This is a genomic window from Streptomyces sp. NPDC021212 (assembly GCF_044332925.1).
Lineage (GTDB): Bacteria > Actinomycetota > Actinomycetes > Streptomycetales > Streptomycetaceae > Streptomyces.
Genome location: NZ_JBIRPZ010000001.1, coordinates 974139 through 1026477, shown reverse-complemented (window position 1 = coordinate 1026477; position 52339 = coordinate 974139). Strand labels below are relative to the sequence as shown.

Here is a 52339-nt window from a genome sequence, read left to right as displayed (position 1 = left end):
GTGGCCTCCCGCACCACGTGCTCGAAGTCCAGATCACGTGACGAGGCCCGGTGTCCCCGGTCGACGCCCATGTCCTCCAGCACCGCATGCTTGCCAGGAGAAGCCGTGGCGTAGACCTCCGCACCCAAATGGCGGGCGATCTGCACCGCAGCCATCCCCACACCACCCGTCGCGGCATGGATCAGCACCGACTCCCCCACCCGCAACCCGCCCAGCTCGACCAGTCCGTACCAGGCGGTGAGGAACACCACGGGCGCCGCGGCCGCCTGCTGGAAGCTCCAGCCGGAGGGGATGGGGACGACCGTACGCGCGTCCGCCACCGCGAGCGGGCCGAACGCGCCCTCGAACAGGCCCATCACCCGGTCGCCCACGGCCAGCCCTGTCACCTCTGGCCCGATCTCCAGGACCACACCGGCACCTTCGCTGCCCGCGAAGACGGCGTCGCCCGGATACATTCCCAGCACGATCAGCGCGTCGCGGAAGTTGACGCCCGCCGCATGAACCACGATGCGTACCTGACCGGCGCGCAAGGGCTCCAGCACCTCCGGGCATGGCACAGGCCGGACACTGTCCACGGTCGCGGTGCCGACGGCCCCGAGCCGCCACGCGGACTGCCCCACCGGAAGCACCAGGCCGCCATCACCGCCGATGCCGACGGCCCGGACCAGCCGGGGCACCAGCACCTGACCGGCGCGCAGCGCCACCTGCGACTCGTCCATCTCCACGGCTCGCAGTACGGCGTTCAGCACACCGCCGTGATCGGCATCCGGTGCGTTCCGTTCCACGTCGAGCAGCAGAAACCGGCCCGGGTTCTCCGCCTGTGCGCTGCGCACGAGACCCCAGAGCGCCGCACCGGACACGTCCACGGTTCCGGTGTCATCGCTCCCGGTGTCATCCGCGGGTACGGCTCCGCGTGTCACCAACGCCAACCGGGCATCGGCCAGCCGTGGTTCGGCCAGCCAATCCTGCAGCAGCTTCAGGACTCGCTCCGCCGAGGCCAGCCCATGGGCCGCCATCTCACCAACATCGGTGGGCGCGTCGACAGCGGGCTGGTACGCCAGGACGACCGAAGGAGCCGGTGTGCCGCGGTCGAGCGCGGCGATCAACGCGTCGAGATCCGGTGTGGCCTCGCTGCCCAGAACCACCCACCTCGTGGCACCGGCGCTGCCGCCCGGCACGAGGGGCAAGGGAGTCCAGTCCATGGCGAAAAGGCCGTCCACGCCCGGAGCTTGTGCGCTCCGTAGTTGGTCTCCGCTCGCCGGACGCAGCACCACCGCGTCGGTGCTCAGCACCGGGGCACCCACCGCGTCGGCCACCGTCACCCGCACGGTCCGCTCGCTCTCGCCGCCGCCCTCCCGAGGCGACAGCCGGACCCGTACGCTGGTCGCCCCGTGGGCGCGAAGCGACACCCCGTTCCAGGTGAACGGCAGCCACACCCGGCCGTGAGCCGACTCGGTGTCGGTCGTGTCCTGGCCGGTCAGCAGGACGGGTTGCAGCGCAGCATCGAGCAGGGCCGGATGGATACCGAACCCGGTGTGCTCGCCCGCGGCGTCCGGCAACACCACCTCGGCCAGCAGATCCGCCCCGTAGCGCCACACCGCGCGCAGCCCCTGGAAGGACGGGCCGTACGCATACCCCGAGGCCGCGACCTGTGCGTAGAAGTCCTCCAGTGTCACGGGCTCCGCCCCGGCCGGGGGCCATACGCCGCCCAGTCCCCCCGCCCCGCAATCGTCCTCCAGGGCAGAGCCCTCCGGGGCCGGACCCAGTACACCCTCCGCGTGGCACACCCATCCGGCCACGGAGTCGGCGTCCCCCTCGGGACGGGAGTACAGGTGTACGTCGTGCCGCCCGTCGGCGTCGGGTGGCCCGACCACGATCTGCAGGCGAAGCCCGCCCGATTCCGGCAGCGCCAGCGGGACGTGGAGCGCCAGTTCCTCCACGCCTCCGGCGCCGACCTCGTCGGCGGCCCGCAGCGCCCACTCCACCAGTGCCGCACCGGGCACCAGCACCGCGCCCGCCACCACATGCTCGCCGAGCCACCCCTGGGTACGCGCCGAAAGCCGCCCCGTCAGCAGCCGGCCGCCGCCGTTCGCCAGCTCCACGGCGGCACTCAGCAGCGGATGCCCGGCGGGGACGAGCCCGAGGTCGGTGGGGTCGGCTCCCCGGCCGGTGAGACCGTCCAGCCAGTACCGCTCGTGCTGGAAGGCGTAGGTCGGCAGATCCACCGTCCGAGGGGTCGGGTCGGCCGGGAACATCGTCGTCCAGTCCACGGGGATGCCCGCGTTGAACGCCTGGGCGAGCGACCGCACCAGCTGGTCCTGACCGCCGTGGTCGCGGCGCAGCGTCGGCACGGTGGTCGCGTCGATGCTCGCCCGTTCGAAGGTCTCCTGCATGCCGACGGTGAGCACGGGATGGGTGCTGGCCTCGATGAACACCCGGTGCCCATCGAGCAGCAGCGCTTCGATCGCGTCGGCGAAGCGTACGCGCTCGCGCAGATTGGTCACCCAGTACGCGGTGTCCAGCCCGGTGGAGTCGATGCGGCGGCCATGCACCGTGGAGTAGAAGACGGTTTCCGTACCGGAGATGTCGATCGGGCGGATGCCCTTCAGCAGACGCGTCAGCTCATCGTGGATTTGGTCGACTTGGGGGCCGTGGGACGCGTAGTCCACGTCGATCAGCCGCGCCCGGTCGCCGTTCTCCTGACACGCGGCAACCACCGAGGCCACCTGCTCCGGCGGCCCCGAAACCACCGTAGAAGAGGGCCCGTTGACCGCAGCCACACCCACGCCCGCAGCCTGATCGTCCAGCCGGGCCAGCAGCTGTCCGGCCTCCACCTGGCCCAAGCCCAGCGACGCCATCGCGCCACCACCAGCCAACCGACGCAGAGCCCGGCTACGCAGCGCCACCACCTTCGCGCCGTCCTCCAACGACAACGCCCCCGCCACAACCGCCGCCGCGATCTCACCCTGACTGTGACCCACCACCGCCGCAGGCCGCACCCCGTGCCCCACCCACACCGCCGCAAGCGACACCATCACCGCCCACAACACCGGCTGCACCACATCCACCCGACCCAGATCAGCCGCACCCTCCGCCCCACGAAGCACATCCCTCAGCGACCAATCCACATACGGCCCCAACGCCCGCTCACACTCCGCCACCCGCCCCGCGAACACCGGCGACGCATCCAACAACCCCGCACCCATCCCCACCCACTGCGAACCCTGCCCCGGAAACACCAACACCGGACCCACACCACTCGCCAACGCCGGAGCACCCGAACACACCACACCCGGATGCGACTCCCCCGCCGCCAACGCCTCAACCGCCGCAACCAACCCCGCACGGCCCTCACCCACCACCACCGCACGATGCTCGAACACCGACCGCGACGTCACCAACGACCAGCCCACGTCGGCAGGCGCCACCTCGGCATCGGCCACCCGCGCCGCCAACGCCGCCGCCTGACCTCGTAACGCCTCCGCACTCCGCGCCGACACCACCCACGGCACCACACCCTCAACGGGCCGCGCCTCAGCACGCTCAGGCGCCTCCGGAGCCTGTTCCAGGATCACATGCGCATTGGTGCCGGAGACCCCGAAAGAGGACACCGCCGCCCGGCGGGGCCGGTCCAGTTCGGGCCAGGCGGTCGGCTCGGTCAGCAGCCGTACTCCGCTGTCCTCCCACTCCACATGCGGGGTCGGCTCGTCCAGGTGGAGATTGGCGGGCAGGACCGTATGCCGCAGGGCCGTCACCATCTTGATGACGCCCGCCACACCGGCGGCCGCGTGAGTGTGCCCGATGTGGGACTTCAGGGAGCCCAGCAGCAGCGGCCGTTCGGCAGGGCGGTCCTGGCCGTACGTGGCGATCAACGCTTCGGCCTCGATCGGGTCGCCCAGCTTCGTACCGGTGCCGTGGGCCTCCACCGCGTCCACATCGCCCGGCGACAGCTGGGCCCCGGCCAGTGCCTGGCCGATGACGCGTTCCTGGGCGACGTCGTTGGGCGCGGTCAGTCCGTTCGAGGCGCCGTCCTGGTTGATCGCCGAGCCCCGGATCACCGCCAGCACCCGGTGGCCGTTGCGCCGCGCGTCCGACAGCCGTTCCAGCACCACCAGGCCGACGCCCTCGGAGAAGCCGGTGCCGTCCGCGCCGGCCGCGAAGGACTTGCAGCGGCCGTCCGGGGCCAGCGCACGCTGCCGGGAGAACTCGGTGAACATGATGGGCGTGGCGAGCGAGGTGACGCCGCCGCCCAGCGCCAGGGTGCATTCACCCTGACGTAGCGCCTGGCAGGCGAGGTGAATGGCCACGAGCGAGGCGGAACACGCGGTGTCCACGGTCACCGCCGGTCCCTCCAGACCGAACGTGTAGGCCACCCGGCCCGAGATGACGCTGGTGAGTGTGCCCGTGGTGGCGTACCCCTCGAAGCCCTCGGGAATCCGCGGGGCCCGGGCCAGATAGTCCTGGCTGGACACGCCCGTGTAGACGCCGGTCCGGGTGCCTTTCAGAGTGGCGGGGTCGATTCCGGCCCGTTCCAGCGCCTCCCAGGCGATTTCCAGCACCAGCCGCTGCTGCGGGTCCATCGCCAGCGCTTCCCTCGGGCTGATCCCGAAGAACGCGGCGTCGAATTGGTCGGCCTCGACGAATCCGCCTTGGCGGACGCAACTGGTGCCGTAGTGCTCGGGATCGGGGTGGTAGAGGTTGTCCAGATCCCAGCCGCGATCCGTGGGGAAGTCCCCGATCGCGTCCACACCCGAGCCGAGCAGGTCCCACAGTTCCTCGGGAGAGGTGACCCCGCCCGGGAAGCGGCAGGCCATCCCCACCACGGCCACCGGCTCCTGGGCGCGCTCCTCCGCGGCGCGCAAACGCTGCCGCGTATCGTGCAGATCAGCGGAGACCCGCTTGAGATACTCGACCAGCTTCTCTTCGTTCGCCACTAGGGGTCACCCGGCCTTCAGCGATCGTCGCGCCCGGTACATTCAGGACACACCCAACTCTTTGTCGATAAAGTCAAGAACCTGATCCGCGGACGCGGACTCCAGCCTTTCCGCAACATTCATCGCATCCGTCGACTTCTGCGTCGGGACCTTGCCTTCGGGGGAAAGCCGCTGCACCAGATGGCGCGCGATGCCCTCCGGGGTCGGATATCTGAAGATGAGGGCCGCGGGCAGGCGCAGTCCCGTGGCGGCCGCGAGACGATCGCGCAGCTCGACGGCGGTCAGGGACTCGAAGCCCAGCTCCTTGAAGCTGGCCTCGGCGTGTATCGCGTCGGGGTCGGCGTGTCCCAGTACGGTGGCGGCGTGCTGGCGGACCAGGTGGAGCACCGCCCGCTGCCGTTCGGCCGCCGACAGTGCCCTCAGCCGCGCGGCCCAGTCGGCCGACCGCGCGCCTGCCGTGGCGGCCGCGGAGCGCCGCCGCCCGCCCCATACCCCGTCGTTCCGCACTCCGTTGTCCCGCACGTGGCTGTCCGAGGGTCGCAGCTGTTCGGGGGTGGCCGGGCGCATCACGAGCGCGTCGATGGTGAGCACCGGTGCGCCCGCGGCATCGGACACGGCCACCCGCATCGCGCACTCGCCGTCCGTGTCCTGCCGGTGCGGTGTCAGCCGGACGCGTACGGTGGTCGCGTCGGCCGCCCAGAGCGCTACGCCGCTCATCGTGAACGGCAGCCACAGCCGCTCGCCTTCCCGGTCCTCGTCAGTGGTTGCCAGGGCCGGTTGCAGGACCGCGTCCAGCAGGGCCGGGTGGATGCCGTACCCATCCGGCTCTCCGGCGGCCTCCGGCAGCTCCACCTCGGCCAGTACGTCCGTGCCGTCATGCCACATCGCGCGCACGCCCTGGAAGGCCGGGCCGTACGCGTAGCCCGAGGTGGCGATCCGTTCGTACAGCCCGTCCGTCGCCACCGGCCGCGCACCGGGCGGTGGCCATGCCCCGGGCTCGGCCCTCTGCTGCTCCGGTGCGGACGGGCGCAGTACGCCGGTGGCGTGGCACGTCCATGCCGTAGGCGTGCTGCCGCCGTCCGGGCGGGCGTACACGCGTACGTCACGCCGACCGTCGTCGGCGGGGGCGCCCACCGCCACCTGTACGCGGAGGCCCCCCGTGGCGGGCAGTGCCAACGGGGCCCGGAACGCCAGCTCTTCGACCTCACCGCAACCGGCCTCGTCGCCCGCCCGCAGCGCCCATTCCACCAGCGCGGCGCCAGGCACCAGCGCCATGCCACCCACCACATGCTCGCTCAGCCAGGAGTGGGTCTGCGGGGAGATGCGTCCGGTCAGCATCACGCCGCTGCCGTCCGCGAGTTCCACGGCGGCGCCCAGCAGGGGATGTTCGGCTGAGGTGAGGCCGAGGTCGGCGGGGTCGCCGCCGCGCGAGGCGGTGGTGTCCAGCCAGTACCGTTCGCGTTGAAAGGCATAGGTGGGCAGGTCGACCGTACGGGGCGGCGGGTCGGCGGGGAACAGCGCGATCCAGTCGACGTCGACCCCGGCAGTGAACGCCTGCCCCAGCGAGCGCATCAGCTGCGCCCGGCCGCCGTGGTCACGCCGGAGCGTCGGTACGGCGACGGCGGTGGCATCCGCCGCCTCGAAACACTCCCGCATCCCCATGGTCAGCACCGGGTGGGTGCTGACCTCGATGAACACGCAGTGGCCATCGGCCAGGAGAGCGTCGACCGCGTCGGCGAACCGCACTTGCTCCCGCAGGTTGCGCACCCAGTACGCCGTGTCCAGACCGCTGGTGGCGATCCGGCTGCCGGTCACCGTCGAGTAGAACGCCACACCGGCATCGGCTGACGTGGCCGGCCGGATGCCGTCCAGCAGGTGGGTCAGCTCCTGCGCGATCGCGTCGACCTGGGGGCTGTGGGAGGCGTAGTCCACCTCGATCAACCGTGCGCGCTCCTCCCTCTCCCGGCATGCGGCCACCACGGCGGCCACCTGCCCGGGCGGTCCGGACACCACGGTGGATCCGGGCCCGTTGACGACTGCCACCACGACCTCGGCGGCCCGGTCGCCCAGCTCGGTCAGCAGCTCGGCCACCTGCTCCCGGCCCAGTCCCAGCGAGGCCATCGCGCCGCCACCGGCCAGTCGGCACAACGCCCGGCTGCGCAGGGCCACCACCTTCGCGCCGTCCTCCAGCGACAGCGCGCCCGCCACCACGGCCGCCGCGATCTCGCCCTGGCTGTGGCCCACGACGGCCGCCGGGCGCACCCCGTACTCCGCCCACACAGCGGCCAGCGAGACCATCACGGCCCACAGCACGGGCTGCACCACATCCACCCGACCCAGATCACCCGCGCCCTCGGCGCCACGCAGCACAGCCGTCAGTGACCAGTCCACGTACGGCGTCAGCGCTCGCTCGCATGCGGCGACCCGCGCCGCGAACGCCGGGGAGCTGTCGAGGAGTTCGGCGCCCATCCCCTGCCATTGCGCCCCCTGCCCCGGGAACACCAGCACCGGTCCCGGGCCGCCCGCCACCGCTCCGGGGCCTACAGCACCGGGACCCACGAGGCCCGGGTGGCTGTCACCGGCCGCCAGTGCCCGGGCCGCCGCCGTCAGTGCGTCGCGGTCCTCGCCGACCACCACCGCCCGGTGGGCGAACACCGACCGCGTGGTGACCAGCGACCAGCCCACCTCCGCGGCGGACACGTCGGAATCGGTGTCCAGTGCGGTGACCAGCGCACGGGCCTGTCCGCACAGCGCCTCCGCGCTACGTGCCGACATCACCCAGGGCGTGGGCCCGTCCCCGGGCGGGGCGCCGGTCGCGGGGTCCGGGGCCGGGGGTTGTTCCAGGATCAGGTGGGCGTTGGTTCCGCTGATGCCGAAGGAGGAGACGCCCGCGCGACGGGGACGTTCGCCGCGTGGCCACACGACCGGTTCGGTGAGCAGGCGCACGTTGCCGCTGTCCCAGTCGACGTGCGGACTCGGCTTGTCGATGTGCAGGGTGGCGGGCAGCTGCCCGTGCCGCATGGCCATCACCATCTTGATGACGCCCGCCACCCCCGCGGCCGCCTGCGCGTGGCCGATGTTCGACTTCATGGATCCGAGCCACAGGGGCCGGTCCGTGGGCCGCTGCTGTCCGTACGTGGCGAGCAGGGCCTGCGCCTCGATCGGATCCCCCAGCGTGGTGCCCGTGCCGTGTGCTTCCACCGCGTCCACCTCCGACGGGGACAGCCGGGCGGCGGCCAGGGCCTGGCGGATCACCCGTTGCTGCGACGGCCCGTTCGGCGCCGTCAGCCCGTTGGACGCACCGTCCTGGTTCACCGCGGAGCCACGGATCAGCGCCAGCACCGGGTGGCCGTCGCGCCGCGCGTCCGACAGCCGCTCCAGCAGCACCAGTCCGGCGCCCTCGCCCCAGCCCGTGCCGTCCGCTGCCGCCGCGAACGGCTTGCACCGGCCGTCGGGGGCCAGGCCGCGCTGGCGGGAGAAGCCGGTGAACATGCCCGGGGCTGCCATGACGGCCACTCCGCCCGCCAGTGCCATCCGGCACTCCCCCCGCCACAGCGCCTGGCCGGCCAGATGCAGGGCCACCAGCGACGACGAGCATGCGGTGTCCACCGTCACCGCGGGCCCCTCCAGGCCGAAGGTGAAGGCGATCCGTCCGGACACCACGCTGGGCGTGCTGCCGGTCAGCAGATGGCCGTCGAGCCCCTTCGGCGCCTCGTGCAGCCGCGGACCGTAGTCCTGGGGCGTCACCCCGACGAAGACGCCGGTCGAGCTGCCCTGGAGCGCGGCGGGGCGGATGCCCGCGCGCTCGAACGCCTCCCAGGCGGTCTCCAGCAGCAGCCGCTGCTGCGGGTCGGTGGCCAGCGCCTCGCGCGGGCTGATGCCGAAGAATTCGGCGTCGAACCGCGCGGCGTCGTACAGGAATCCACCCTCACGGGCATAGCTGGTGCCGGGACGGTCCGGGTCCGGGTCGAAAAGCCCCGCCAGGTCCCAGCCCCGGTCCCCGGGAAACTCGCCGATCGCGTCCGCGCCCTCGGACACCAGCCGCCACAGTGCTTCCGGTGTGTCGGCCCCGCCGGGGTAGCGGCAACTCATGGCCACCACCGCGATGGGGTTGTCGTCGGTGGCCGGTGGCAGGACCGCCGGTGTGATCGCGGCGCTCGCCGGCGCGTCCGGGGGCCGATCGACGCAGGTGTGCAGATGGGCGGCGACGGCCAGTGGCGTGGGGTGGTCGAAGGTGAGCGTGGCGAGCAGGGGCAGGCCCGTGGTTTCGCTCAGCCGCTCGCTCAGCTCCGTGGCCGCGAGGGAGTCGAAGCCCAGGTCCTTGAAGCTGAGGGCCGGGTCGATGGCATCCGGGCCGGGGTGTCCCAGGACGACGGCCGCGGCGTCGCGCACCACCTCCAGCAGGGCGCGCTCGCGCTCCGCGCCGGTCAGCTCCGCCAGTCGCCCGGTCAGCGGCGAAGCGGTGGCCGCGCTGTCCGCGTCCGGGGCCGTGGGCTCCGCCCCGGGCCAGTAGCGCTCCCGCTGGAAGGCGTACGTCGGCAGGCCTACCGTTCGCGAGCGGTGTCCGCCGAAGGCCCGCTCCCAGTCAAGGGCGGCGCCCCGTACGTGTGCTTCGGCCATGGCGGTGGCGAAGGTGCGTACCTCCGGCCGGTCGCGTCGCAGGGTGGCCACGGCGAGGGGGCGCGGCCGCTCGGGGCCGTCCTCGGTGCCGTCGCGCTCGGCGAGGCATTCGCGGGCCATGGCGGTCAGGTGGGCGTCCGGTCCGAGTTCGAGGAAGGTGGTGACGCCCGCCGCGCGGAGGGTGTGCATGCCGGACGCGAAGCGCACCGCGTCGCGGGCGTGGCGGGCCCAGTGGTCCGGGGAGGCGAGCTGTTCGGCGGCGGCGACGCGGCCGGTCACGTTGGAGACCACGGGGATGGCCGGTGCGGCGACGGCCAAGCCGACTGCCACATCACGAAGTTCGTCGAGCATCCGGTCCATGTGCGGGGAGTGGAAGGCGTGGCTGACCTTCAGCAGACGCGCCTTGCGGCCGCGCTCCCGCCAGGTGGCGGTGGTGTCCTGGACGGTGTCCCGGTCCCCGGAGACCACGACGGAGGAGGGGCCGTTGACGGCGGCGATCCCGATCCGGTCCTCCTTCCCCGCGAGCAGTTCGGTGGCTTCGTCCACGGTGGCCTGCCAGGCGGCCATCGCCCCGTCCGCCGCGATCGACTGCATGAGCCGACCGCGGGAGGCCACCAGGGCGCAGGCGTCGGGGAGGGAGAGCGCTCCGGCCACGTGCGCCGCGGCGATCTCGCCGACCGAGTGCCCCATCAGGTAGTCGGGCCGCAGCCCCCAGGAAGCCACCAGCCGGTGGAGGGCGACTTCGATGGCGAACAGCGCGGGCTGGGTGTACGACGTCCGGTCCAGCAACGCCGCGTGCGGAGTGCCGGGATCGGCGAACATGACGTCGCGCAGGGGCAGTTCGAGGTGCGGTGCCAGGGTGTCGCAGACCTCGTCCAGGGCGTCGGCGAAGGCGGGGTGCGCGGCGTACAGTTCGCGGCCCATGCCGGGGCGCTGGCTGCCCTGGCCGCTGAAGAGCAGCGCGAGCCCTGGTTCGGCCGCCCGCCCCCGGACGAGTCCGGCGGTCTGTGTGCCCTGCGCGAGCGCGTCGAGCCCGCGCACCAGCTCGTCGGGGTGGTGGCCGTCGCCGAGGAGCACGGCGCGGTGGTGGAAGGCGGTCCGGGTGGTGGCCAGTGCGTGGCCGATGTCCGCGAGGTCGGCGCCGGGGTGGTCGGCGAGGTGGTCGCGCAGCCGCGCGGCCTGGGCGCGCAGCGCGGCGGGCGTCCTGCCGGAGAGGGGCCACAGGACGACGGGCGGGGCCGGGGGCGGGGTGGCCGCGACGGGGGCGGGGGGTTCGGCGAGCACGAGATGGCAGTTGGTGCCGCCCATGCCGAAGGAGCTGACTCCGGCCAGCAGCGGCCGGTCCGGGCGTGGCCACGCGGTGAGTTCGTCCTGTACGCGCAGCCCGAGGCCGGCCAGCGGGATGCGCGGGTGGGGAGTGGCGTAGTGGAGGCTGGGCGGGAGTTGCCGGTGGGTGATGCTGAGGGCGCATTTGAGCAGTCCGACGATGCCGGCGGCGCCCTCCAGGTGGCCGACGTTGGTCTTGGCGGAGCCGACCGGCAGGGGGTTGTCCGCCGTACGGGCGCTGCCCAGGGCGGCGCCGAGCGCGGCGGCCTCGATGGGGTCGCCGACGGGCGTGCCGGTGCCGTGCAGTTCGACGTACTGGACGTCGTCCGGCGAGGTTCCGGCGCGCTGGTGGGCGAGCCGCACCACGGCTTCCTGCGCCGCCGGGCCGGGGGTGGTCAGGCCGTCGGTGGCGCCGTCGTTGTTGAGGGCGCTGCCGCGGATCACGCAGTACACCGGGTCGCCGTCGCGGACCGCAGCGGCGAGGGGCTTGAGCAGAACGGCGCCGCCTCCCTCGCCGCGTACGAAGCCGTTGGCGCGGGCGTCGAAGGTGTGGCAGCGGCCGTCCGGGGAGAGTCCGCCGAACTGGGCCGCGGCGGCCTCCATGCTCTCTTCGGTGAGGATGAGGTTGACGCCGCCCGCAAGCGCCAGCGTGCACTCGTGGCGGCGCAGGCTCTCGCAGGCGGTGTGGACGGCCACCAGGGACGAGGACTGCGCGGTGTCGACGGTGAGGCTCGGGCCGCGCAGCCCGAAACCGTGGGAGATCCGGTTGGCGATGATGCTGCGGTGGACGCCGGTCATGGCGTGCCGGGTGCTCGCCAGGGGCCGGTGGCGGCGCAGCACGGCCGCGTACTCGTCCCAGATCGCGCCGATGAACACGCCGGTGGGGGTGTCGTTGAGCGTTTCGGGGCGGATTCCGGCGTCCTCGAACGCCTCCCAGCCGAGTTCGAGCATCAGCCGCTGCTGGGGGTCCATGGCCACCGCTTCGCGCGGCGGGATGCCGAAGAACTCGGCGTCGAACGTGTCGATGTGATCCAGGAAACCGCCGGACCAGCCGGTGGCCGAAGCGGCCGAGGTGGCCGAGACGACCGGAGCTGCCGGACCTGACGGATCGGCCGCCGGAGGGCCGGGGTGCCGGCGGTCGGCGGGCATCGCGGTGATGGCGTGGCGGCCCTGGCGCAGCAGCTGCCAGAAGGCTGACGGGCTGGGTGCGTGGGGCAGTCGGCAGGCCATCCCCACAACGGCGATGGGTTCCGCGGGCTGAGGTGGCCGGGCGGGCGGGGCGCTAGCCATCACACCACGTACCGCGCTCGGAGGAGGCAGGGACATCGTTGGTCATGGGCGGCACTCCCGCTCCGGATTGATGATCGGTGCGAGCACGTGGCCCATCGTGGGACGCGGTTCTAAAGGCAGACCAAAAGCCCGCGGCCGGTGACTTTAGAGACGCGTTACCGGAACCCCTGACCATCGCTTAACGGGTGAGCCCTCGTGGCCACTTGACGGGCCGATCGGAGCGCCGAGCACACAGGAGGAGTGCCATGACATCCCCATCACCCGCGCCGCCAGGCGGCCAGGTGTCGGACTACTACAGTTCGCTCGGGCCGCTGCTGCAGATGGCGTGGGACGACAACTTCCACTTCGGCTACTGGGACGGGCCGTCCGACACCAGCTCGGTCCAGGAGGCGACGGACCGCTTCACCGATCTGCTCATCGAACGGCTGCGGGTGGGGCCTCGAGACCGGGTACTGGATGTGGGCTGCGGGATCGGCAAGCCCGCGCTGCGGGTGGCGTCGACGACCGGAGCCGCTGTTCTGGGGATCACCATCAGCGAGCTTCAGGTCGAGCAGGCGACCGAATCCGCGCGCGCCGCGCACATGTCCGACCAGGTGTCGTTCCAATACGCCGATGCCATGGCCATGCCTTTCGGGGACGAATCGTTCGACGCCGTGCTCGCATTCGAGTCCATCAATCACATGCACCGGCCCACGGCGCTGCGCGAAATCGCCCGGGTACTGGCGCCCGGCGGCCGGCTGGTGCTGACGGACGTGACCGCGCCGAGCGATGGCAGCTACCGGCCGGAGAACGATCCCGACGTGGTCACCTCGCTGACCCGACTGCGGGACTGGCCCGGCCTGATCGGCGACGCCGGGCTGCTGCTGGACGAGCTGACGGACGTCACCGAGCACACCAAGGACACCGCCAACCGCATGATCGACGGCATTCTGAGGTGCCGCCGGGAGTTCGAGGAGCGGCACGGGATCAGCGTGCAGGAGGTACTCGACGCCGCCAAGTCGGCGCTGCCCACGGTGCCCAGTGCGGGTTGCGCGATCGTGGTGGCCCACAAGCTTTGACCAAGGATTTCGGGGCCGGTTTCCACGGGGCGGCCGGTCCCCGAAGTACCGCAATTTTCCACTTCTCCTCAACGGGCCCGAGAGGAAGTGGGTTTCGGCATGGCGTGCTTGAACCCGCCGACCCGCTCAGCGTATTCTCATTCGCTGACCATGCCACTCGGGGCCGAAGATATCCGGACCCTGATCTTCCACACGGTATCGAAATCCGCGCCTTTCCGTGAGGGGCGCCTCTAGGGTTTATATATCCGGATTCTAGGTGAGGCGGGTAGTCATAGGAGTCGCTTAGAACGAAGGGCACCTGCCATGGGCAGTGAACTGCGGATTCGCGGTTTCTGAATCACCGGCAGGTCTGTAAAAAAAGAGGGGTGAGTAATGGCAGTCGCGAACGACGTGAGTAAGCGGATCCGGCAGCGCCGTCCGTCCCCGTGCGGCGATGAACAGCCGGTCCGTTTCCCACAGGCGGGCGGCTCGGCGGCACGTACGCGACACAGGCCCGCACATTCGTTCGTCTCCAGCAGACAGGCACCCCCGGGCGGGCACGAAAACACGCAGACACTCGCGGGCTTTTCTGGCAACGGGGCCGACTGTCCCATGACCGCACGCATCGGCGAATCGGATGGGACAAGCAGTGCGATATGAGATCATGGGGCCTCTCCGCGTGGTCGAGGAGGGGCGGAAATTATCCATCAGGGCCCGGAAGATCGAAGTCCTGTTGACCGTCCTCCTGGTCCGCGCGGATCAGGTGGTCCCGATCGACCAGCTCATCACGGAGATCTGGGGAGAGGGCCCACCGCGCCGGGCGATCGCGGGCCTTCATGTGTACGTCTCCCAGATCCGCAAGTTCCTGCGCCGTCCCCAGCAGAGCGAAAGCCCGGTTCTCACCCGGCCCCCGGGGTACGTCCTGCGCCTGGGATCCGATGATCTCGACTTCCACTGTTTCGAACGGCTGGTGGGCGAGGGGCGGGATCATCTCAGGGAACGGCGCTACAAGCAGGCCACGGACAGCTTCGAAAGCGCACTCGACCTCTGGCGAGACCCGCTGCTCGACGATGTGTGCCACGGGCCGATTCTCGAAGGATTTCAGACCTGGCTGAAGGAAGCCCGTCTGGAATGTGTCGAAATGCTGACCGATTCACGTCTGATGCTTGGTCGCCATCGCGAGCTGGTAAGTGATCTGTACCAGTTGACGACCGAGCATCCGCTGCGGGAGGCACTGCACCGGCAGCTGATGCTGGCGCTCTACCGCTGCGGCCGCCGGGCGGACGCGCTGCATGTGTATCAGGCGGCACGGAAGACGCTCAACGAGGAACTCGGACTCGAACCGTGCCGGGCCCTTCAGGATATGCAGCGGGCCATCCTCACCTCGGATGACCGGCTCGAACTGCAGGTTCCCGCGTGACGGCACGGCCGAGTCCGGCGATTCGCCGATCAACGAGGGGTGAGGTGAACAGATGACGGGCGAACAGATGACGGAACAGGGCACATATTTTCCCGACAGCAGCCCGATCGAGGTCGTCCTCGAAGGGGGACCCGACGACCTTCCCCGAGCGCATCGGACCGGTCGGTCGTCCCTCGCCGCCCGGAAGCTCAAAATCCAGCACCGCAACGGATACGAGCATTTCGAACTCGTTGACGGCGATCTCGTTCCGGCGGTCTTTCGTTGGATCATGCGCACCAAAATCGCCGAGTAACCGCCGGGGCTCGGAAATCTCCGCCGAGGGGGCGCCGGACCGATAGCCGATCGGTCCGGCGCCCCCTCGGCGTGACAGGACTCATCCGATCAGCGGAATCGTCCGCCCAGGAGGACCACATGCCCATTCCACGAGGGCGAGGTGCCGCGGTCGTCGCGGTCGCGATATCGACCTCCCTCGCCGCCCTTGCCACCGGGCCCGCCACGGCCCGTCCCGCCGCGGGGCCCTCGGTCACCGTGGCCCATGGCCGTACGCAGCCGGTGTTCTCCTACCGGGACGCCATCCGGGAACACCTCATGGTCCAGACCCGTGTCGACAGCGACGGCGACGGCGCCAGGGACCGCGTGGCCGTGGACATCATCCGGCCCCGGGAGACCGAGCAGGGTCTCAAGGTTCCGGTCATCATGCTGGCCGGCCCGTACAACGACACGGTCGGCCGGGGCTTCGAGGCGGAGAAGAAGACCTACACCGCCGATGGCAGCCCGTCCAAGTTCCCCTTGTTCTACGACAATTACTTCGTTCCCCGCGGCTACGCCGTCGTCGACGTCGACATGACCGGCACCGGAAGATCCGACGGGTGTCCGACCATCGGCGGCAAGGCCGACGTCGCCGCCGCCACCTCGGCGATCGACTGGCTGGGCGGCCGGGCCACCGCGTACTGGACCGACGGCAGCGAGGCGAAGGCCACTTGGTCGAGCGGCAGGACGGGAATGATCGGCCACTCCTATGAGGGCACCCTGGCGAACGCCGTGGCGGGAACCGGGGTGGAGGGGCTGGAGACGATCGTCCCGATCTCCGGGATCAGCTCCTGGTACGAGTTCGCCCGGACGAACGGCGCCAAGCACTGGAACGGGTTCGGCCCCTGGCTCGCCGCCTCGCTGGACTCCGACCCGCCCGAGAAGTGCCAGGCGGTGCGCGACCGGCTGGGCGCGGGCGAGGACGACTCCACCGGCAACTACAACGCGTACTGGAAGGAGCGCGACTACCTCGCTCCGCCGGCTCCCCAGGTGAGCAAGGTGCGGGCGAGCGTCTTCGCCGTCCACGACCTCAGCGACTACAACGTGCGGATCGACCAGTTGGCCGACTGGTGGGCCCCGCTGGCCGAGCGCGGCGTACCGCGCAAGCTGTGGCTCGGACGCTACGGCCACACCGACCCATTCGACTGGCCCGGGCGGCGCGCCCGCTGGGTGGACACGGTGCACCGGTGGTTCGACCACTGGCTGTACGGCATCCGGAACGGCATCATGGACGAGCCCCGGGTCGATCTGCAGTCCGGTCCGGACACCTGGACCACTCAGGCCGACTGGCCCGCCCGCACCTCCCCGGCGTCCCTGCACCCGAAGCCCGACGGCTCGCTGGCGCTCCGTCCCGCCACTGGCACCGGGTCCTTCACCGATCTCAAGCTGAGCGAGGCGGATCTCACCGCCGACCCGGCCACGCCCCGGCCCGGCAGGCTCGCGTTCCGTACCCCGCCGCTGCGCACCGGCGTACGGATCTCGGGCACCCCCACGGTGGATCTCAGGGTCACGCTCGACAAGCCGACGTCGAACCTCACCGCGCTGCTGGTCGACTACGGGGAGGACGAACGCATCGACTGGGCGCGCAACGATCCACTCAACGGCATCCACGACGGGCTGCGCGGGCTCGCCGAGGAGTCGTGCCACGGTGAGAGCACCGCCGCGGACGACGCGTGCTACCGGAAGACGGCCAATGTGACGGTGTGCGGCCCCTCCGAGGTGATCGCCCGGGGCTGGATGGACGCGCAGAACCGGCATTCGCCGGCCACCCCCGAACCGCTGACCCCGGGGGTGTCCTACCGCATCACGTGGCCGACGCTGCCGAACGACTACCAGCTCGAGCCCGGCCACCGGCTCGGCCTCGTCCTCGCGGGCACCGACGCCGACTTCCTCTACTTCGAGGACCCCACCGGCGCGAAGGTGACCGTCGACCTGGCCGCGAGCCGCGTCACCGTGCCGGTCACCAGATCGTTGGCCGGGGAGGGGCGTAGCGGCCGTCGGCGCTGATGCGCGCTTATGTGGCAACGTTGTTGGCGGGAGTGCCATCGGCCGGGTTAGGCTCCCTCGCGGGCCGTTCGCGCCGCCCGGGCCAGGTCCAGGCCGGTGGTTTCCGGCGCCAGGAACTGTGACACGATGCCGCCGACCACCAGCACCGCGGCGCCCACCAGGAGGACGAACTCCGCTCCGAAGTGGTCGAGTCCCATCGGCAGCAGGAACGTGCCGATCGCGGCGCCGACCCGGCTCACGGCCGTCGCGAAGCCGACGCCCGTGGTGCGCAGCGACGTGGGGAACACCTCCAGCGGATATACCGCGGTCAGTGCGCTGGAGGCGGCGTTGAGGAAGATGAAGAGCAGGAAGCCGATGATGATGACGGGGGTCGAGGACGGCCACACCGCCACCAGGGCCAGACATCCTGCCGTGATCCAGAACGGCGGGATCAGCAGCTTGCGGCGGCCGATCCGTTCCACGACGAGGCACCCCGCGGCGACACCGGCCACGGCGGTGAAGGAGTAGACGAGGAGCGCCGCGACGGCGTTGTCTCCCATGTGCAGTGCTTCGAAGACATCGGTCCAGAAGGTGCCGATGGCGAAGTACGGCAGCACAAGCGCGGCCCAGAAGACGCCGGCGAACGCCGTGGAGCAGGTGCTGTCGGCTGAAGAGCGCACGGAACCCGTCCTGCCGCACTTCGTCGCGGTCGTCGAGTTCCGCGTCGACATCGACTTCGATGCCGTACTTCTCGATCAGCGCCTCCGCCTCGACCCGGCGTCCCTTGCTCAGCAGCCAACGCGCGGACTCCGGGATGCCACCGCGCAACGCCACACACACCACCGCGATCACCGCACTGCTCGCCAGCGACCAGCGCCAACCGCCGTCGACGGACGTGAACAGTGCCCCCACGACCGTGGCCAGCGCGTATCCCAGGTACCAGCTGATCTCCAGGCTCGCCAGCAGCCTTCCGCGGCCACGTCGGCGCGCGTACTCCGACAGCAGCGGAGCGCCGATCGCGTACTCGCCGCCGATCGCCAAACCCATCACCAGTCGGATGAGGACGAGCTGCGGGCCGTCCGCGACGAAGAACTGGAGCACCCAGCCGACCAGGAAGATCACCATGTCTATGAGGAACACCGGTCGGCGTCCGAACCGGACCGCCGTCACGGCATCGCCCGGACCTGCTGCGGACACCTCGCGGATCAGCTTCGCCATGGTGCTCGCCTGCAAGGACCTCGGCCTCGCCGTCGACCTCGGCCGCGACCTGGGCGTGCCCACCGAACTGTCGGCAGTGGTCGAGCAGATCTTCCGCCGCTCCAGGACCGAGCACGGTGACCTCGCGGGCGAGATGAGCCCCGTCCGCCTCTACGAGGCCCTTGCCGGGCAGGAGTTCCGGCTGTCCGGCCCGGCTACCGCGCCGGCCCGGGCGCCACTCCCGGTCTGAGAACGAGTGAACGCCACCCCCCGACGCCAGGAGCCGCACCCATGACCTCTTCCGGGCCCGTCGGTCCCACGCCGCTGAGCATTGATCCCACCTGCCGCATCGAATTGGGCCCCGGCCGCATCGGCCGGCTCCCTGCCCTGATCGCGGCAGCCGGCCACGATCGCGCCTTCGTCATCACCGACCACGGCTTGCGCGCCGCGGGGGTCCTCGAGCCGGTCCTCAAGGCCCTCGAGGCCCTCGAGGCCGCCGGGCTGGAGTACGCCGTCTACGACGAAGTGGCCCCCAATCCTTCCACGGCCAACGTCGACGCGGGTGCCGCACGAGCGCGCGGGTTCGGCGCCGCCGCGGTCGTCGCCCTCGGCGGCGGCTCGGTACTCGACGCGGCGAAGGGCATCGCCCTGCTGGTCGGGAACCCGAACGCCACGGCCGCCGACGCGGACGACCTCTGGGAGGCGGCCGACGGACTGCCGCTCGTCGCGATCCCCACCACCTCCGGCACCGGCGCCGAAACCAACGGCTTCGGGGTCATCGAGGACACCGTCGCCTGCCGCAAGGTGTACATCGGCCACCCGTCCGTGAAGCCACGCATCGCGCTGCTCGACCCGGAGATCACCCTGGGTCTGCCCGCAGCCGCCACCGCCGCCACCGGCATCGACGCCCTCGTGCACGGCATCGAATCCCTCGCCTCGCGCGGCGCGAACCCGGTCTCCACCGCCTACGCCACACAGGCCGTGGCCATGGTCAGCCACGCCCTGCCCGCTGCCCATCGGAACGGCTCGGACCTCGACGCCCGCGCCGAGCTGATGCTGGGAGCCCACCTCGCGGGCCAGGCACTCACCCTCTCCGGGCTCGGGCTGGTCCATGGCATCGGCCACGCGCTGACCGCACACACCGGCACCCCGCACGGCGTGGCCCTCGCCGCCGTCCTCGAAGAGGTGATGGAGTTCAACGCTCCCGCCGCGCAGGGCGCCTACGAGCAAGTGGCACGCGCCATGCGCCTCGCACCACCCGCCGATGGCGACTGGGCGCGGGCGGCCATCGACGGGGTACGCGAGCTCGTGGGCACCGTCGACGTGAAGCATTCCCTGCGGACGCTCGGCGCCGACCGCGGCGTGCTGCCCTCCATCGCCGCCGGGGCGGTGGAGGACCCGGTGACGAAGAACAATCCGCTGCCGCCTGATCACACCCACGTCCTGAACATCCTCACCAGCACGCACTGATCACCACATCCTGATCCCTGGCGGCCCGGCGGCGCTGGTCGAAGCTAGGCGACCGCGCCCGCCGCGGTCTGGACCTCCATCAGAGAGGCGCTGTGCCGCTCGGCCTCGAACGCCGCATGGCCGCCGCGCAGTCCGAACAGCCGCTTGGACAGCAGGATGTACAGCACCGCGAGGACGTTGAGCACCAGGGTCCCGATCTTGAGCCAACTGATCTTCTCGGTCAGTTCGTAGATCTCCAGGGGCAGGAACGCGGCCGTGGCCACCACCGCCAGGTATTCGCCCCAGCGCTTCAGCATCCACAGCGCCACACCCTCGACGATCTCGATGAGCGCGTACACGCACAGCGCCGCGGCGGCGACCACCAGCGTGGAGTGCCGGTACTCGAAGGTCTTGCGGATCGTGTCGACCACCGGCGAGTGGTCGAGGTCGTAGTGGAAGTGCCGGGCCACCGGGCGGAAGACGGTCAGGTACTCGTCGAAGAGATCGTGCACCGAGTTCCGGCTGTTGCTGAACTTCCACACCGCGACTGCGGCCATCAGCACGAACAGACCCCGGAGAATCCGCTCGACCGCGAGGAAGCGCATGATGATCACATCGCGCAGCGCCTTGCCGCGCGGCACCAATGGGGCGTCGGCCGCCGGTCCTGTGCCGTACGGCTCTCCGAGGGCGAAGTCGCCGCAGCGCAGGCAGCGCCAGGCGTCGCCGAGCGCGGTGGCCGCGTGCAGCCGTTCGCGCAGGGTGTCCTCCGTCGGCGCATAGGTGACATGGCCGCGCCGGGCGCACGTGCGCCTGTTCCAATCGATCTTCACGCTCGGCCTTCCGCTCCGTTCCGCGCCGGCTCTTCCGCAGGTCAATGACGGTACCGGTCCACTCGTCGCGATGTGAACAGGGGGTCGAGAGGGCTCTTCGGGTGTTTCCGGTCTGCCGTTCCGGTGAAGTTCGACACCGCTCCGCTGGGTGATCTTGCGTCGTACGTATAAATACGACAATCCACCCATTTGCCCCTCGTGAGTGCGGAGTGAATCGTGTTCTCTCACCGACGCCACCGAACGGCGATATTCGCGGCCGCTCTGCTCGCCACCGCCACCGCGTGCGGCAGTGGCGGCGGCCCCGCCACCACCGGCCACGCCGAGCAGAAGCCCTCCGAGACAGCGGGCGTGGCACGTGCCGAGCCCCAGAAGAAGTTCACCCTGGTGGCCACCGGCGACCTCCTCGCCCACGCCTCCGTCATCCGCCAGGCACGCGCGGACTCGGGCGGTGAGAGCTACGACTTCCATCGCATGCTGGTAGGCGCCGCGCCCGTGGTGGCCAAGGCCGATCTGGCGATCTGCCACATGGAGACGGTGTACGGCGCGGCCGGCGGGCCGTTCACCGGATACCCCACCTTCAAGACCCCGCCCCAGATCGCCGACTCGATCAAGAAGCTCGGCTACGACTCCTGTTCCACGGCCTCCAACCACACGCTGGACGCCGGGACGGAGGGCGTGACGCGCACCCTCGACGCCCTGGACAAGGCCGGTGTCCGGCACACCGGATCGGCCCGCTCCGGCCGGGAGAGCACCACCCCGGCCCTCATGGAGGCCGGTGGCGCCAAGGTGGCCCAGCTCGCCTATGCGTACGGCACCAACGGCATCCCGGTGCCCGAGGGGAAGCCCTGGATCGTCAACCTCATCGACGCCGACCGCATCATCAAGGACGCCCGTGCCGCCCGACGTGCCGGGGCCGATGTGGTCGTGGTGTCCACGCACTGGGGCACGGAGTGGCAGGAGGCGCCGGACAAGATGCAGCTGTCCCTCGCCAAGAAGCTCACGGCGTCCCGGAGCCACGGCCGCCGCGACATCGACCTCATCATCGGCACCCACGCCCATATCCCCCAGGCGTACGAGAAGGTCAACGGCACCTGGGTGGTCTACGGCATGGGTGACCAGGTCGCGGGCGTGATGCCGGACGAGCGCGGGCAGATGGGCTCGGCGGCCCGCTTCACGTTCACCCCGCCCACCGCCCAGGGCAAGCCGTGGGAGGTGGAGAAGGCGGAGTTCATCCCGCACGCCGTGGACAACGACCCGATCACCGTGGTCAACCTCCCCCGGGCGCTGGAGAAGAGCCCCGGCAACAGCCGCTACACCCACGCCCTGTCCACCATCCGGGAAGCGGTCCTCAGCCGGGGCGCGCAGAAGGACGGCCTGACCATGGGGCGCTGACGGTCAGGTGGCCGCGGGCTCCTGCTCGATATGGAACGCCAACGTGTCGTCCTCCACGTCGACTTCGACCGGGCTGTGCGGCCGCAGCTCACCGCCCAGCAGCATCCGGGAGAGCGGGTTGTCGACCTCACGCTGGATCGTACGGCGCAGCGGGCGGGCGCCGTACTCCGGCTGATGGCCGTGGCGGGCCAGCCAGTCGACCGCGGCGGGGGTGAAGTCGATGAGGATGTCCTGGGCGCGCATACGGCGGCGAGTCTCCTCCAGCAGCACATCGGTGATCTGGCGCAGCTGTTCGTCGGCGAGCCTGCGGAAGATGACGATCTCGTCGATGCGGTTCAGGAACTCGGGCCGGAAGTGTTCGCGCAGCGGGCGCAGCACCCGCTCGCGTCGGGACGCCTCGTCGGCCTCGGCGTCGCCGCCGAAGCCGAGGACGGCGCCGCGCCCGGCTATGGCCTCGGAGCCGAGGTTGCTGGTCATGACGATGACGGTGTTCTTGAAGTCGATGGTGCGGCCCTGGGCGTCGGTCAGTCTGCCGTCGTCGAGCACCTGGAGCAGGATGTTGAACACGTCCGCGTGGGCCTTCTCCACCTCGTCCATGAGCAGCAGCGCGTACGGCTGCCTGCGCACCGCCTCGGTCAGCTGCCCGGCCTCCTCGTGGCCGACGTATCCGGGTGGCGCGCCGACGAGCCGACTGACGGTGTGCTTCTCCTGGTATTCGCTCATGTCGAGGCGGACCATCCGGTCCTCGCTGCCGAAGAGCGCCTCGGCCAGGGCGCGGGCGAGTTCGGTCTTGCCGACGCCGGTGGGGCCGAGGAAGAAGAAGCTGCCGCTGGGGCGGTGGGGGTCGGCGAGCCCGGCCCGGGAGCGCAGCACGGCGTCGGCCACGGCGGCGACGGCCTCCTCCTGGCCGATGACCCGCTTGTGGAGGTGTTCTTCCAGGCCGAGCAGCCGCTCGCGCTCCTCCTGGGTGAGGCTGCTGACGGGGATGCCGGTCTGCCGGGAGACGATGTCGGCGATGTCCTCCACGGTGACCTCGGAGACCCGGGAGCCTTGGAACTGGGTGCCGGATCCCTCGGTGATGCGGGCGCCGAGTTCGGCGATGCGGTCGCGCAGCGCGGTGGCGCGCTCGTAACTCTCGGAGGCGACGGCCTGGTCCTTGTCGCGGGTCAGCTGCTCGACCTCGCGCTCCAGGGCGCGCAGATCGGTGCCGCGGACGCTGGAGCGCAGCCGTACCCGGGCGCCGGCCTGGTCCATCAGGTCGATGGCCTTGTCCGGGAGGTAGCGGTCGGCGAGGTAGCGGTCGGCGAGTTCGACGGCCGCGAGCAGCGCCTCGTCGGTGTAGCGGACCTGGTGGTGTGCCTCGTGGCGGTCGCGGAGCCCGTGCAGGATGGAGACGGCGGCCGCGGGGGTGGGCTCGGGGACCATGATGGGCTGGAAGCGGCGGGCGAGCGCGGCGTCCTTCTCGATGTACTGGCGGTACTCCTGGAGTGTGCTGGCGCCCATGACGTGCAGCTCGCCGCGGGCGAGCGCGGGCTTGAGCAGGTTGCTGGCGTCCATGGTGCCGCCCTCGGAGCCGCCGCCCGCGCCGACGACGGTGTGCAGTTCGTCGATGAAGACGATGAGTTCGTCGGAGTGGGCGCGGATCTCGTCGATGATGGCGGTGAGGCGCTGCTCGAAGTCGCCGCGGTAGCGGGTCCCGGCCACGATGCCCGCGAAGTCGAGCTGGATGACGCGGCGGCCGAGCAGGATGTCCGGCACGTCGGCGTCGGCGATGCGCTGGGCCAGCCCCTCGACGACGGCGGTCTTGCCGACGCCCGCCTCGCCGATCAGGACGGGGTTGTTCTTGCCGCGCCGGGCCAGCACCTCGATGCTCTGCTCGATCTCCTCGTCGCGGCCGATCACCGGGTCGATGCGGCCCTCCCGGGCCAGGTCGGTCAGATCACGGCCGTACCGGTCGAGGGTCGGGGTGCCGCGGCGGTCCGCCACGGGCCGCTGGTCGGTGCCGGGGGCCGGGGCCGCGCGGCCGGCCGGGGGTGCGCTGCGGGGTTCGAAGTGGGCGGCGTGGAGCATCTGCCCGGCGGTGGAGTCCCGGTTGGCGGCGAGGGCGATCAGTACGTGTTCGGGGCCGATGTACGAGGAGCCACGGGCCCGGGCGATCTCGTGGGCGTCGAGCAGCGCCCGCTTGACGGCGGGCGTGACGGCGACCGAGCCGCGTGGCGGGCCGTCCCCGGCCTGCCGGTCGATTTCGGCGGCGAGCCGGTCGGGGTCCGCCCCGGCGCGGGAGACCATGGTGCGCGTTGGTTCGGCGGTGAGCGCGGCCCGCAGCAGATGTTCGGTGTCGAGGTCGGTGCTGCCGTGTTCGGCCGCGTACGACGCAGCGGAGGAGACGAGGTGGCGCGCGGTCTCGCTCATGAGCCGGCCGAAGTCGACATGGCGGTCGGACCGCTGTCCACCGGGCCCGGTTCCGAGGAAGCGTGCGAGGAAGTCGCCGAGTGGGTCTGGCCCGAAGTCGTCAGGGCCGTCGTTCCCGCTGCCCATATCACCACTTTAGCGGTGGTTCGCGCGGCGGTCAGCTTTCCGGGTGACGGCGTTCGAGGACGACCAGGGCGGCGTCGTCGCCCTGGTGGCCGCCGATGTGGTCGAGCAGGTCGCGGCGCAGATGGTCCACGAACCCCCGGGGCCCCGCGCCGTCCCAGGTGTGGAGCCGTTCGGTGAGCGGGTAGAAGGTGCCGTCGGCATCGCGCGCCTCGATCACACCGTCGGTGTAGAGCAGCAGCAGATCGCCCGGTTCGAACGGGTAGTCCTCGACCCGGTAGCGGCCGGCCGCCAGGTCGCCGAGGCCCAGCGGCAGTGCGGGGTCGCGCCCTTCGAGGGCCTTGATGGTGGCGTCGCGCAGCAGGAACGGCGGCGGGTGCCCGCAGTTGACCATCCGTACCACCGGCTGGTCGTCGGGGATCTCCAGCACGGCGGCGGTGACGAACGACTCCCCCGCTCCGGGCGCCCGGTCGGCGGGCTCGGTGCGCTCCGCGGACAGGGCGGCGTCCAGGTGCGAGACGAGTTCGGGCAGCGGTACGGGCCAGTGGGCGATCGCGCGGAAGGCGCCGAGCACCAGTGAGGCGTCCGCGACGGCGGTGAGGCCGCTGCCGCGCACATCGCCGATGATCAGGCGGGTGCCGTACGAGGTGCGCGCCGCCGCGTACAGGTCGCCGCCTATCTCCGCACCCGGCTCGGCGGCGAGGTAGACGGAGGCGATCCGCAGGGGGCCGACGCGGTCGGGCAGCGGGCGCAGCAGGACCTTCTGCGCCACGTCGGCCACCGCCCGGACCCGGCTCAGCTCGAGGGCGTGCCGGTCGAGCACGGTGCGGAACAGCACGATGAGGGCGGAGACGATGATCAGGGTGAACAGTTCGGCCACCCGGTTGGGCGCGGTCAGCTGGTCCTGCCCGGCGTTGATCCCGAGCTGGGCACCCACCGCCACGAGCCCGATACTGCCGGTGAGCAGTGGCCCGGCGAAGGACGCGGTCATGGCGGGGGCGGCGATCAGCAGGGGGCTGAGGCGGACGCCCGCAGGGCCGAACACATCGCCGAGCACGATCAGGACGATGAGTGCCAGGGGGATCGCGACCAGGGCCCGTCTCCCCTGCTGCCCTGGCAGGCGCTCCGGGGGACCCTGCCGAATATCCACATCTACTACTTACGCCTCCCCCGGCCCCCCGCGCCACCCCCGTTTCGTCACAGGGCCCCGGGTCAGCGGATGCCGTACCGGCGGCGCCCGATGGCCACGGCGGCCGGGCTGAGGGCGGCGAGAGTGGCCGAATACCAGGTGACCAGCGACGGCGGAGGTGGCCATGTGGTACTCAGCGAGGCCGGTGATCTGCTCGCCGCGTACGCCCGGCGGAGTCGGCTGGAGTCCGCAGATCGTCCCCGAGCTGTGCGGTCTCGGCGGCCCGTACCGCAGCACCATCCGGCCGGCCGGTTCGGAGGGCTTCGGCCGGGACGTCCTGCCGGAGGCGGGGGCCACCCAAGTGGTCAGGGCCATGGCCCGCCGGCGCCTGGAAACGGCGTGATGTCACACTCCGGGCCGCCGCGGCGTCTCCTCTCGCGGACCTCGGGCCATGGCAGAGCCGGCGGAGTTCGAGCAGCAGCGCGATCGGCTATGGGCCGTCGCGTAGCGCATCACCGGGTCGGTCGCCGACGCCGATGACGCCGTGCAGGAGACCTGGCTGCGCCGGCAGGCGCTACCCGAGGACGAGGTGGCCGACCCGCGCGCGGGCCCGGTGAACTCGCCGTCGTCGGCGGTGGGCTCTCCCCTCGGGGCCGCGCCCATGTCCGTACGGTCCTCACCGGGCTGGGGGTACGGATCGAGGAGGGCCACCAAGTGGCGGGCCCCGCGGATGTCGACGCCGACACGGTCGTATGGGCCGCCTCGATCACGGCGAACACCGAGCTCGCCGAGGACGTGGGGCTCGCCCTCGACCCCGCCGGGCGCATCCTGGTGGGACGCCGCCCTGCGCTCCGTGTCCCGCCCCGGGGTCTACGCCGTCGGGGATGCCGCCGCGATCACCTCACCGCTCGCCGGACCGCTGCGGATGGCCTGCGCCACTGCCCTGCCGACCGCCTCGCACGCCGCCTCCGCGATCATCGCCGAGGCGCGGGGAGGGGAACCGAAGCCACTGGCCTTCCGCTATGTGCTCCAGTGCGTCAGCCTGGGCCGCCGGGACGGGCTGGTCCAGTTCGTGCGCGCGGACGACACCCCGCGCGATCTGGTCCTGCGGGGTGCCACCGCCGCCCGCGTCAAGGAACAGGTGGTGCGCTCGACCCTCCGCGTCCTGCAGCCGGCCGCCCGCCGCCCGGACGCCGTCGGCCACCTCCCGGGCATGCTGATGGGCGATCAGAACGGGTAGTGGGCCTGCTGGGTGGCGAGGGTGATCCAGCGGGTGTCGGAGAACGCCTCGATGCCCCAGCGGCCGCCGAAGCGCCCGTATCCCGACTGCTTGATGCCGCCGAACGGGGCCTGCGGTTCATCCGCCACCGACTGGTCGTTGATGTGCACGATGCCGGTGCGGATACGGCGCGCGACCCGCAGCCCGTGCGTACCGTTCTCGGTGATGATGCCGCAGGTCAGCCCGTGATCGGTGGCATTGGCCAGGGCGATGGCCTCGTCGTCGGCGGCGAAGGTGGCGACCACGCACACCGGGCCGAACGCCTCGGCGTCGTGGAGGTCCATGTCCTCGGTGACCCCGCTCAGCACCGTGGCCGAGTGGACCGAGCCCTCGGGGGCTCCGCCGCCCGTGAGTACGGTCGCGCCCTTGGCCACCGCGTCCCGCACGAGCGCCGCCACCCGCTGCGCCGCCTCGGGGCGGACCAGTGGGCCGACCACGGTCGACGGATCGGCGGGGTCGCCACAGGGCAGCGCGGCGACCTTGGCGGCGAACTTCGCGGTGAACTCCCCGGCGAGGCTTTCGTGGACGAGGATGCGGTCGCCGGACATGCAGATCTGGCCGGAGTTCATGAACACGCCGAAGGCGGCGGCGTCCACCGCGTAGTCCACATCGGCGTCGTCCAGCACGATGATGGCGTTCTTGCCTCCCAACTCCAGTACGGCGGGCTTGAGTTGCCGCGCGGCGTGGGTGCCGATGACGCGGCCGACGCCGGTGGATCCGGTGAAGTTCACCATCCGTACCCGCTCGTCGGCGATCAGGGCCTCGGCCACCTCGGCGGCGTCCTCGGGGGCGTTGGTGACCACGTTGAGCACACCGTCGGGCAGCCCGGCGTCGCGCAGGACGTCGGCGACGAAGAGCCCGCAGGCGAGCGGCGCGTCCTCGCTCGGCTTCATCACCACGGTGTTGCCCGCCGCGAGCGGGGCCGCGACCGAGCGGACACCGAGGATGACCGGCGCGTTCCACGGGGCGAAGGCGGCGACGACCCCCATGGGTTCCCGCACGGCGAGCCCCAGCGCCCCGGCCTCCTGGGCGCTCAGCACATCGCCGCGCGGCGCGGTGATGGCGGCGGCGGCCTCGCGCAGGATGTTGGCGGCCAGGGCCACGTTGAAGTGGGCCCAGGGCGCGGTGCCGCCCGCCTCGTGCCGCATGATCTCCGCGGCCTCCGCGGCGCGGGACTCCAGCAGGTCGGCCGCGGTGAGGAAGATCTTCCGGCGGTCGAACGGGGCCATCGCGGCCCAGTCCGGGAAGGCCGCGTCGGCCGCGGCCACCGCGCGCGCCACGTCCTCGGGACCGCCTGCCGCCACGGTGGCGTACACCTCGCCGGTGTAGGGGTCGAGGTCGTCGGCGGTGCGGCCCGAGGCGGCCGGAGTGTCCTTGCCGCCGATCAGCAGGTCGCGGGTGATGGTCATTCCGGTGTCCTTCGCGGTCGCATACCGCACAGCCTGTGCGCGTAGTGAACTTGAGTTCATCACGGGTGTGCGCCAGTCTCCGTCGACGTTCCGATATGTGTCAATCAAGACCGGGTCAATCGACCGCGGCCGGCCGCCGCGCCCGCCACCCCCGCCATCGCACTCCCCCGGCCGAGGTGACCGCCACCACGCCCAGCAGGGCGAGCGCGGCGGCGGGGGTGAGCACGGCCCAGGGCGCGCGTTCGGCGTAGGGGTGGTTCTCGGCGAGGAGACGGCCCCACTCGGGGGACGGCGGCTGGGCGCCGAGGCCCAGGAAGCCGAGGGAGGCCAGGGCCAGCGCCACGGCGGGCAGCCGCAGCAGCGCGTGGCGCGTGACGGGCGGCAGCACGGCGGGCAGCAGATGGCGGCGGAACAGGTGGCGGCGGCCCGCGCCGAGGGCGCGCGTCGCGGCGAGGTGGGTGGCGGCGCGCTCCTGGTTCAGCAGGGCGGCGGTGTGCGCGGCCAGCGGTGCCCAGGCGACGGCGGCGACGGCGAGCGCGGGCGTGTACGGACCGGCCCCGGCCGTGCCCGCGACGAGCAGCCCGGCGAGCACGGGCGGTACGGCGTTGGCGGTCTCGACGAGCCCACCGGCCAGCCGGGGCACCATGCCGAGCAGCAGCCCCACCGCGAGGGCGCAGGCGCTCACCGCGAGGGCGAGGGCGAGAGTGGTGAGCGCGCCGTGTCCCACCCGGGCCAGCAGATCGCGGCCGAGCGCGTCCGTACCGAACGGGTGCTGCCAGGACGGGCCGTCGAGGCGGGCGGTGGTGTCCAGGGCCAGCGGGTCCCGGAGCGCGCCGAGGGCGACGACGGTGAGCAGGACGGCCCCGTACAGCAGGGGGAGCGCGCGGGCGGGCGGCCCGGACGGGCGGTGGAGGGTGGGCAGTTCGCCGTCGCGCAGTGCCGGGCCGAGCAGTAGCCGGGCCCCGAGCCGGGCGAGGCCACCGGCGGCGGTGGCGAACACGATGAGCACGAGGGTTCCGGTCTGGAGGACCGGCAGGTCCTGGGCGAGGGCGGCTTGCAGGGTGAGGCGGCCGAGCCCGGGGATGTCGAAGACCTGCTCGACGGCGACCGCGCCGCCGGTGAAACCGACCACGAACAGGCCCAGGTTGGGCAGACTTCCGGGGACGGCCCGGCGCAGCGCGTGCCGGGCGATACGCCGGGCGGGGATGCCGCGCGCGGCGGCGGCCCGCACCCAGGGCTCGGCGAAGGCGCCGGGCAGGATGTCGTCCAGGATGCGGCCGAGCGCCGCGCCGACGGGCAGGCCGAGCGCGACCGCGGGCAGCGGCAACCAGGGCCATCCGTACCAGCCGAGGGCGGGCAGCCAGCCGAGCCGCACCCCGATGACGGCGGCCAGGACGGAGGCGATCAGGAACTCCGGCAGCGCGGCGAGGAACGCGCCGCCGCTGCCCGCGCCGCTCGGCAGCGGCCGGCGCAGCGCGCCGCGCCACAGGGTGCGCCCGCACACCGCGCCCGCGGTGGCCACCGCGACCGCCAGTGCCCCGGCCATCAGCAGCAGTGAGCAGCCGAGGGCCTGGGCGACCAGGGGGGCCACGGCCGAACCGGAGAGCCAGGACGTCCCCGCGTCGCCGTGGGCCAGTCCGCCGAGCCAGTGGCCGAGGAGGTGCAAGGGCCCGGCGTCCAGGTTCAGATCGCGACGGATGGCGTCCAGCACCTCGGGGGTGGGATCGCGGTCGGCCGCGCGCGCCTTGAGCACGGTGCGGGCAGGGTCGGTGCGGGACAGCCAGGGAAGCAGGCCGATGCCGCACAGCAGCAGGAGGGCGAGCGCTGCGCGCCACAGCGCGCTCAGCGCGGTGGACCGTCCGTCGGTGGCGGTGGCCGCGGTGCGGCGTATGCCGGTCAACGGTGCGTACCGGGGCCGACGAGGGTGCGCTCGTACGGATCCAGCTCCACTCCCCGTACGGAGGTGCCGACGCCGTGGATGATGCGCTGGTGCACCAGGGGTACGACGGCGTCGGTGCGGAGGATGGCGGTCTGGGCGTCGAGCGAGGCGCTGTGCCGTTCGTCGCTGTCGGCGCGGGAGTCGGCCTCGGCGACGGCACGGTCCACGGCCTTGTCGCACACCCCGGCCAGGTTGTAGCTGCCGTGGCAGGTGAAGTCGCTGGCGAGGTAGGACACGGGGTCGCCGGTGTCGAGCATGGTGTTGCGCGCGGCGACGACGGCGTCGAACTTGCCCGCGAGCGCGTCGCTCTCGAGCCGGGAGTACTCCCGGACCTCCAGCTTCACCGTGAATCCGGCCTTCTCCAGCTGCTGTTGCGCCGCCTGGGCGGCCTCGGGCAGCTCGGGCCGGTTGTCGTAGGTGCCGAGGGTGATGGAGGTGTTCTTGACGCGCGCGGCGGCGGGGCGGCCCGCGGGCGCGGGATGTGCGCCCGCGGCCCAGGAGAGGGCGGGGCCGAACACGCCCTGGCCGGGGTCGGCGTGGCCCTCGTACACGCCCCGCGCGAACACAGCGGGCGTGACGGCCTCGCGGACGGCGGCGCGGACCTTCGGGTCGGCGAAGGGACCGGACCGGTTGTTGAGGAAGAGGCCGGTGGTACGGGCGGTGGGCACTTCGCGGACGGTGGGCTTGTCGAGGGTGGCCGCCTGGGAGACCGGGACGGCCTCGGCGATGTCCGCCTCGCCGGTGCGCAGGGCGTTGGTGCGGGCGGTGCCGTCGGCGATGAAGCGCGCGTCGATCCCGGAGGCGTGGGCGAGGCCGCCCCAGTAGTCGTCGAAGCGGTTCAGGGTGGCCCGGGCGGCACCGGCGGACCGGTCGAGTGCGAAGGGTCCGGTGGCGGTGCCGGCCGGGTCGGGGGCGGCCGCCTCGGTGTGCGCCTCCGAGGAGCCGTGCGCCTTCGAGGAGCCGTGCGCCTTCGGGGATCCGTAGGCCTTCGGGGACAGGATGGCCAGGCTGGGGCTGGAGAGCGTGAGCGGCAGCGCGGGGTAGGCGGCCGCGGTGGTGAGGCGGACCCGCCGCTTCCCCGCGGGCCCGGCGGTGAGCTTGACCCCGGAGAGCGCGGCGGGCACCGGGTCGGCGTGCGCCGCGCGGTTCAGGGCGCCCGCGACGGCCTTCGGGGTGACCGCGGTGCCGTCCTGGAACCGGGCCTCGCGCAGGGTGAACAGCCAGCCGCGGCTCCCCTCCCGGGTCCAGGACTCGGCGAGCGCGGGCGATGCGGAGCCGTTGCCGTCCAGGCGGGTCAGTCCTTCGGTGACACCGAGCCTGCTGAGCAGCGTGGCGTCGGCGCCGTACGGGGAGAAGCTCTCGGCGGGCGGGAAGGCCATCGCGACCCGCAGCCGGTCGCCGCCTCCCACTCCGGAGCCGCCCGTCGCGTCGTACGCCGTGCCGTCCGGGGAGGCGAAGCAGCCGGCGAGCAGCGGGAGGAGCAGCAGGGCGACGGCGGTCCGGCGGCGGACAGGGGGCATGGGTCAGGTTCTCCAGAAGCTGCGCGGAGCGGGGAAGAGCGAGACTACATGATAATCATTTCCATCAACCGGGCAGTCGGGCAATGCGCCGACACGCGGTCACACCATCGGGACCTCGAAGTGCAGGACCCGGCCACCCCCGGGCCCCTCCCGCTCGTCACACACGGCCTTCCCCAGTGACCGCCAGAACGGCTCGGCGCCGGGCACGCCCGGGTCGGTGTGCAGATAGACGGCGCGGTATCCGCCGTCGGCCGCGGCGAAGTCGAGCAGCGCCCGCACCAGCCTGCGGGCCAGCCCCCGGCGGCGGTACTCGGGCCGTACGTACACCCGGCGCAGCTGGGCGGTCCCTCCCGACGGGTACCGCTCCGCCAGCCATGCGGGGTTGGGCGGATGGGCCGGCCCCCGGGAGTCGAGGGCGGCGGTCCCGGCGACCGTCCCGTCCCGCTCGTCCACCGCGACCAGCAGCGTGTGCCGCGGCGAGCGCAGAAAGGCGGCGCCGGGATCGATGATGTCGGCGTGCCAGCGCGGCACGTATCCCGTCCCGAAGTCGCGGTAGACGGTGTCGAGCATCACGCCGCGAGCGGCGTCGAGGTCGTCGGCTGTCGCGGTCCTGATGCTAAATCCATGCACTTGCAGATCGTACGCAATAAGCCCCCGGTGCGATCAACCCGCCCACCCCTCCACCTGGCACACTGGCCCCGGGCGAAGGAGGGGGCCGATGGCGCGGGTGCGGGCGTCGATGCAGGAGCTGATCCAGCGGCGCAGGCCCGCCGGGTTCGTGGGGCGGCGCCAGGAACTCGCCGTGTTCCGCGCGAACTTCGGTGTGCCTCCCGAGGACGAGCGGCATCGCTTCGTCTTCCACATCCATGGCAACGGGGGCGTGGGCAAGAGCCGGCTGCTGCGCCAGCTGGAGCAGGTCGCCCGGCAGGAGCACGGCGCGCTCACCGCCTGCCTGGACGAGTCGGTGCACAGCGTGCCCGAGGCGATGGCCGCCATCAGCGCGGCAGGGCCATGAACTGACCGCCTCATAGCGCCTGCGGCTCGTCGGCGAGGTACGGCGGTGCGGGCTCGTACTGGATGTAGCGGCGTACGGCGCGGGCGTGGTCGACGCCGTGGAGGCGGCCGACGAGCCACAGCGCCATGTCGATCCCGGCCGAGACGCCCTGACTGGTGACCAGGGAGCCGTCCACCACGTACCGCGCGTCGCGCACCACCGTGATGTCGCCGCGCGCCTCCAAGGTGTCCTCGAAGAGGTGGTGGGTGGCGACCCTGCGGCCGCGCGCCGGGCCCGCCTCATGCAGCAGCAGCGCCCCGGTGCACACGCTGGTGGTCCAGGTGGCGGCCGCGGAGGTGCGGCGGATCCAGTCGGTGACCGCCGGGTTGGACACCTCGCGGCGGGTGCCGTTGCCGCCCGGCACCAGCAGGACGTCCAGTGGCGGATGGTCCTCCAGCGTGTGGTCCGGCAGCACCCGCATGCCTTTGTTGCAACGGACGGCGCCGGGCTGTTCGGCGACGAGCACGGCGGTGTCGGCGTGGTCGCGCAGCATCGAGGAGACGGTGAACACCTCCCAGGGTCCGGTGAAGTCGAGTTCCTCGGCCCCTTCGAAGACCAGCAGCCCGTACGTCGTCATGTTCGCTCCTCGGTGGATCGGAATCGGTCCCGGTAGTCGGACGGCGCGACGCCGACGTGCCGGTGGAACGCGCGGCGCAGGGTCTCGGCGGTGCCGAAGCCGTAGCGCCGGGCGAGGGTTTCGACGGGGTCGTCTCCCCCGGCGAGCGCACGCTGCGCCGCCTCCACGCGCACCCGCTCCACATAGGCCGCGGGAGGGGTGCCGAGTTCGGCGGTGAACCTGCGCTGCAGATGGCGGGGGCTCATCCCGGCGCATGCGGCCAGCTCCGCGATGCCGTGCCGGGCGCCGGGATCGGCGTGGATCGCGGACACCACGGCGCGCAGGGAGTCCGTGGCGGGCTGCGTCGACCACAGCCCCACGCTGAACTGGGACTGGCCGCCGGGGCGGCGCAGGAACAGCACCAACTCGCGGGCGACGGCGTGCGCCACCTCCCGCCCCAGATCCGCCTCCACCAGGGCGAGCGCGAGATCCATCCCCGCCGTCACCCCGGCCGAGGTCCACACCCGGCCGTCCCGGATGAAGATGGGGTCGCAGTCGACGCGCAGGCCGGGATGTTCCCGGGCGAGCTGCTCCGCGCGCGCCCAGTGGGTGGTCACCCGGAGCCCGTCGACGAGTCCGGCGGCGGCCAGCAGGAACACTCCGCTGCACACCGAGGTGATCCGGCGGGCGCCGGCCGCGGCGTCGGCGATCCACCCGGTCAGCGCCGGATCGTGGCACGCCCGGTCTACCCCGGTGCCGCCCGCCACCACCAGGGTGTCGACGCCGCCGGGGTCGAGGTCGGCCACCCCGTGCGCGGCGTGCACCGGCAGTCCGCTGGACGACGCCACGGGCCCCGGGCGGGGTGCCACGATCTGGCGGCGGTAGCCGCCCGCGAGCTTGTCGGCGTACTGGAACACCTCGTGGGGGCCGGTGAGATCGAGGGTCTGGAACCCGTCGAAGATCACGAAGACGATGCGTCGCTCGTTCACCCCTCCAGGCTGCGATCCCGCCCCTCATGGCGTCAACGACACGTACCCCACACATCGCGCCATGCCATGCGCAGGGAGCGCAGGAACCCGATGCGGCGCGGCACCGGGCCGGGCGCGGCCGTACGGGGCGACCGGGCAGGGCGGGGCGGGGCGGTGGTACGGGGCGGCGCGCCCGTACGCGGCGGGGTGGACACGGGGACCGACTCGGGCGGCTCGACCGGGGGTGCGGAGGCGTCGGACTGAGCGGGGACGGTGGACCGGCGTGCGGCTTCGGCGCGTACCAGTGCACCCATGGCGGCGTAGACGTCGATGGGCATGCGGGGGCTCCTGCGGGGTCGGACGGCGACTGGCTGATCCGGGGCAGGCCGTACCGCACCCGCGCTCCGCCCGTGCGGCGGCGCGAGAGTTACGGGGATGCGGATACGACCCGGGGCCCGCTCAGCAGCGCAGGACGACGTCCCGTGCGGGGAGCCGGCGGGGCGCGGCCTCGGCGGCGGAGCCGGACACGGCGATGACCGTCGTACGGTCCGCGGCGCGAGCGCGGACGACGGCGACGGCGAAGTGCAGGGGTGCTGTGGGAACGGACCGGTGGGAGCCGACCGAGGTGGCGCAGGCGCTCCCGGGATGACCGGCCGGATGGCGGCCCAGCTCATGGGGGGCGTGGGCGGCCGGACGCGGAGCGGACCGGTCGTCATCCCCCTCGGGCGAGAGCGACGGCGAGGGCGAGGGCGGCGCGGCCGGTGACAGGACGCCGGGCCCGCAGTGGTTCGCGGAGGGCGGCGGGGGATGGGCGGCGCCGAGGGAGAGCAGACCGTGCAGCAGTGTGAGCGCCAGCAGCGCGACCATCAGAACGGTGCACGGCCGACCGGGGGCAGCGCGTCGGTTCGTCTCACGGCCGTGCACCATGCGGCCTCCCTCACTGGTCTCCTTCCAGAGAACCGCGAAGAGCGGAAGCCAGCACTCCGATAGCCCGAAAGAGTCGGGCATTTCACCCGTGTCGGTTACCTCCTCGAACGCGCATACCCGAACATTTCGAGGAGGTGTGCCGAGGAGGCGTCAGTCCGAGGCCGCCGGGCCGGGCTCCGGCAGCGCGTCGAGCAGCGCGATCGGCGCGGCCTGCTTCCAGGAGTCGGCGAGGATGTCCCGCAGCTCGTCCAGGTCCTCCAAGGCGGCGAGCCGCACCCGCACCCAGGCGAAGCCCGCCTCGTGGTCGGCGATCCAGAACTTCTCCGGCTCTGCGAGCGCCAGCTCGTCCCGCTCCTCCTTGGGACACCGGACGGCCATCGACGTCTCGTCCTCGGGGAGCGTGGCGAACATCTTCCCGGCGACCCGGAAGGTGGGCATGGACCAGGCGATCTTCTCGGTGGTCTGCGGCAGCGACAGCGCGATCCGGCGGACATCGTCAGGCGTGATCATGGCATGACCGTAGAGCACGCCACCGACAATGCCACCGGGCACGCGGGCCGAGCCGTGGCTAACCGCCGTACACGTACGGCGTGGTGGTGGTCAGCGGCGCGAAGCCGAGCCGCTCCAGGATCGGACGGCTCTGGTCGGACGCGTCGACCTGGAGATACCGGTAGCCGCGCTCCGCGGCGACGCGGGCACGGAAGGCGATCAGGGCCCGGTACAGGCCCCGGCCGCGCCACTCCGCCACGGTGCCGCCGCCCCACAGCCCGGCGAAGTCCGCTCCCGGCGGCAGTTCCATCCGCGCGGCGCTCACCGGCCGGTCACCGGCCATGGCGACGACCGGGACGACCGTGTCCGGCTCCTCGCGCAGCCGGCTGAGCAGCCGGTGCCTGAGATGGCCGCTGTCGGTGCCGAACGCCCGCGCGTGGACGTCCACCATGAGATCCACCCCGGCGGCGTCGGTGACCCGGAGCAGCCGAAGGCCCTCGGGGAGTTCGGCGTCGGTGAGCAGCTCCCCCACCGGGGCCACCATCACCGTCTCCTCGGGCTCGGCGGCGAAACCGGCCGCCGCGAGCCGTCCGCCGAGGTCGCCGGGCCGGTCGTGGGCGTAAAGCTTCCACTCGAAGGCACGCCCCTGGGCGGTGAAGTACCGTATCTGCGCCGCGATGGCCGCATCCGCCGTGGACGCGTCCAGATCCGACCAGAGGACACCGTTCCAGTCGTCGGCGATGCCGGTCTGCCGCACCACCCCGTCCACGCGCTCCACCCGGGTCCCGGGCCCATCGGCCCGTGCCCCCTGTCTCAGCTGCCGGTCGAACAGCTCCCGTAATGCGTCAAGGTCCATCCGGTCACTCCAGCACCGGGGGTCCGCGACCGCAACTGGTTTACCGGTGGGGCCACTTGGCGGGACGAGGGCGCCCGTAACGCGAAACCGCCCGTGCCGTCAGGACAGGAGGCCGTCGAGCCGTTCCACGACGGCCGGGGCTTCCCGGCGCAGCGCGGTCAGGTCCAGGCCCTCGTCGCCGAGGATCACCAGCAGGGCCTGCTCGCCGACGGCCAGGACGACGCTGTAGCCGCCGTTGCACCGGGTGACCACCTCGCGCAGGCTGCCCAGCCCCACCTCGGCGGCGGAACGCTTGCCCAGCGCGAGCGAGGCCGCGGAGAGGGCCGCCAGGGACTCCGGCTGCACATTGGCGGTGTCAGCGGCCACCAGCAGTCCGTCCGTGGTGGCGACGATGCTCTCGGAGATGCCCAGGACCTGCCCGCGCAGACCGGTCAGTTCCTCGACGAGGTCGCCGGACGACGCACCGGCGGCGGGTGGGGGGTTGGTCATGGGGTCCTCCTCGGACTCCGTCGGGGCTCGCCGTCGCCGCGGCCGATGGCTGCTGCTGGGGGGGCTGCGGCCGTGAGCCGGGGCTGCGATACGAACCGGTGGAACTCCTGAAACCCGCGGTGATCCCACGGGAAGATGAGACCCACGGAAACCGACGCCCGTGGGAGTTGCCGTCCGCCGTGGGATCAGCCGGTACTCTCCGGCCGCCGGTCGGCCGGAGCGCGTCTGGGCAGTCCGCCGCCGGTGGGCGCCGCGGCGCGCGGCGGCTCAGCGGCGGGGTCGCGGGGCGCGACGCGGGGCGCGGTGGCCGGAGGCCGCGGGGGTTCGGGCTGGATGAGCTGAAGCGCCTTCATACGGGAGATGTCGAGCATCACCGGGTAGACGCCCCGGCCCAGCGCGAAGGCGATGTCCCGGGGCGTACGGCGTCCGTCGGCGCTGAGGAGGATGTCGCGGTAGCGGGCGGACAGCCGCCCGATCCCGGCGGTGGCCCGGGCGGACGGCCGGACCCGCACCTGGCCGAACTCCCGCACCGAGCCGAGGGACTTGGCCAGCAGCCGCACCCGGCGGCTGGTCTCCTCGGTGAGCCGCCGGGGGTCGGTGCCCTCCCGGTGGCTGAGCCGGGGGCTCGGCGTCTCCCCGTCGACCTGCCAGCTGTCGGGGGTGCTGAGCGCCATGACGAAGGCGGCGTCGTAGAGGGCGCCCACGCACAGGACTTCGAGTTCGGCGGCGCCGATGTGGCCCTGCTCGACGAGCGTGGCATCGAGCGGCCCCCCGGGGCCGGCCGCGGTGCAGGCGGCGTCCCACTCCGGTTCGCCGATCCGCCGGGACTTCAGCAGCAGCGCCTCCGCGGTGGGCGCTCCGGGGCTCTCGATCGCGTGGATCGCACCGCGGTGCAGATGGATCGTCCCGCCGATCGATCCGGAGATCGAAACGGCCCCGCTGAAACGATCCTGCTGGAGCGAGAGCAGCAGGCCGGGAACGTTGCGCGGCGAAGCGCGGTGGCGCTGGCTGTCGTCGCTCATGTCAGCACGGTCTTCGCCTGATCGGCCAGGTGCCGCATGGCGAGGGCGAGATTGGTGCGGTCGCGGTCGGCCGAGGCGCACAGCAGCAGGGGGTCCTGGCCCCGCGGCACCACCTGGGTGATGTGGTGGAAGTGCGTACTGGTGACGACGACGCTCTCCAACTCCCCCACCGCACCGGCCTGGTTCAGCCGGTCACTGATCAGACTGACCGTCTCGGCGAGTTCCTCACCCTGGCCGACGGCGTCGGCGTCCCCCACCGCGGCGTAGTGGAGACCGGTGACCGCGTCCACCAGACGGACGCCCATCACTCCCGGAGACGCGAGCGCTCCGGAGAGCGCCGCTTCGGCTGCGTTCACCTCTGACCTTTCGCTGCGCACCATCAGGCACGTTAGTTTAAGCATCATCTTGCACAACATGGACCACTCGGCTACTAGTTATGGTTCCCGAGCTATCGTCTGGCGACAGCTTTGGCACCAACGGGACAACGGGACCCGGCTATCAGCCATGCGAAGGAAGCACATGAACATCGAGAGCGCCCTCAAGGAAGCGATGGCCATCGACGGGGCTCTGGGGGCCGCGCTCGTGGACTACGAAAGCGGCATGTCGCTCGGGTCGATCGGCGGGGGCCAGGAACTCGACCTCGAAATCGCCGCGGCGGGCAACACCGAGGTCGTCCGGGCCAAGGTCCGCACGCTCGCCACGCTCGGCATCACGGACGGCATCGAGGACATCCTGATCACGCTGGGTACGCAATACCACCTCATCCGGCTGATCGCCGGCAGCCACGGTTCGCTCTTCCTCTATCTGGCCCTGGACCGGGCGCGGGCCAACCTGGCGCTCGCCCGGCACGGGTTGAAGCGCATCGACAACGAGCTGAAGGTCTGACTCTCCGGCCATGGCGGATCTCGACGTACTCAGGGTGTTCTGCGGTCCCCGTGGCCACGGCGGAAACGAACTCGGTGTGGTGCGCGACGGGCGTACGGTGACCGGTGAGCGGGCGCGGCAGGAGCTGGCCGCCCGGCTGGGCTTCAGCGAAACCGTCTTCGTCGACGATCCGGAGCGCGGCGTCGTCGACATCTACACCCCGAGCGTCCGGCTGCCGTTCGCCGGCCATCCGCTGGTGGGCGTCGCCTGGCTGCTGGACCTCCCCGAACTGCTGCCGCCCGCCGGCGAGGTCCCGGCCCGCCAGGACGGCGAGTTCACCTGGATCGGCGGCCACCCCGCATGGGCGTCCGGGCGGCGCACCCGGCAGTACGCCTCCCCCGCCGAGGTCGACGCCCTCCCTTCGCCTCCGGAGGGCGAGGGCTGGTTGTACGCATGGGCCTGGCAGGACGAACCGGCGGGCCGGGTGCGCGCCCGCGCCTTCCCGCGCCGCGGCGACGGGATCGTGGAGGACGAGGCCACCGGCGCCGCCGCCCTGGTCCTCTCCGGAGAACTGGGCCGCGCCCTCAACATCACGCAGGGCCATGGCTCCCAGATCCTCACCAGCCCCCAGCCGGACGGCTCCATCGAGATCGGCGGCCGGGTCGCCCTCGCCGAGGTCCGCAAGCTCTGACTCTGACGTGGGGGGTGGCGTGCCGCCCCCGGGTCAGGAGAAGTGGCGCAGCGCGGGCCACAGTTCCGGCCAAGGTCGGGCCGTTCCCGTGCACAGCACGACCGCGGCGGCGGAGGCGGGCGGCGGGCCCCAGTCGGCGTAGCTCATATGGCCGGAGTACTGGCGGGCAGCCCACGGCGCGCGGGCCGTAGCGGGCGAGGGCGCCCGCCTCGCCGTAGTTCTCGGTGAGGATCACGGCACGGGCGCGCCGGTCGGCGGGGACCCGGGACCAGCCGGTCGCGGCCGCGTCCACCAGGGCGGGCCAGCCGATCTGTTCGCCCTGCTCCTGGTTGACCGCGTTCACCACGGACAGCGCACCGGGCGGCAGCACCGGAAGAGTCACCACGGCGCTCATCGCGGCCGAGACGGCGACGGCCACCGCCGCGAGGGCGGTCCGGGCGGTCCGGGCCGTCCAACGGGTCACCGGTTCGCAGCCCGCCGCGAGGAGGACGAGGAGCAGCGGAAGCGCGTAATACGGTTTGCCCCCGGTCAGCAGCACCAGCGCGCACAGCAGCGGATACGCGAGGGCCATGGCGCGGGCCAGCGCAGCGCGGGGTCGCGCCACAGCCGCCGCCAGCCCGCGATCCACACGGGACGAACAGCGGAAACAGAGAGACGATCTGCTGCGGGACGAACATCAGCCGGTTCTCAGCGCCGTCGTCGGAGCGGATCCCGTCGGCCACCCGTCGGCAGGACGGCGAGCAGCAGCACCACCAGATACTTGTTCAGCAGTCCGATCCCGGCGGCGGCTCCGACCGCGAACCACCAGCGGCCGTCCCCGGTGCGCAGCGCACGTAGCACCAGCAGGCAGATCAGCAGCCAGGCGAGCAGGTCGAAGGTGGTCGTGGAGACCATGTGCCCGGTGCCCAGGACGATGCCCGAGACGGCCGCGCAGCACGCCGCGAGCGACTGCGCCGCGCGGCCCCCGCCCAGCTCCCGGGCCAGGGCGGCGACCAGGACGACGACGACGGCGCACGCGAGTGTGGCCGGCACCCGCAGCCCGGCCGGACTGTTCCCGAAGACGGCGGTGGCGGCCCTGGCGAGCAGCGGGGTCAGCGGGGGCTGGTCCACGTGCCGCCGCGCCCCGCACCCGGAACGACGGCGTCCTGCCGGCCCGCTTCAGCGCCTTCGGCGCAGGGCGCGCAGCGCGTCGCCGAGGACTGCCACACCTTCGGCGATCTCGGTGGCCGTCCGCGCGGCGTAGCCCAGCACCAGTCCGGGCCGGTGCGGGCGGCACTGGCTGTGCCAGGACAGCGGCTGTGCCTTCACGCCGCGGGCGAGCGCGGCGGCGGCAAGGTCGGTGTCGGCGAATGCCTCGGGGTCGGCGAACACGTCGGGTTCAACGGACCCAAGGTCGAAGGTGACCATCAGATGCAGTCCCGCCGCGGCGCCGTGCACCACCGCGCCGGGCAGCCGGGCGCCGATCGCGTCGATCATCGCGTCGCGGCGGCGGCGGTGGCGGGTGCGCAGCAGCCGCAGCTGGCGCTCCATCGTCCCCGACTCCATCAGGTGCGCCAGCACCAGCTGGGGCAGCGCGGCGTTTCCGAGGTCGGCGTAGCGCTTGGCCTCGATCACGGCCTCGCGGTACGGGGGCGGCGGGATCAGCCAGCCGATGCGCAGGGCGGGGGCGAGCAGCTTGGACACGCTTCCGACGTACGCGACCCGTTCCGGCAGCATCGAGCGCAGGGCCGGGACCGGGGGCCGGTCGTAGCGGTGCTCGGCGTCGTAGTCGTCCTCGACGATGAGCCCGCCCGCCTCCGCCCAGCGCGTCAGCTCCCGGCGCCGGTGGCCGCCGAGCACCACACCGGTGGGGAACTGGTGGGCCGGGGTGACGAGGACGGCGGGGGCGCCCCGGGCGCGCAGCGCGTCGACCCGGATGCCCTCGGCGTCGACCGGGACCGGCGGGGTGTCCAGCCGTGCGTGGCGCAGATGCTGCCGGACACCGAGCGATCCCGGGTCCTCCACGGCGATCTCGCGGATGCCGTCGTCGCCGAGCACCCGTCCGAGCAGCCCGAGGGCCTGGGTGGTGCCCGCGACGACCACGATCTCGTCGGGTTCGGCCCTGATCCCGCGGTTGCGGGCCAGCCAGCGGGCGATGGCGAGCCGGAGCGCCGGGGTGCCGCGCGGGTCACCGTATCCGAGGTCGGAGGCGGTGAGGGCGGCGAGGACGGTGCGTTCGGCGCGCAGCCACGCGGCGCGCGGGAAAGCGGTGAGGTCGGGGACGCCGGGGGACAGATCGATCCGGGCCGGGGCCGCGCGCAGCGCGTCGAACACGTCCGCTCCGGGCCCGGTGGCGAACAGGCTACCCGGCGTCGCGGGGGCGGGTGGCGTCGTCGGCGCGGGCGCCCGTGCCGTCACGGGAGCGGCGACGACGACGGTTCCGCCGCGCCCTCGCCCGGCGACGTGCCCGTCCTCGGTGAGTCTCCGGTACGCCTCGGTCACCACGCCCCGGGAGACCCGCAGCTCGGCGGCGAGCACCCGGGTGGCCGGAAGCCTGCACCCGACCGGCAGCCGTCCGTCGGCTATCGCGTGCCGGAGCCGCCGGGCCAGCCCGTCGGCGAGCCCGCCGGGCGGCGCGTCGCCGAGGTCCAGCTGCAGGAAGTCGGCGCCGGGCGCTATGGACCTGTTGAGAGCACCTTCATTGGACCTGTCCATCGGACCATTGTGACCGCCAGGATCGAACGCGTGAACGTGATGACGGGAAGCACGGGTGTACGGATGAGAGGCGCGGGATGACAGCGATCGGCTATGTCCATGGTTATTCGGAGCACGAGGCCCGGCGGCTGGGCGATCAGGCCGACGTCCTGGCGGAGCTGCTGCACTCCGGCACGGCGTATCCGCCGGGGAGCCGGGTGCTGGAGGTGGGGTGCGGAGTCGGCGCCCAGACCGTACATCTGGCCGCGAACAGCCCGGGGGCGCGGCTGGTGGCGGTCGATGTCTCCGAGACGTCACTCGCGCAGGCCCGTGCGCGGGTGGCGGCCCAGGTGCCCGGGTCCGACGTCGCGTGGCATCGGGCCGATCTGTTCGATCTGCCGTTCCCCGACGCCACCTTCGACCATCTGTTCGTGTGCTTCGTGCTGGAGCACCTGCCGGACCCGCGGAAGGCGCTGACCGCGCTGCGGCGGGTGCTGCGGCCGGGAGGCACCGTCACGGTCATCGAGGGGGACCATGGCTCGGCGTTCTTCCACCCGCACAGCGCCTACGCCCACGCGGCGATCGGCGGCCTGAACCGGCTGCAGTCCGAGGCGGGCGGAAACGCTCTGATCGGGCGGGAGTTGGCGCCGCTGCTGACGGATGCCGGATTCCATGACGTCACGGTCCGGCCGCGGACCGTCTACGCCGACCGGACCCGGCCGGCCCTGGTCGAGGGATTCACCCGGAACACGTTCATCGCCATGGTGGCATCGGTCCGGGAGGACGCGCTGGCCGCGGGGGTGTCCACGGCCGCCGACTGGGATCGGGGCATCGCCGATCTGCACCGGACCGCGGCCGCGGACGGCACCTTCCACTACACGTTCTTCAAGGCGATCGCGGTCAATCCGCCGTCTCTGCCGCGTAGTTGATGGCGATCCGCGCGCCGAGCCGGGCGTTGTTCCTCACGAGCGCGATATTGGTGCGCAGGCTCTCGCCGTTCGTCAGCTCCACGATGCGGCCCAGCAGATACGGCGTGGCGTCCTTGCCGGCGATGCCCGCCTCCGTCATTTCGGCGAGGGCCTGTTCGATGATGCCGTCGATCCGCTCTGCGGGGATCTCGTCCGCCTCCGGGACCGGGTTGGCGATGCTCAGCCCGGCCGGGAGGCCCAGATCCCACTGGGCGCGCATCACGGCGGCGATCTCCTCCGGGGAGTCGGCGCGCAGCGGGGAGGCGAAACCGCTCACCCGGGAGTAGAACGCGGGGAAGTCGTCGGTGCCGTAGGTGAGCACCGGCACGCCCAGGGTTTCCAGGGTCTCCAGGGTGAGGCCGATGTCGAGGATGCTCTTCACCCCGGCGCTGATGACCGCCACCGCGGTGGTGGACAGTTCGGTGAGGTCCGCGCTGATGTCGAAGGACGCTTGCGCCCCGCGGTGCACCCCGCCGATGCCACCGGTGACGAAGACCCGGATCCCGGCGAGCGCGGCGAGCCGCATCGTGCTCGCCACGGTGGTCGCGCCGTGGCCGCCGCGCGCCATGACATGGGCCAGGTCGCGCACGCTGACCTTGCCGACGGACGTGTCGGTGGCGAGCAGTTCCAGATCGGCGCGGTCCAGTCCGATGCGCGGGATGCCGTGGAGGACGGCGATGGTAGCCGGGACCGCGCCCTCGGCGCGGATGATGGCCTCGACCTCGGTGGCCATCTCGACGTTCTGCGGATACGGCATGCCGTGGCTGATGATCGTGGACTCCAGCGCGACCACGGGCCGTCCGGCGCGCAGCGCCTCCCGGACTTCCTGGGTCAGGGCCAGCCGGGGGTGAGGGGTGGTCATGTCGTCCTCCGCGATGGGGCGGTCACGGCGTCCTCGACGAGGCGCGCGGTCAGATCGGGCCGTACGGTGGCCTTGGTCGCCACGGTCAGCGCGGCGGCGGCGTGTCCGTAGCGGGCGGCGGCCACGGGGGTCTCGCCGGTGAGCAGGGCGTGGACGAACGCGCCGAGCATCGCGTCGCCGGCACCGGTCACATCCTGGACCTCGGCCCGTGGCGCGTCCAGGAAGGAGACGCCCTCCCCGGCGCCGCTCAGCACGGAGCCGCGCTCACCGAGCCGCACCCATACGTACTGGACGCCGCGCTCGTGGAGCGCCGCCACGGCGTCGGTCAACTCCCGGTCGTCGTCGGCGGCGTGGCTGATGTCGCGGCCGGTGAGGGCGCCCAGCTCGGCCACATTGGGGGTGACGGCGAAGACCGGGCACCCGGCGGCGAGCAGCGGCGCGAGCAGCGCCGCCTTGGGCACGCTCACCGGGTCGATCACCGTCTGGACCCCGGCGGCAACCGCGATGTCCAACGCGTAGGCCAGCGCCGGGGCGGAGAGGTTGCCGTCGAGCACCAGCATGCTCGCGTTGCCGATGAGTTCACGCGCGGGCTGCAGATGCTGGGGGCCCAGCCCGTCCGTGGCCGCCATGTCGGCGATGGCCACGGCCAGTTCGCCGTCGGCGTCCAGCACCGCCGTATAGGTGCCGGTGGGGTGCGTACCGCGGTGGACGTGGTCGATGCGCACGCCGGTGGCCTGGGTCTCGCTCAGCAGCCGCTCCCCCGCCGGGTCCTGGCCGACGGCGGCGATGAGATGGGTCGGGGTGCCCAGCCGGGCCAGGTTCTCCGCCACGTTGCGGGCCACCCCGCCGTGGCTGGTGTGGGCATGGCCCGGGTTGCTGGTGCGGTACGCGAGCGGCGCCAGGCTGCGCACCTTGACGTCCACGTTGGCGCCGCCGATGACCACCACCGCGTGCTCCTGGCGGAGGATGTAGCCGCGCCCGAGGATGGCGCCCTTCTTGCCCAGGTTGGACAGATGGACGTTGACCGCCGCCCGGGTGGTGCCGAGGGCGTCGGCGATCGCCTGGGCCCCGGCCAGCGGGTCCCGGCGCAGCAGCGCGAGAACTTCCCGCTCCCGTCGGGTCAGCATCATATTCAGCAGGCTAAAGGAAATTTAGCGGAATAAACAGACCCCGGTGATCCGGCCTTCCCGGCGGCGTCGCCGAATCAACCGGGTGGGCCAGGAAATGACGGGAGAACGCGTGATGACATCCTGAAGGTCCACGGCTTGCCGGACCCGCTCGGCAACAGCCCGAGTGACGTGTCCGGTGATGAGGAAGAAGGCCGATGAGACTCTGCTTTCTGGTGGAGGAGCGCTATCGCCACGACGGAATGCCGCAAGAGGTGATCCGTCAGCTCACCGCCTGGGGCCATCAGGTGGATGTCGTGCGGCCCGGCCGCTCCCTGATGCGGATGTCCGACGCCATACGGGCCGGAAGCCATGACGCCTGGGTGCTCAAGACCGTGTCCGGCGGGCCCGGGCTGACGCTGCTGGAGGCCGCCGCCGCGGTCGGGCTCACCACCGTCAACGACGCGCGGTCCATCCGCGGGGTGCGGGACAAGGCGCTGGCGGCGGCGATCGGCCGCAGCCGTGGCCTGCCGGTGCCTACCACCTACGCGGCGGCCCGCCCCGAAGCGCTGGCGGAGATACCGGAATCGGAGTTCCCGCTGGTGGTCAAGCCCGCGGACGGCAGCTCGGGACGAGCGGTGCGGCTGGTGCCGTCGCCGGACGCGCTGGCGGCGCTCGGCCCCGAACTGGCCCAGGAGGGCATGCTGATCGCCCAGCCCTATGTGCCGAACTCGGGCATCGACCTCAAGGTGTACTGCGTCGGCGGCGAGTTGTACGCGACCGAGCGCGGCTCGCCGCTCGGTCAGGACCGGGGCGTACGGGGGCGCCGCGTCGCGCTGTCCCCCGAAGTGGCCGCGATCGCCGCCGAGGTCGGCACCGTGTACGGACTCGATCTGTACGGGGTCGACATCCTGCTGGGCCCGGACGGCCCGGTGGTCGTCGACGTGAACGACTTCCCCAGCTTCAAGGAGGTACCGGACGCGGCGGCGCGGGTGGGGCGCGCGGTGCTGGAGCTGGCCCGGCGGGGCGCGGCAGCGCTGGATGCCCTGCCCGGCCCGGTGAGGGTGCCGGTGCAGGCGCCGGCGACGGTGGGGGGTGCCGGATGAGGGTCGGTCTCATCTCCGCCGACCCGGACCATCAGCTCCTCGCCGACACGGCGGCCCTGCTGACGCCCGATCATGATCTGGTCGCGATCGACCCGGAGACCGCGGCCGTGCCCGGCGAGCCGGCCGACGTCTATCTGCTGAAGGCCCGTACGCCGAGGGCGCTGGCGCTGGCCCGGTCCCTGGAGGAGCGTGGCGCGGCGGTGGTGAACTCCGCCGCTGCCACGGAACTCTGCCAGGACCGCACGGCGATGGCGGCGCTCGCGCGGCGGGCGGGTCTGCCGTTCGCGGAAACCCGTACGGTGTCCGCCCTCGGACAACTCGACGCGGCGCGGCCGGCGTACCCCGTGGTCGTCAAGAGCCGGCACAGCCGCCGCCACGATCTGGTGGCCCGGGTGGACGGCCCCGTACGCCTCGCGGAGCTTGCCGCCGCATGGCCCGACGAGCCCGTGGTGGTCCAGGACTTCACCCCCAACGACGGCTGGGACCACAAGCTGTGGGTCGTCGCGGACACGGTGTTCGCCGCGCTGCGGACCTCCGAGCTGGCCATGGGCAAGGAGGACCGTCTGACGCTGCCGCTCCCCCTGGACGATCTGCCGCCCGGGTGGCTGGATCTGGTGCGTCGGGTCGGCTCGGTGTTCGCGCTGGAGGTGTACGGGGTGGATGTGCTGCGCGGACCGGACGGGCCGGTGATCGTGGACGTCAACGCGTTCCCGGGGATCCGGGGGCAGGCGGGCGCGCCGGAGGCGCTTGCGGCGCTGACGGTGCGTGCTGCCGGCCCCCGGCCCGCCGTCCGGGCGTGACCGCGAAGGCCGGATGGCCGCCCCACCCCACCCCGATCCCCTAGCGGCAAAGCGTCCGGAAAACAGGGGTTGTAGCCGTTCGGGCCGATCCGGCAGGCTTGGATCCGTGTGCGTGCGCGCGAGCGCGCGCCGTTGGCAACCAGTGGCACGAAAGGACCTCAGGTGACCGCAAACCCCACCGGCACCAGTCTGTGGATCAGGCAGTTCCATCCCGCGCCGGACGCGACGACGCGACTCGTCTGCCTGCCGCACGCCGGCGGATCGGCCTCCTACTACTTCCCCGTGTCGAAGGCGCTCTCGCCGGGCGTGGACGTCCTCGCCATCCAGTACCCGGGCCGCCAGGACCGCCGTAACGAGGAGTGCATCAGCACCATCGGCGAGCTGGCCGACGCGCTGGTGCCCGAGCTGCTGCCGTACACGGACAAGCCGCTCGCGCTGTTCGGGCACAGCATGGGCGCCACGCTCGGCTTCGAGGTGGCGCTGCGCCTGGAGCAGAAGGGCGTGGTGCCGGTGGTGCTGTTCGCGTCGGGGCGGCGCGCGCCGTCCACGCGCCGCGACGAGTCGGTCCATCTGCGCGACGACGACGGTCTCATCGCCGAGATGCAGGCGCTCAGCGGCACCGATTCGCAGGTCCTCGGGGACGAGGAGCTGCTGCGGATGGTGCTGCCCGCGATCCGCAGCGACTACAAGGCCGCCGAGACCTACCGCTACACGCCGGGCCCCCCGCTCGCCACCCCCATCCACGTCCACGTGGGCGACAGCGACCCCAAGGCGACGGTCGAGGAGGCCCGCAAGTGGGCCGAGCACACCGACGGCGGGTTCGAGCTGCACACGTACCCCGGTGGACACTTCTACCTCAACAACGAGGCACCGCGGGTGATCGCGTCCATCTCGGAGACGTTGTCCACGCTACGGCCGTGACCGCCACCGCGAGGCCACCCGGCCTTTGCGGTCCGCCCGCCGGTCACTCCGGCGGGCGGCCACCGCCCAACACGTTGCGGGTGTAGTCCTCGGCGGCGGCTTGCAGGCCCACGTCGCCCTGGCACCGTTCGGCCAGCAGCCAGCGGTGTTCCAGCACCTCGTAGTAGATCTGCGCGGTGTCGGCGGAGCCGCGCAGCTCCAGGGGTACGGCGCGCACCGTCGGCCGGAATTTGTCGCGCACCCAGCGGTGGGCCAGCACCTCCGGGCGGGCGCCGAGCGGATCGCCGGGGGTGTAGTCGTCCTGGGTGGCCATCCACGCTTCCAGGTCGTTGAGCAGGCTGCGGGCCTGGTTCTCCTCCGCGTCGAGACCGGTCAGCCGCAGCAGCTGGCGCTGATGGTGGCCCGCGTCGACCACCTTCGGCAGGAAGGTGACAGTGTCCCCGTCCGGTGAGCGCTCGATCTGCATCTCGGCCACGTCGAAGCCCAGGTTGTTGAGGCGCCGCACCCGCCGGTCGATGTAGCGGCGCTTGGCCACCGGATAGACGGACTGCCGGGTCAGCTCGTGCCACAGCGCGGTGTAGCGCTCCTCGATGGCCTGGCCGAAGAGCACCGGGTCCACCGAGGGGTGCAGGGACCCGCTGGCCTCCAGGTCCATCAGCTCCCCGGCGATGTTCACCCGGGCCACCTCCACGTCGTACTCCCGCTGGCCGCTGGTGAGCTTCGGCTGGATCTGCCCCGTTTCGGCATCCACCAGATACGCGGCGTACGCGCCCGCGTCACGCCGGAAGAGGGTGTTCGACAGCGAGCAGTCGCCCCAGGCGAAACCGGCGAGGTGCAGCCGCACCAGCAGCACGGCGAGCGCGTCGAGCAGCCGCTTGATGGTGCTGGGCCGCATCGTCGTCTCGAACATCGACCGGTACGGCAGCGACCCCACCAGATGGCGGGTGACCAGCACCGGCTCCAGCGGCTCACCGTCCCCGTCGGTCCGCCCCGTGACGATCGCGAGCGCGTCCACGGCCGGAATGGCGAGCCGGTCCAGGTCGCGCAGCAGCCCGTACTCGCGCACCGCCGCCCACTCCCCGACCTCCTTTACGGCGACCACCTCGCCACCCGCCTGCGCGAACCGCACGACGTGGCGGGAGATACCGCGCGGCAGGGCGACCAGATGCTCCTCCGGCCACTCCTCCAGCGGCATGTTCCACGGCAGATCGAGGAGGGACGCCGGCTGCTCGGGCGAGGTGGCGGTGATCTGGAGCTCCATGACACACCAGTGTGCGGCACAGGTGTGCGCCATCTCGACACGCGTACCGGCTTCCGGTTGCCTTTCGAAGTGGAAACAGGAAACAACACGGTTCACCTTGCCCACGCACGGCGGCTGCACCACCCTGACTTGCGGTGACTCACAGCTGCTCGGCAGGGCATTACGGAGGTACATGTGCGCGAGCAACGTCACCGGTTCGGTCAGGAACTCCGGAGGCTGCGGATGGCCGGCGGGTTCACGCTCGACAAGCTGGCCGGGCTGGTCCACTACAGCAAGGGCCAGCTCAGCAAGGTGGAGCGCGGGCTGAAGGCCCCGAGCCCGGAGCTGGCCCGCCTCTGCGACGCCGCGCTCGGCGCCGGGGGCGAGCTGGCCGCCCTGGTCCCGGTGCGGCCTTCGGAAGCGGACACCACGGAGGAGATCCACGGTGACGAAGAGGTGTGGCTGATGCACCTGTCGGCGGACGGCCCGAGCTGGTTCCAGCCCATGGACCGGCGGCAGGTGATGGCGGCGGGAGCCGCGTCGATGATGCGCCTGGGCCTCGGCCCCTCCCCGGTGCCGTCCGGCGCCGAGGGAACATCACTGCTGGAGGTGTCCCGGTCACTGTTCGACCAGTACCGGCGGCTCGGGCAGACCGTGAGCCCGTCCTTCATGCTGCCCGCGCTGATCGCCCAGACCCACACCCTGCGCGAACTGTCGCGCGGTGCCGGTACCGGCACCCGTCAGGGCCTGCTGAGGCTCGCCTCCCGGTACGCGGAGTACATCGGCTGGCTGATGCAGGAGGCGGGCGACGAACAGGCCGCCCTGTGGTGGACGCGGCGCGCCGTCGAACTGGCCGCCGCCGGCGGGGACGAGGATCTCGCGGCGTACGCACTGGTGCGCCGCGCACTGATCACGCTGTACCGCCAGGACGCCGTGCAGACCATCGGCCTGGCCCAGCAGGCGCAGACCGGCACGCTCCCGCCCCGGATCCACGGCCTGGCCGCCCAGCGGGAAGCGCAGGGCCACGCGCTGGACGGTGACTACGACGCGTGCATGCGCGGTCTGGACCGGGCGCGGGCGCTCCTCGCCCGGCACACCCCCGACTCCGATGCGCCCGTCATCGGCACCACCCATCTGACCGACCCCGTGGCCATGGTGACCGGGTGGTGCCTGCTCGATCTGGGGCGCCCGCGGGAAGCCGCCGAGATCATCGACCGCCAGCTGGCCCAGGTGCCGCCCGAGGCGCTGCGCACCCGGGCCCGCTACGGCATGCGCCGAGCCCTCGCCCACGCGGTGGCGGGGGACATCGACCACGCCTGTGAGCTGGCCCAGGAGCTGATCGGCACCACCGCCACGGTGGCCTCCGCGACCATCACCGCCGACCTGCGGCGCCTTGCGCACACGCTGGCCCGGCACCCCAAGAACGCCTCGGTCCGCGCCCTGACCCCACAGCTCACCGCGTCCCTCCACACCGACGCCCCCTGAGCGCCTGATCCCCCTGATCCGCACACCGTGACCGCCATCCGCCACCGGAGAAAGGCCGCCATGCCCGACGTCTTCATCAACTACCGGACCGGAGACGGTGACAAGACCGCGCTCACCCTGGACACCGCGCTGTCCCACCGCTTCGGCGACGACCGGATCTACCGCGCCTCGAAGTCCATCCCGCCGGGTGGGGCCTTCCCCCAGGCGCTCCTCAGCGGTGTGCGGCGCAGCGGGGTCCTGCTCGCCGTCATCGGCCCCGACTGGTCCGGCCACCCGCGGCTCCATGAGGAGGACGACTGGGTCCGCCGCGAGATCCTGGAGGCGTACGAGTGCGGGATACCGGTGGTCCCGCTGCTGGACGGGCGGCGGACCGAGCGGCTGCGCGGCGCCGACCTGCCCGAGGAGCTGGCGTGGCTGGCCGACTGCCAGTCCCTGCGGCTCGATCATCACCACGCATCGGCCGACCTCGCGCGGATCGGTGACGCCCTGGCCGAGCTGGTGCCCGAGCTGAGGGCGTCCGACCGCGCCGCCGCGCGGCCGGACGAGGGCGGTACCGTCCGTAACGCCGTGGGGGACGTCAACGGCGCCGCCAACCAGGCGCGTGACATCACCGGCGACGTCGGCACCGTCATCAAGGACTCCCGGGGCCCGGTGCACACCGGCAGGGGCGACATCCACCAGCACTCCCCGACCATCTCCGGTGACGGTGTCGCCTACGTCGCCGGGAACAACCATGGCGGTATCAGCAACAGCTTCGGCGGATCCCGGCGGCGCGAGGACGAGGAGCGGTGAACGACCCGATCCACACCCGGGTCGACCGGTCGTACGGTCCGGTCCTCGCCGGCGCCGGCACCCTCATCAACATCAACGACCCCAGCGCGCTGCTGGTCGACTCCCGCGGCCGGACCCCGCTGCGGGTCGCCGAGGACGAACTGGCCTGGCTCCATGAGCGCTTCGTCCCTCCCCCGGGCTTCGGCGTGGCGCGGGAGCGCCTTGAGGACACCGGCACCGTGCTGCTGGACGGGGAACCGGGCAGCGGGCGCAACGCCGCCGCGCGTATGCTGCTGCGCGAACTGAGCGGCGGCGCGGGCCGGTTCCACGAGGTGCTGCCGGAACTGGAGAAGAGCCCGCGCCTCAACCCCGCCCACATCGGGGATGGTGATCAGCTCCTTCTGGATCTGTCGACCTCCGGTGAACAGCTGTGGCGCGAGATCCAGGGCGAGCTGTCCTCGTTCCGCGAGGAGGTGCGGGCCCACCGGGCGCATCTGGTCGTGGTGCTCCCCCGCCACCGGGTGGAGAAGCACCACGCGGCGTTCGAGCCGTTCCTCGCGGAGATGGCGCGCCCGCAGGAGATGAGGCTGCTCCGCGCGTATCTGCGGCACGACGGCATCACCGAGGCCGGGCGCCCACCCGCGCGGCTCACCGAGTACCTGGCCGGACGGCCGCCCGTCCGGGAGATCGCCGAACTCGCCGGTCTCATCCGGCGCGCCCGGGACGCGGCGCGGGGCGCGGGCGGTTTCCCCGAGTGGTGCGCCACCGCGCTCGCCGCGGTGACGGCCCGGGACAAGGACGTCACCCAGCTCGTCGCCGAGCGGCGCGAAGGGCCGCAGCGGGCCCTGCTGCTCACGACGGCCATGCTGCACGGCGCCCACGCCGACGCC

At 72.3% G+C, this 52339-nt stretch carries 44 protein-coding genes and 1 pseudogene (1 of these 45 running past the window's edge); 19 read left to right on the top strand and 26 right to left on the bottom strand.

The window, feature by feature from the left end; translation table 11 throughout:
- Together ACH4SI_RS04140 and ACH4SI_RS04135 are read right to left on the bottom strand one after the other, a co-directional pair.
- Positions 1–4934, bottom strand: a 4934-nt coding sequence (locus ACH4SI_RS04140) for a beta-ketoacyl synthase N-terminal-like domain-containing protein (RefSeq protein WP_398292275.1), incomplete at its 3' end; no start/stop codon positions are given.
- Positions 4935–4976: 42 nt separating this feature from the next.
- Entirely contained in the window at positions 4977–12170 is a 7194-nt protein-coding gene (locus tag ACH4SI_RS04135; protein ID WP_398292273.1) for a type I polyketide synthase, read from the bottom strand.
- Positions 12171–12415: 245 nt separating this feature from the next.
- Here ACH4SI_RS04135 and ACH4SI_RS04130 point away from each other — a divergent pair, with 245 nt between their 5' ends.
- From ACH4SI_RS04130 to ACH4SI_RS04115, 4 genes are all read left to right on the top strand, one after another.
- A complete protein-coding gene (locus tag ACH4SI_RS04130) occupies positions 12416–13228 on the top strand; it encodes an SAM-dependent methyltransferase (protein ID WP_398292271.1) in 813 nt (270 codons plus the stop codon).
- Between the two features lie 628 nt (positions 13229–13856).
- A complete protein-coding gene (locus tag ACH4SI_RS04125) occupies positions 13857–14627 on the top strand; it encodes a BTAD domain-containing putative transcriptional regulator (RefSeq protein ID WP_398292269.1) in 771 nt (256 codons plus the stop codon).
- A gap of 52 nt (positions 14628–14679) precedes the next feature.
- Positions 14680–14919 carry a DUF5988 family protein gene (locus ACH4SI_RS04120; protein WP_398292267.1) on the top strand — a complete coding sequence of 80 codons (240 nt, stop codon included), beginning with the start codon at positions 14680–14682 and terminating at the stop codon, positions 14917–14919.
- Positions 14920–15038: 119 nt separating this feature from the next.
- On the top strand, positions 15039–16943 hold the full coding sequence (locus tag ACH4SI_RS04115; protein ID WP_398292265.1) for a Xaa-Pro dipeptidyl-peptidase: 1905 nt from the start codon (positions 15039–15041) through the stop codon (positions 16941–16943).
- 47 nt (positions 16944–16990) lie between these two features.
- Here ACH4SI_RS04115 and ACH4SI_RS04110 read toward each other — a convergent pair whose 3' ends face one another.
- Together ACH4SI_RS04110 and ACH4SI_RS04105 are read right to left on the bottom strand one after the other, a co-directional pair.
- Complete coding sequence (locus tag ACH4SI_RS04110) at positions 16991–17602, bottom strand: MFS transporter (RefSeq protein ID WP_398292263.1); 612 nt, start codon at positions 17600–17602, stop codon at positions 16991–16993.
- Positions 17603–17672: 70 nt separating this feature from the next.
- Positions 17673–18047 (bottom strand): annotated as a pseudogene (locus tag ACH4SI_RS04105) (MFS transporter); the annotation flags it as partial.
- Between ACH4SI_RS04105 and ACH4SI_RS04100 the strand changes: the two are divergent.
- Complete coding sequence (locus ACH4SI_RS04100; protein WP_398292369.1) at positions 17980–18369, top strand: NAD-binding protein; 390 nt, start codon at positions 17980–17982, stop codon at positions 18367–18369. The pseudogene ACH4SI_RS04105 and the gene ACH4SI_RS04100 overlap by 68 nt on opposite strands.
- A 41-nt stretch (positions 18370–18410) precedes the next feature.
- Complete coding sequence (locus tag ACH4SI_RS04095) at positions 18411–19589, top strand: iron-containing alcohol dehydrogenase family protein (RefSeq protein WP_398292261.1); 1179 nt, start codon at positions 18411–18413, stop codon at positions 19587–19589.
- A 44-nt stretch (positions 19590–19633) separates the two neighbouring features.
- Here the strand turns inward: ACH4SI_RS04095 and ACH4SI_RS04090 are convergent, their stop codons facing one another.
- A complete protein-coding gene (locus ACH4SI_RS04090; protein ID WP_398292259.1) occupies positions 19634–20398 on the bottom strand; it encodes a DUF2127 domain-containing protein in 765 nt (254 codons plus the stop codon).
- Between the two features lie 216 nt (positions 20399–20614).
- Here ACH4SI_RS04090 and ACH4SI_RS04085 point away from each other — a divergent pair, with 216 nt between their 5' ends.
- Positions 20615–21790 carry a CapA family protein gene (locus ACH4SI_RS04085; RefSeq protein WP_398292257.1) on the top strand — a complete coding sequence of 392 codons (1176 nt, stop codon included), beginning with the start codon at positions 20615–20617 and terminating at the stop codon, positions 21788–21790.
- A 3-nt stretch (positions 21791–21793) separates the two neighbouring features.
- On the opposite strand, the gene ACH4SI_RS04080 is transcribed toward ACH4SI_RS04085, so the two are convergent.
- Positions 21794–24328: an ATP-dependent Clp protease ATP-binding subunit gene (locus ACH4SI_RS04080; protein ID WP_398292255.1), complete on the bottom strand. Its 2535-nt coding sequence runs from the start codon at positions 24326–24328 to the stop codon at positions 21794–21796.
- 31 nt (positions 24329–24359) lie between these two features.
- The gene (locus ACH4SI_RS04075; protein WP_398292253.1) at positions 24360–25475 is read right to left on the bottom strand and encodes a PP2C family protein-serine/threonine phosphatase; all 1116 of its coding nucleotides are present in this window, start codon (positions 25473–25475) and stop codon (positions 24360–24362) included.
- A 163-nt stretch (positions 25476–25638) separates the two neighbouring features.
- Between ACH4SI_RS04075 and ACH4SI_RS04070 the strand changes: the two genes are divergently transcribed.
- Both ACH4SI_RS04070 and ACH4SI_RS04065 read left to right on the top strand, forming a co-directional pair.
- A complete protein-coding gene (locus tag ACH4SI_RS04070) occupies positions 25639–25857 on the top strand; it encodes a hypothetical protein (RefSeq protein WP_398292251.1) in 219 nt (72 codons plus the stop codon).
- A gap of 450 nt (positions 25858–26307) precedes the next feature.
- Positions 26308–26694: a hypothetical protein gene (locus ACH4SI_RS04065; protein ID WP_398292249.1), complete on the top strand. Its 387-nt coding sequence runs from the start codon at positions 26308–26310 to the stop codon at positions 26692–26694.
- Here the strand turns inward: ACH4SI_RS04065 and ACH4SI_RS04060 are convergent.
- From ACH4SI_RS04060 to ACH4SI_RS04045, 4 genes are all read right to left on the bottom strand, one after another.
- On the bottom strand, positions 26682–28142 hold the full coding sequence (locus ACH4SI_RS04060) for an aldehyde dehydrogenase family protein (RefSeq protein ID WP_398292247.1): 1461 nt from the start codon (positions 28140–28142) through the stop codon (positions 26682–26684). The two genes, ACH4SI_RS04065 and ACH4SI_RS04060, sit on opposite strands and share 13 nt — an antisense overlap.
- Positions 28143–28257: 115 nt before the next feature.
- Positions 28258–30042 (bottom strand): ABC transporter permease subunit, encoded by a 1785-nt coding sequence (locus ACH4SI_RS04055; RefSeq protein ID WP_398292245.1) that lies wholly within the window; start codon positions 30040–30042, stop codon positions 28258–28260.
- Complete coding sequence (locus ACH4SI_RS04050; protein ID WP_398292243.1) at positions 30039–31601, bottom strand: ABC transporter substrate-binding protein; 1563 nt, start codon at positions 31599–31601, stop codon at positions 30039–30041. Before ACH4SI_RS04050 ends, ACH4SI_RS04055 begins: the two co-directional genes overlap by 4 nt.
- Before the next feature lie 99 nt (positions 31602–31700).
- A complete protein-coding gene (locus ACH4SI_RS04045; protein WP_398292241.1) occupies positions 31701–32231 on the bottom strand; it encodes a GNAT family N-acetyltransferase in 531 nt (176 codons plus the stop codon).
- 88 nt (positions 32232–32319) lie between these two features.
- Between ACH4SI_RS04045 and ACH4SI_RS04040 the strand changes: the two genes are divergently transcribed.
- Positions 32320–32616: a hypothetical protein gene (locus ACH4SI_RS04040; protein WP_398292239.1), complete on the top strand. Its 297-nt coding sequence runs from the start codon at positions 32320–32322 to the stop codon at positions 32614–32616.
- A gap of 10 nt (positions 32617–32626) precedes the next feature.
- On the opposite strand, the gene ACH4SI_RS04035 is transcribed toward ACH4SI_RS04040, so the two are convergent.
- The 9 genes from ACH4SI_RS04035 to ACH4SI_RS03995 form a co-directional block, all read right to left on the bottom strand.
- Positions 32627–33232, bottom strand: coding sequence for a DJ-1/PfpI family protein (locus ACH4SI_RS04035; RefSeq protein WP_398292237.1), 606 nt, complete (start codon positions 33230–33232; stop codon positions 32627–32629).
- The gene (locus tag ACH4SI_RS04030) at positions 33229–34200 is read right to left on the bottom strand and encodes a GlxA family transcriptional regulator (protein ID WP_398292235.1); all 972 of its coding nucleotides are present in this window, start codon (positions 34198–34200) and stop codon (positions 33229–33231) included. The genes ACH4SI_RS04035 and ACH4SI_RS04030 overlap by 4 nt, the downstream gene beginning before the upstream one ends.
- Positions 34201–34232: 32 nt before the next feature.
- The gene (locus tag ACH4SI_RS04025; protein WP_398292233.1) at positions 34233–34517 is read right to left on the bottom strand and encodes a hypothetical protein; all 285 of its coding nucleotides are present in this window, start codon (positions 34515–34517) and stop codon (positions 34233–34235) included.
- A 121-nt stretch (positions 34518–34638) separates the two neighbouring features.
- Positions 34639–35106 carry a hypothetical protein gene (locus tag ACH4SI_RS04020; protein WP_398292231.1) on the bottom strand — a complete coding sequence of 156 codons (468 nt, stop codon included), beginning with the start codon at positions 35104–35106 and terminating at the stop codon, positions 34639–34641.
- A gap of 150 nt (positions 35107–35256) precedes the next feature.
- Positions 35257–35616, bottom strand: a complete 360-nt coding sequence (locus ACH4SI_RS04015; RefSeq protein WP_398292229.1) for an MmcQ/YjbR family DNA-binding protein — start codon at positions 35614–35616, stop codon at positions 35257–35259.
- Between the two features lie 58 nt (positions 35617–35674).
- Positions 35675–36451, bottom strand: coding sequence for a GNAT family N-acetyltransferase (locus tag ACH4SI_RS04010; RefSeq protein WP_398292227.1), 777 nt, complete (start codon positions 36449–36451; stop codon positions 35675–35677).
- Positions 36452–36550: 99 nt separating this feature from the next.
- The gene (locus ACH4SI_RS04005) at positions 36551–36940 is read right to left on the bottom strand and encodes a roadblock/LC7 domain-containing protein (protein ID WP_398292225.1); all 390 of its coding nucleotides are present in this window, start codon (positions 36938–36940) and stop codon (positions 36551–36553) included.
- 185 nt (positions 36941–37125) lie between these two features.
- Complete coding sequence (locus tag ACH4SI_RS04000) at positions 37126–37962, bottom strand: hypothetical protein (RefSeq protein ID WP_398292223.1); 837 nt, start codon at positions 37960–37962, stop codon at positions 37126–37128.
- Positions 37959–38318, bottom strand: a complete 360-nt coding sequence (locus tag ACH4SI_RS03995; protein WP_398292221.1) for a hypothetical protein — start codon at positions 38316–38318, stop codon at positions 37959–37961. Before ACH4SI_RS03995 ends, ACH4SI_RS04000 begins: the two co-directional genes overlap by 4 nt.
- A gap of 163 nt (positions 38319–38481) precedes the next feature.
- Between ACH4SI_RS03995 and ACH4SI_RS03990 the strand changes: the two genes are divergently transcribed.
- Positions 38482–38847 (top strand): hypothetical protein, encoded by a 366-nt coding sequence (locus ACH4SI_RS03990; protein WP_398292219.1) that lies wholly within the window; start codon positions 38482–38484, stop codon positions 38845–38847.
- Between the two features lie 10 nt (positions 38848–38857).
- Complete coding sequence (locus ACH4SI_RS03985) at positions 38858–39517, top strand: PhzF family phenazine biosynthesis protein (protein ID WP_398292217.1); 660 nt, start codon at positions 38858–38860, stop codon at positions 39515–39517.
- On the opposite strand, the gene ACH4SI_RS03980 is transcribed toward ACH4SI_RS03985, so the two are convergent.
- From ACH4SI_RS03980 to ACH4SI_RS03970, 3 genes are all read right to left on the bottom strand, one after another.
- Positions 39444–40121, bottom strand: a complete 678-nt coding sequence (locus ACH4SI_RS03980) for a hypothetical protein (protein WP_398292215.1) — start codon at positions 40119–40121, stop codon at positions 39444–39446. The two genes, ACH4SI_RS03985 and ACH4SI_RS03980, sit on opposite strands and share 74 nt — an antisense overlap.
- Positions 40122–40204: 83 nt before the next feature.
- Positions 40205–40627 (bottom strand): glycosyltransferase family 39 protein, encoded by a 423-nt coding sequence (locus ACH4SI_RS03975; RefSeq protein ID WP_398292213.1) that lies wholly within the window; start codon positions 40625–40627, stop codon positions 40205–40207.
- Between the two features lie 48 nt (positions 40628–40675).
- A complete protein-coding gene (locus ACH4SI_RS03970) occupies positions 40676–42211 on the bottom strand; it encodes a PLP-dependent aminotransferase family protein (RefSeq protein ID WP_398292211.1) in 1536 nt (511 codons plus the stop codon).
- 77 nt (positions 42212–42288) lie between these two features.
- Here ACH4SI_RS03970 and ACH4SI_RS03965 point away from each other — a divergent pair, with 77 nt between their 5' ends.
- Complete coding sequence (locus tag ACH4SI_RS03965; RefSeq protein WP_398292209.1) at positions 42289–43119, top strand: methyltransferase domain-containing protein; 831 nt, start codon at positions 42289–42291, stop codon at positions 43117–43119.
- Here ACH4SI_RS03965 and ACH4SI_RS03960 read toward each other — a convergent pair.
- Together ACH4SI_RS03960 and ACH4SI_RS03955 are read right to left on the bottom strand one after the other, a co-directional pair.
- Positions 43091–44020, bottom strand: a complete 930-nt coding sequence (locus ACH4SI_RS03960; RefSeq protein ID WP_398292207.1) for a pseudouridine-5'-phosphate glycosidase — start codon at positions 44018–44020, stop codon at positions 43091–43093. The two genes, ACH4SI_RS03965 and ACH4SI_RS03960, sit on opposite strands and share 29 nt — an antisense overlap.
- A complete protein-coding gene (locus tag ACH4SI_RS03955) occupies positions 44017–45150 on the bottom strand; it encodes a PfkB family carbohydrate kinase (RefSeq protein ID WP_398292205.1) in 1134 nt (377 codons plus the stop codon). The genes ACH4SI_RS03960 and ACH4SI_RS03955 overlap by 4 nt, the downstream gene beginning before the upstream one ends.
- Before the next feature lie 194 nt (positions 45151–45344).
- Here ACH4SI_RS03955 and ACH4SI_RS03950 point away from each other — a divergent pair, with 194 nt between their 5' ends.
- The 3 genes from ACH4SI_RS03950 (at position 45345) to ACH4SI_RS03940 (ending at position 47953) form a co-directional block, all read left to right on the top strand.
- Positions 45345–46232, top strand: a complete 888-nt coding sequence (locus ACH4SI_RS03950) for a RimK family alpha-L-glutamate ligase (RefSeq protein WP_398292203.1) — start codon at positions 45345–45347, stop codon at positions 46230–46232.
- On the top strand, positions 46229–47032 hold the full coding sequence (locus ACH4SI_RS03945; protein WP_398292201.1) for a RimK family alpha-L-glutamate ligase: 804 nt from the start codon (positions 46229–46231) through the stop codon (positions 47030–47032). Before ACH4SI_RS03950 ends, ACH4SI_RS03945 begins: the two co-directional genes overlap by 4 nt.
- A 162-nt stretch (positions 47033–47194) precedes the next feature.
- Complete coding sequence (locus ACH4SI_RS03940) at positions 47195–47953, top strand: thioesterase II family protein (RefSeq protein ID WP_398292199.1); 759 nt, start codon at positions 47195–47197, stop codon at positions 47951–47953.
- Positions 47954–47996: 43 nt separating this feature from the next.
- On the opposite strand, the gene ACH4SI_RS03935 is transcribed toward ACH4SI_RS03940, so the two are convergent.
- Positions 47997–49214: a DUF4032 domain-containing protein gene (locus ACH4SI_RS03935; protein WP_398292197.1), complete on the bottom strand. Its 1218-nt coding sequence runs from the start codon at positions 49212–49214 to the stop codon at positions 47997–47999.
- A 174-nt stretch (positions 49215–49388) separates the two neighbouring features.
- On the opposite strand from ACH4SI_RS03935, the gene ACH4SI_RS03930 reads away from it, so the two are divergent.
- The 3 genes in view from ACH4SI_RS03930 to ACH4SI_RS03920 are tightly spaced (at most 60 nt apart) and all read left to right on the top strand, a layout consistent with a single transcriptional unit that may run on beyond the window.
- On the top strand, positions 49389–50678 hold the full coding sequence (locus ACH4SI_RS03930; RefSeq protein WP_398292195.1) for a helix-turn-helix domain-containing protein: 1290 nt from the start codon (positions 49389–49391) through the stop codon (positions 50676–50678).
- Between the two features lie 60 nt (positions 50679–50738).
- Positions 50739–51470 (top strand): TIR domain-containing protein, encoded by a 732-nt coding sequence (locus tag ACH4SI_RS03925; protein WP_398292193.1) that lies wholly within the window; start codon positions 50739–50741, stop codon positions 51468–51470.
- Positions 51467–52339: the beginning of a hypothetical protein gene (locus tag ACH4SI_RS03920; protein ID WP_398292191.1), read on the top strand. It continues 1089 nt past the right edge of the window; 873 of the gene's 1962 nt are visible here — the first part of the coding sequence; the start codon lies at positions 51467–51469; its stop codon lies off the right edge, out of view. Before ACH4SI_RS03925 ends, ACH4SI_RS03920 begins: the two co-directional genes overlap by 4 nt.

Coding starts and splice junctions, on each gene's coding strand:
- ACH4SI_RS04135 (WP_398292273.1), bottom strand. CDS start 12,170: ATGGCTAGCGCCCCGCCCGCCCGGCCACCTCAGCCCGCGGAACCCATC.
- ACH4SI_RS04130 (WP_398292271.1), top strand. CDS start 12,416: ATGACATCCCCATCACCCGCGCCGCCAGGCGGCCAGGTGTCGGACTAC.
- ACH4SI_RS04120 (WP_398292267.1), top strand. CDS start 14,680: ATGACGGGCGAACAGATGACGGAACAGGGCACATATTTTCCCGACAGC.
- ACH4SI_RS04115 (WP_398292265.1), top strand. CDS start 15,039: ATGCCCATTCCACGAGGGCGAGGTGCCGCGGTCGTCGCGGTCGCGATA.
- ACH4SI_RS04100 (WP_398292369.1), top strand. CDS start 17,980: ATGAGGACGAGCTGCGGGCCGTCCGCGACGAAGAACTGGAGCACCCAG.
- ACH4SI_RS04095 (WP_398292261.1), top strand. CDS start 18,411: ATGACCTCTTCCGGGCCCGTCGGTCCCACGCCGCTGAGCATTGATCCC.
- ACH4SI_RS04080 (WP_398292255.1), bottom strand. CDS start 24,328: ATGGGCAGCGGGAACGACGGCCCTGACGACTTCGGGCCAGACCCACTC.
- ACH4SI_RS04070 (WP_398292251.1), top strand. CDS start 25,639: ATGTGGTACTCAGCGAGGCCGGTGATCTGCTCGCCGCGTACGCCCGGC.
- ACH4SI_RS04060 (WP_398292247.1), bottom strand. CDS start 28,142: ATGACCATCACCCGCGACCTGCTGATCGGCGGCAAGGACACTCCGGCC.
- ACH4SI_RS04050 (WP_398292243.1), bottom strand. CDS start 31,601: ATGCCCCCTGTCCGCCGCCGGACCGCCGTCGCCCTGCTGCTCCTCCCG.
- ACH4SI_RS04040 (WP_398292239.1), top strand. CDS start 32,320: ATGGCGCGGGTGCGGGCGTCGATGCAGGAGCTGATCCAGCGGCGCAGG.
- ACH4SI_RS04035 (WP_398292237.1), bottom strand. CDS start 33,232: ATGACGACGTACGGGCTGCTGGTCTTCGAAGGGGCCGAGGAACTCGAC.
- ACH4SI_RS04025 (WP_398292233.1), bottom strand. CDS start 34,517: ATGCCCATCGACGTCTACGCCGCCATGGGTGCACTGGTACGCGCCGAA.
- ACH4SI_RS04020 (WP_398292231.1), bottom strand. CDS start 35,106: ATGGTGCACGGCCGTGAGACGAACCGACGCGCTGCCCCCGGTCGGCCG.
- ACH4SI_RS04015 (WP_398292229.1), bottom strand. CDS start 35,616: ATGATCACGCCTGACGATGTCCGCCGGATCGCGCTGTCGCTGCCGCAG.
- ACH4SI_RS04010 (WP_398292227.1), bottom strand. CDS start 36,451: ATGGACCTTGACGCATTACGGGAGCTGTTCGACCGGCAGCTGAGACAG.
- ACH4SI_RS04005 (WP_398292225.1), bottom strand. CDS start 36,940: ATGACCAACCCCCCACCCGCCGCCGGTGCGTCGTCCGGCGACCTCGTC.
- ACH4SI_RS04000 (WP_398292223.1), bottom strand. CDS start 37,962: ATGAGCGACGACAGCCAGCGCCACCGCGCTTCGCCGCGCAACGTTCCC.
- ACH4SI_RS03990 (WP_398292219.1), top strand. CDS start 38,482: ATGAACATCGAGAGCGCCCTCAAGGAAGCGATGGCCATCGACGGGGCT.
- ACH4SI_RS03985 (WP_398292217.1), top strand. CDS start 38,858: ATGGCGGATCTCGACGTACTCAGGGTGTTCTGCGGTCCCCGTGGCCAC.
- ACH4SI_RS03970 (WP_398292211.1), bottom strand. CDS start 42,211: ATGGACAGGTCCAATGAAGGTGCTCTCAACAGGTCCATAGCGCCCGGC.
- ACH4SI_RS03965 (WP_398292209.1), top strand. CDS start 42,289: ATGACAGCGATCGGCTATGTCCATGGTTATTCGGAGCACGAGGCCCGG.
- ACH4SI_RS03960 (WP_398292207.1), bottom strand. CDS start 44,020: ATGACCACCCCTCACCCCCGGCTGGCCCTGACCCAGGAAGTCCGGGAG.
- ACH4SI_RS03955 (WP_398292205.1), bottom strand. CDS start 45,150: ATGATGCTGACCCGACGGGAGCGGGAAGTTCTCGCGCTGCTGCGCCGG.
- ACH4SI_RS03950 (WP_398292203.1), top strand. CDS start 45,345: ATGAGACTCTGCTTTCTGGTGGAGGAGCGCTATCGCCACGACGGAATG.
- ACH4SI_RS03945 (WP_398292201.1), top strand. CDS start 46,229: ATGAGGGTCGGTCTCATCTCCGCCGACCCGGACCATCAGCTCCTCGCC.
- ACH4SI_RS03935 (WP_398292197.1), bottom strand. CDS start 49,214: ATGGAGCTCCAGATCACCGCCACCTCGCCCGAGCAGCCGGCGTCCCTC.
- ACH4SI_RS03925 (WP_398292193.1), top strand. CDS start 50,739: ATGCCCGACGTCTTCATCAACTACCGGACCGGAGACGGTGACAAGACC.